Raw genomic sequence first — 57,671 nt, 5'->3', positions numbered from 1 at the left:
CGTACGGCCAGCAGCAGAAGAAACTGTCGGATGCGCTGAAGAAGGCGATTGATGCAGAGGCGAGGATTGCCGGCACGGGAACGGCCAGCACCCCGACGTCGCCGTCCGCGACGCCAACGCCTTCACCCAGCAGCTGACTGATCCGCAGCTGATCGAGTCAAAGGCCGGCCCTCCCCGCACTGAACTGCTCCCCGAAAGTTGGACTGCGAAATCAGTCCTTACTTTCGGGGAGCAGTTTTATGCAGGGAAGCAGTCCGTTAACGGAGGAACAGCGCGAGGCCGCGGTAGCGTTTCACAGTTGATACTGGTGAGGCCAAACCCCATCCCTGGTCGGGAATCGAGTACTACAGTGGATGCATGGCTGGCAGCCGCAATCCGCTCGACGACCTGCGCGAAACCATCGGCCATCTGACCGATCAGCTCAGGCTGCACGGTTCGGAGCGCGTTGACGACCTGGTGGGCGATCTTATCGGTGCGAGGCCGGGCCCGGCGCGGCCGCTGGCCGAGGTGCAGGCCGAGCTCGACGCGCTGGTCGGACTGGAGACAGTGAAGGAACAGGTGCGGGCCCTCGTCGCACTGCTCCAGGTTCAGGCCCGCCGGAAGGCGCACGGACTGCCGGAGGTGGCCACATCACAGCATCTGGTGTTCCTCGGAAACCCGGGCACGGGCAAGACCACCGTGGCGCGGCTCCTGGCCGAGATGTACCGCGCGGTCGGTCTGCTGCAGAAAGGCCATCTGGTCGAGGTCGACCGTTCGGGCCTGGTGGGGCAGTATGTCGGCGCGACCGCCATCAAGACGGACCGGGTGATCCGGCGTGCGCTGGACGGCGTCCTGTTCATCGACGAGGCCTATGCGCTGGCCCCGGAGGACGGCCGGATGGACTTCGGCCCCGAGGCGATCGAGGTCCTGCTGAAGCGGATGGAGGACCATCGCCACCGCCTGGTTGTGATCGTGGCCGGGTACCCGCGGCTGATGGAGTCCTTCTTGCTCTCGAACCCCGGACTGCGCTCCCGGTTCGCCCGCGAGATCACGTTCCCCGACTACTCCGTCGACGCACTCCAGACGATCTTCCACCAGATGCTGGCCCAGCACGAGTACACGCTGGAGCCGGGTGCGGACCAGATGCTGCGCCGCATCCTCACCGGGCTCCACGCGGGCGAGGACTCCGGCAACGCACGGTTCGCCCGCACGCTGTTCGAGCAGGCGCTCAACCGCCAGGCGCTGCGGCTGTCGCTCGACAAGGAACAAAGTCTCGACGCGCTCGATCGTGAGGCTGTCATGACGCTCACCGCGGGCGACATTGACGAGGCCGCGCTGGCCTTGGGCGAGGAGCCGGAGCCGGAGCCGGAACCGACGGCGGAACCGGAGCGGTCTCGCTGGTGGCGCTGGCTGGTCTGACCGGATCTGCGGCGGCGGCCGTCAGGCGAATGCCAGTCCGCCCCGAGCGGGAAAAGCACAAGTCCAACTTTCGGGGAGCAGTTCGTAAAGGGGATGGGCCGCCTTTCGCATTGCCGGAGACGCACATCACGTCGTTTGGATTTGGCCTCCTGTTCACCGGCCGGTAGAGTAGTTCTTGCGACGCGGGGTGGAGCAGTTCGGTAGCTCGCTGGGCTCATAACCCAGAGGTCACAGGTTCAAATCCTGTCCCCGCAACTGAAGAAAAACCCGGATCACCGTTTGGTGGTCCGGGTTTTTTGTTGTCCCGATTTTGCCGGCGGGAGGTTTCCCGGCGGGATTTTGCTGGCCGGCGGGAGGGCGTCCCGGGCGCCACTGGCCCCGCCGGCGGCAGTGGTCAAAGCGCCCGCAAAAGTAGGGTAGTGTTAACCAAGCGACGCGGGGTGGAGCAGTTCGGTAGCTCGCTGGGCTCATAACCCAGAGGTCACAGGTTCAAATCCTGTCCCCGCAACCAGAAGGAAGCCCCGACCACAATGTGGTCGGGGCTTCCTGCATTACCGGAGCATTTGTTCATGTGCTCAGGGTTCCTAGTATTCTCTATTCGCAGGGCCCGGAATTCCTGGCCGGCGCAGGGCGCCCACACGGGTCAGTCATTCTCGAGAGGAACGTGTAGCTCGATGTCCACAACGAAGAACAAGTCCGGCACTGCCAGGGGCAAGCGCGCCAGGCTGTACTGGGCGGTGCCTGCAGCTCTCGTGGCCCTGGTGCTGGTGGTGCTCATCGCAAAGTGGATCACCGGCCTGCCTGACGTTCGCTCGTTCATCTCGGACTACCCTGGGCATTCGGAGCTTCCGGCCGGCGCCCCCGTCGGCTTTCCGGGGTGGCTGGCCTGGCAGCATTTTCTGAACGCCTTCTTCCTGCTGCTCATCATCCGTACCGGCTGGCAGGTCCGCACCACCACACGCCCCGGCGGCTACTGGACCCGAAACAACAAAGGCCTCATCAGGACCAAGACGGCCCCCGCCAAGATCAGCCTGGAACTCTGGTTCCACCTGACACTGGATGCGCTGTGGATCCTGAACGGGCTCGTCTTTGTGATCCTGCTTTTTGCGACCGGCCAGTGGACCCGGATCGTCCCCACGTCCTGGGATGTTTTCCCGAATGCCGTCTCGGCCGCCCTGCAGTACGCGTCGCTGAACTGGCCCACGGAGAACGGCTGGGTCAACTACAACGCCCTGCAGTTGCTGACCTACTTCGCCACGGTGTTCATCGCTGCTCCGCTGGCCTTCATCACGGGCCTGCGGATGTCTGCCGCGTGGCCCAAGAAGGCCACCGGCCTGAACAGGGCCTTCCCCATCGAGGCCGCCCGCGCAGTGCACTTCCCGGTGATGATCTACTTCGTAGCCTTCATCGTGGTGCACGTATTCCTTGTCCTGGCGACCGGTGCGCTCCGAAACCTCAACCACATGTACGGCGGCAGCGACGACGTCAGCTGGGTCGGTTTCTGGTTCTTCGTTGCATCAGTCGCCGTCATGGTTGCAGCCTGGTTCCTGGCCCGGCCGCTCTTCCTGCGCCCGATCGCGTCGCTCATGGGCAAGGTCACCAGCCGCTAGCTTCTCACCCCTCCTTGAGCCGCTGGTAGGTGTCCAGCGCCCGTTCCCGGGATTCCTGCAGGCCCACCAGCGGCTCGGGGTAGCCGGGAGCCGCCGCGGGATTCTTCCACGGCTCGTGCACGGTCCGGTCATCCAGGTCCGACAGTTCCGGGATGTAGCCGCGCAGGTAACTGCCTCCGGCGTCGAACTTTTTGCTCTGGGTCACCGGGTTGAAGATCCTGAAATAGGGCGAGGCATCCGCGCCGGAACCCGCCACCCACTGCCAGTTGGCCGGGTTGTTTGCCGCGTCTGCATCAACGAGGGTGTCCCAGAACCAGGCCTCGCCCACGCGCCAGTCCGCGAGCATGTTCTTCACCAGGAACGACGCTGCCGCCATCCGGACCCGGTTGTGCATCCAGCCGGTCTCCCACAGCTGCCGCATGCCGGCGTCCACCAGAGGGTAGCCGGTGCGCCCCTGTTGCCAGGCCTTCAGTTCAGCGTCCGACGGCGTCTGCCAGGCAAAGTGGTCGAACTCGCGGCGGTAGTTTTTCGTGGCCAGGTCCGGATTCTCGTACAGCAGCTGCCAACAGAATTCACGCCAGCCCAGCTCGCTGCGGAAGATCCCGACGTCGGCCGGTGCCTGGCGGGGGAAGCGTTCCCGAAGGGAATGCCAGACCCGGAAGGGACTGATCTCGCCGAAGCGAAGGTGCGGTGAGAGGCGGCTGGTGCCCTCGACGCCCGGCAGGTCCCGTCCCCTGCCGTAGTCCTCCACGGGACCATCCAGGAATTCCTCGAGCCGGTCGTGGGCGCCGTTCTCGCCCGGGGTCCAGGTCCGCGCGAGTCCGCCACTCCAGTCCGGCCGGTGGGGGAGGAGCCGCCAGCTGTCCAGTAAGTCGCCGGCTGGCGGGCGGCCGGAAGTTCCTGCTGCGGGCTCCGGCAACTCGTCCGGGGCATCTGCCGGCAACCGCGGTTCGGCAGCGGCCAGGCAGGAACGCCAGAACGGTGTGAACACCTTGTACGGCCCGCCCGAGCCGGTGCGCACCGTCCAGGGCTCGAACAGCAGGTTTGCCTGGAAGCTCGTGGCCCCGATGGCCGGGCCGGCGGCCCATTCCTTGATGCCGGCGTCGATGGTCCGCTCCGGCTGCCCGTACCGCCGGTTCCAGAAAATTTTGTCCGCGCCCGTTTCCGCTGCCAGGTCCTCGATGACCGGAGCGGTGGCGCCCCGGCGGAGCAGAAGCCGTGAACCCCGCGCTTCGAGGCTGGCCGCGAGGGCGGACAGGGAGTGGTGGAGCCACCATCTGGCCGCGGCGCCCAGCGGGCGGATGCCGGGGGAGTCCTCGTCGAGGATGTAGACAACCGTCAACTGGTCCGGCAGCGCGGCCGCGGCGGCGAGGGCGGGGTTGTCATCGAGGCGCAGGTCGTCCCGGAGCCAGACAATGGTGGAAGCCATGGATTCACGCTACACGTCCCGGAGACGGCAGAGGCCGGGATCCGCTGGGATCCCGGCCTCATGCAACTTGGGAGACTACAGCTTGTCGAAGTCTGCCTCATCCACGGTGGACGGCGAAGCGGAAGCTGCCGTGCCCCCGGCACCGATGGCGGGCTTGGCATTGCCCGACTTCAGCGCAGCGAGGCGGGCCTCAATCTCTGTCTGCTCGCCGAGGTCCTCAAGCTGGTTGAACTGGGCATCCAGGCTCGACGCGGCGAGCTCCTGCTGCCCGCGGACCTTGGCCTCTTCGCGCCGGATTTTCTCCTCGAAGCGGCCCACTTCGCTGGTGGGATCCATGAAATCGATGCTCTTGAGCGCGTCGTGGACCTGTGACTGGGCGGCAGCCGTCTTGGAGCGGGCCACGAGTTCGTTGCGCTTGCTGGTGAGCTGGTTCAGCTTTCCCTTCATCTGGTCCAGCCCGGTCTTGAGCCGGTCCACCACCTCGGTCTGGGACGCGATACTCGGCTCGGCGGCCTTTGCCTCGTTTTCGGACGACATCTGGCGCTGCAGGGCGACCTTGGCAAGGTTGTCGAACTTCTGGGCGTCGGCCGCGTTACCGGCGCTGCGGAACTCGTCTGCCTTGCGGGACGCGGCCAGGGCCTTTTGACCCCAGTCCTGCGCGTTCTTGATGTCCTCGTTGTAATCATCCTGGAGCATGCGCAGGTTTCCGATGGTCTGGGCCACCGCGGACTCGGCTTCGGCGATGTTGTTGGTGTAGTCCCGGACCATCTGGTCCAGCATCTTCTGCGGGTCCTCGGCCTGGTCCAGCAGCGAATTGATGTTTGCCTTTGCCAGCTGCGCCATGCGGCCGAAAATGGACTGCTTCATGGTGTTACCTTTCGTCCTGCTCCGAGTTTGCCACTGAAATCAGTGACGTTTATGTACCGCTTCCACCCGCCGGCCCGTCGGTCCGGGCCGGCGCCTAGTCTTTGCCGGCTAGAAACTTCCCGAGTCCCCGCCGCCGAAATCGCCGCCGCCGAAGTCGCCCCCACCGAAGTCACCTCCGCCGGAGTCGCCGCCCCAGCCGCCGTCGCTGTGGCCGCCACCCCAGCCGCCGCCGCTGCCGCCATTGAGAATGGAGTTGATCAGGATGCCGCCGAGGATGGCGCCACCCAGGCCGCCGCCTCCGCCGCCGCCGAACATGCCGCCCCGCCCGTATCCCTGGCCGTACCCCTGGTTGGCGTAGCCGAAACTGTCAACGTCGGACTGGGCCAGCTGGGCCGCCTGGGCAGCCAGCGCGTGCGCCTGCTGCGCGTAGGTCAACGCGGTTACGGGGTCGTTGCGCGAGATGGACAGAGCGTAATCGAGGTTGCGCTGGGCTTCCGCCAGGCGGGTACGGGCCTCGGTACCAACGCCACCGCGGCGGGCAGTGATGTAATCCGAAGTGGCGCTGATCTGGGCCTGGGCCGACATGATGGTCTGCTGCAGGGAAGCCTGTGCCCTGCGTGCCTGTTCCTGCTGGTCCCGGATCCCGGCCAGGGCATTGTCGAGTGACTGGTGGGCCGATTCGACGCGCTCGAGGGTGGCAATAGGATCGATCTTGCCGCTCTGGATTTCGCCCTTGACGCGGGCGAGGGCCGCTTCGACGCCGGCCACGGGACCCTCAAGTTCCGGGTGGGCGCCGGACTGGATCATGGCCCGCGCCTGGGCAAGGTCCTGGGATGTGTCCACAACAGCGGATTCGAGTCCCTGGCGGGCCGAGTCAAGGTTGCCGGCCACCTTGGAAATTGCGTCCAGCAGCACGTTGGTCTGGTGCAGGCTCTCCTCCGCTGCCCGGACGGCGACGGCTGCGAGGCTTCCCTCACCTGAATCGAGCTTTTCGCGCGCCGTGGCGCTGGCGTTCTGCACGAAGGCGAGCCGCTCTTTGGCCTGGGTGATGTTGTCCGAGATCTGGGCGAGGGCAGTCTCCGCGTACTTGCCGCGCAGTTCCGCCAAAGTCTGGTCAGCCCGGGCGATCTTCGCGTCGGCCTCAGCGGCGCCGGCGTCCACGGCCGCGAGGGCACGCGGCGCGTTCTTCTCGAGTTCGCGCAGCGAGTCGAAGTCCGCCTTCTGCTCCTGCAGCGATGCCAGGGCGGCCTCCGACCTCCGGATGATTTCGCCGAGCCAGCTGCGCTGCTGTTCTTCGGTATCGGGGATGTGGTCGTCCAGCTGCTGCTGCAGCTTGAACGACTCGGACATGTGGGCCTTCGCCTCCTGGAGCGCCTTGGTGAAGTTGCCTACGGCCGCTTCCCCGTATTGCGCCTCGGCGAAGCCAAGTTCCTGCTCGCTGGATTTGATCGCGTCGTCTGCCTCGATCAGCAGGGAGCCGCTCTTCCGGCGGAGGTCCTCGATGCTCATCCCGGCCAGGGGATCGAGTTCGGCGCCCTGCGGCCCATAGCTTGCGCTGGACGCCTGGCCGGCCTTCTTGCGCCTGTTGCGCAGGTAAAGATACGTTCCCGCGCCGCCAGCTGCCACGACGCCGGCACCAACAAGAATGGCCGTGCCCGCACCGGCTCCGGAGGGGACCGTTCCGCTTCCGCCGCCCGCGGCATCGCCAATGGCGGCAGCAGTGTCAATGGCGGCCTGGGCAAAGTCCCGCTTGCCGCCGCCGAGGTTGGCCGCGATTGCATTCTGGGTGATGTTGCCGGTCTTCGACGCGATGGCGCTCGCCGAGTTCGGAGCAAAGTAATACTTTCCCTCGGTGGAGATAGCGAGCAAGACGTCAGCCCTTCCCATGCCTTTCTGGCTGGCCACGGCCTGTCCCCACGACTTGGGATCAGCAGGGTTGCTGAAGGATTTCACGGTGACCACGTACAGGTTGTACTTGTGGTCCTTGAGGAGTTTCTGGATCGAGTCCTCAACTTCGCCCTTGCGGCCGCCGAGGACATTCGCGTCGTCGACGATGTTGCTGCCGGAGGGGATGGTTACCGGATCCTCGGCCCAGGCTGCGGTGGCGGGAAGCGCCAGCATTCCAGCCAGGCCGATCACGGCGAATACACGTTTCAACATTGACCGCATGGCAACCCTTCAGCACGCCGCGGCTGGTTCGGGATGAACAGCCGTCACAGAATGCAGCAGCGCCCCCACGCCGGGTGTAAAGCCGCAGGTCGCTGTGGCAATTCTTCTTGATTCTATGGTGCACCAGCAGGACCGTCCACGGCGGGGAATATGCCACCAGCGAAAAGCGCTGCAAACCGTAGTGACCGACCAAAACTCTGGCAGCGAAAACCACTGGCCGAGGGCATTCAGGAACCTCCCAGCAAACGTCCGAACTAGTTTCAGTCCGATCGTCCATAGTTAATACAGACGCGGATGAAAGGAAGTCCAATGACTGAGCACCCAAACCCGGGCGCAGCACCTGAGAACCGAGATCCTTCAGGGCGCCCTGTTGATCCGACCCCTCGGCCTGAGCCCGCCGAGGGTCTCCAGCCCCCTGCACAGCAGGACGGCGAATACCGCGCCGCCGGCGGTTCCGAAAACCCCACAGTGCGCCTTGAATCCGACCGCAACCCCACCCGGCCGCTTTACCGGCCCGCACAGGACGCAGGTCAGCCATACGCCGGCCAGCCAGGAGAAGGACAGCCCGGGGCAGCCCAGGCAGATGAAGGCCAGCCGTATGGCGGCCCCGCGGGGAACCGCGAACACCCGCAGCAGCAGCGCTCCGGTGGTCCCCATCCCGTTTACCCCCAGCATGCGCCCTTCTACGGGCAGCAGTCGGCGCCCGCGACGCAGCCGATCGGTCTCCAGCACTCCCAGCACAATAATCACTCCGCCTTCCAGGACAGCCGTGCCAGCCAGCCCAAACGCAAGGCGACATTTGGCGTCGGGACTCTCGTGGCCAGCATCCTGGCTGCAGGGCTCGTTGGTGGCGGGGTTGCCACTGTAGGCGCCGGCAACCTGTTCGACCCCGGCTCTGCACCGGCTGTGAGTTCGGGCAGCCAGCCTGGCACAGTGATCGTCAACAACCAGGACTCGGTGAACGAGATCACGGCAGCAGCGGTCAAGGCATCCCCGAGTGTTGTGACCATCAAGGCCACCAGTGGCAGTGAGGGCGGCACGGGTTCGGGGGTGATCCTCGACGACCAGGGCCACATCCTCACCAACACCCACGTGGTGACGCTGGACGGGACGGCCGCGCGCGCAGACATCGAAATCCGCACGAACGACGGGCGCGTGCTCACCGCCAAGGTTGTTGGCACCGACCCGCTCTCCGACCTTGCGGTCATCAAGGTGGACAATCCGTCCGGGCTCACGCCGGCAGTGCTTGGTGATTCCAGCAAGCTGAACGTCGGGGACACGGCCGTTGCCATCGGTTCGCCGCTGGGCCTGACCGGCACGGTGACGGACGGCATCGTCTCGACGCTCAACAGGACCATCAGCGTGGCGTCCTCGGCGGCGCCCAAGGAAGGAACTGACAATTCCCAGGGCGGTGACCAGGGATTTGAGTTCGCTCCTCCCGGCCAGGGGCAGGGCCAGAGCTCGGCCAACAAGGGATCGATCTCCATCAACGTCATCCAGACAGATGCGGCCATCAACCCCGGCAACTCCGGTGGCGCCCTGGTGAACAGCAAGGGTGAAGTGATCGGCGTCAACGTCGCGATCGCCTCCGCCGGTGGCAGTTCCGCGGCAAGCGGAACAGGCAACATCGGCGTCGGCTTCAGCATCCCGATCAACCATGCCAAGCGGGTGGCGAAGGAAATCATCGACAACGGCAAGGCCACGCACGGCCAGCTTGGCGTGAGTGTCCAGGAGAAATCGGCATCCGCCTCCGGGTTCTCAACTGGCGCCGATGTGGCCTCGGTGGAGCCGGGCTCGGCGGCTGCAAAGGCAGGGATCAAGGTGGGCGACGTGGTGACGCGCTTCAATGACCTGGCCATCAGTGACCCGAACCAGCTGACCGCTGCCGTCCGCGAACAGCCATCCGGCTCCTCGGTGAAGATCACGGTCCTGCGCAACGGCCGCGAGCAGCAGCTGGACGTCACGCTCGGCGCAGCCGCAGAGCAGTAGCGCAGCCGCAGAGCAGTAGCGCAGCAAAAGTGAACAGCAACGGCGGCGGGCGCACCTGAGGGTGCGGCCCGCCGCCGCCGTCGCTGTCCCTGGCGTTCACCGGGCCGTTTGACACAGGCGTTAACGGGGCGTCATATGACGGGCCCAATATGGTTAGCTAGGAGCTACCCGTATCCCGGGCGTTCCACGGCCATGACCTCACCCGGCTGGCTATCCACAAGCACGGAAGGCTGCTGTAAATACAGTGGAAGAGACATTGAAGATCGTCGTCCTGGTCAAGCATGTGCCGGACGCCCAGTTCGACCGGCACCTCAGCGGCGAGGGCCACACCACGGACCGCGACGAGAGCATCCTGTCGGAACTGGATGAGTACGCGTTGGAGGCCGCGCTGCAGCTGGCCGAAGCGCGCGGAGGCGCCAAGGCCGGCAACAAGGTGATCGCTTTGAGCATGGGACCTGCCGGTGCCGTGAACGCCATCAAGAAGTCCCTGCAGATCGGTGCCACCGAGGGCGTGCACCTCACCGACGCCGCGCTCGCAGGTTCGGACGCAGCGGCAACCTCCCTGGCGCTTGCGGCTGCCGTCCGCCACCTCGGCGCGGACAGCCCCGTGGACCTCGTGCTGACCGGCATGGCCTCCACCGACGGTGAGACCTCCCTGGTGCCCGCGCAGCTGGCGGAGCGCCTGGGTCTTCCGCAGGTTACCTTCGCCTCCTCCCTGGAGGTGGACGGCGGACGTGTCTCGGCACGCCGGGATGCGGACACCCACTCGGAAACGGTTGAGGCGTCCCTGCCCGCAGTGGTATCCGTGACGGACCAGATCAACGAACCGCGCTACCCCAACTTCAAGGGCATCATCGCAGCCAAGCGCAAGAGCATCACCACGCTGTCCCTGGCTGACATCGGAGTCGATTCCTCCCAGGTGGGCCACACCGGATCGTGGACGCGCGTGACGGCCGCCGAGGAGCGCCCGCCGCGCACTGCCGGCACCATCATCACGGACGAAGGCGATGCCGGCATCAAGCTGGTTGACTTCCTGGCCGCCCAGAAGCTGCTCTAAGAGGACTCCACAACATGGCAAACGTACTGGTATTCATTGACAACCCCGGGCAGGCTCTCAAGAAGAGCAGCCTGGAACTCCTCACCATCGCCCGCTCGCTCGGGGAAACCGCCGTGGCGGTCAACGGTGAACTGTCCGACGACGCCGCCGGCACCCTGGGTGCCTACGGCGCGGCCACCGTCTTCCGGCCGTCCGCAGCGGACCTTGACGACTACCTCGTAGCGCCGAAGGCCGCCTTCCTCGCTGCCGTGGCGGACAAGTCCGGTGCCACCACCGTCCTGCTCGAGAACTCGCCTGAGGGCAAGGAAATCGCGGCACGGCTCGGCATCCGGCTGAGCGCCGGCGTCATCACCGACGTCGTAGCGGTCGACGCTGACGGCACCGCCCACAAGTCCGTGCTCGCCGGCTCCTACACCACGACGGCGAAGGCCACTACCGCGGTGACCGTGCTGTCCGTGAAGGCCAACACCGTCGAGCCCGAACCCGCTGCGGCCCCCGGCACACCCGAAACGGTGACCATTGAGGTTCCCGCCGATGCAACCGCCGCGGCCGCCCGCATCACCTCCCGGGAACAGAAGGTCGCCAGCGGCCGCCCCGACCTCACCGATGCGCGCATCGTGGTGGCAGGCGGACGCGGCCTCGACGGCGACTTCGGCCCCGTGGAGGAGCTGGCGGATGCGCTGGGTGCGGCCGTGGGCGCATCCCGCGCGGCAACGGACGCCGGCTGGATCAGCCACGACGCCCAGGTTGGCCAGACCGGCAAGACCGTCTCGCCGCAGCTCTACATTTCCGCCGGTATCTCCGGTGCCATCCAGCAGAAGGCGGGCATGCAGACCGCCAAGGTGATCGTCGCCGTGAACAAGGACGCCGAATCGCCCGTGTTCGAGATCGCGGACTTCGGCATCGTCGGCGATCTCTTCCAGGTGCTGCCGCAGGCAACCGAAGAAATCAAGAAGCGCAAGGGCTGAATCCTTGACCCCAAACGCTGCACCAGCGCAGAGCCCGTTCAATCCGGAACAGCACCGGATTGAGCGGGTGCTCTGTTTCTCAGCCCATCCCGACGACATCGATTTCGGTGCCGCAGGCACCATCGCCGCGTGGACAGCGGCCGGCGTCGAGGTCAGCTACTGCATCATGACCGACGGCGACGCCGGCGGCTTCGACCCTGCGCAACGCGCAGAAATCATCGCCCTCAGGGCGGCCGAGCAGGAACGCGCCGCGGCCCTCGTCGGCGTCACGGATATCCACTACCTGCACCAGCGGGACGGCTACCTTGAACCGAACCACGAGGTGATGCGCGGGGTGGTGAAGCTGATCCGCGAAGTCCGGCCCGACGTCGTGCTTTCCATGCACCCGGAGCGCAACTGGAAGCGTATCCAGAAGAGCCATCCGGACCACCTGGCCGTGGGGGAGGCGGTGACCCGGGCCGTCTACCCTGCAGTGGAAAACCCGTTCGCGTACCCGGACCTCGCCGAGGCCGGCCTCGAGGCCTTCAGGCTTCCGTGGCTGTGGCTCTACGCCGGTCCGGAGGAGCGCGAAAACCACTTTGTTGATGTTACGGAGCATGTGGAGAGCAAGCTCGAAGCGATCCATGTCCACGTCAGCCAGCATCCCGATGCCGAGGCCATGGAGGCCACCGTGCGGCGCGGTCTCCAGGCAAACGCCGAACGTGCAGGGCTGCCCGCCGGCCGCAGCGCTGAGGCCTTCCACGTGGTCAGGGTCAACGGCCCGGGGACGATCGCAGGCTTCTAGGCTGTGCTGCCAGCCTTCCGCTGAACCGGGCCGCACATAGCCCGGTTCAGCGGCAAAAACGTCAGCCGCAAAGCGTCATGCGTTCAGCGGCGCGGCGGCCACGGTGGGGAGGGTCGGGGTAGCCGATCCGCCGGCAGGCTCAACCGTGATTCCGAGTGCGGCTGCCGAGCCGATGCCCTTGACCAGGGCCGGCTTCGACAACGCCTCCGCATCCATCAGTCCCTGGGAAACGGGAGTGGAGCCATCCTTCGGGATCAGCCACATCTGGTACACCTTGCCGGCGGGCGGCGGCGGCACGTCCTTCATCCGCACCACCAGCGCATCATGCGACGGCGAGATCGAAACCGTGGCCGTGCCTCCGCCGCTGACGTCGACAGTCGCCTGCCGCGCGTCCTGCGCCTCGATGACCTGGCTGAAGGGATCGTTCTGGCTGGCCACGTAGGCCCCGATCCCCACACCGCCGAGCGCGATCACGGCAGCAGCCGCAACACCGATCAGCCAGTTGCGGAGGCCGGCCGGCCGGCGCCGTTCTTCACGGCGCTGGCGTGCAGCGGAAAGTTCGTCAGCGGCGGGGACGGGCTCCGCTGACGCATCCGCGCCAGTGATTGCCCGGGCCTGCTCTGCCGCCGGTGCAGCAGCGGGAAGCTGGGCGACGATCCGGGCGAACAGTTCCGCAGGCGGCTCCTCCTCGGCCGTAAAGGACATTGCCAGCGTCTCCCTGGCCTGGCGTACGCGTTCATTGAAGGACGCGCGTTCAGCTTCGGGGGCGCTGCTGACGTAGGCGTCGATGGCTTCCCGCTCTGCGTCGCTGATGGCGTCCAGAGCGTAGATCTCGGCGAGCTCCACCGCACGGCCAGCCGCAAGGTCGGTCGAAATATCGGCTGCAAAAGCCCTGGGCAGCTGGCGCCCGCGGGAATCATTCGTATCGGTCATTGTCAGCTCACCCCCAGGCAGGTCTTGAGTCGGATAAGCCCGTCGCGGATGCGGGACTTGATGGTCGGAATGGCCGCGTTCAGCTTTTCTGCCACTTCGCGGTAGGTGAGGCCGCCGTAGTAGGCGAGCCTCACGGATTCCTGCTGCGTCTCGGTCAGGGTCTCCAGGCAGCGCACCACGGCTTCGGCCTCGAGCCGGCTGTCCACCTCGTCCGACACCGAATCGTGGTCGATGTCCTGGCTGTTGGCGCCGTACCTGGCCTCACGCTCGCTCGCGGACTGCGAGGACCGGACCTTGTCCACGGCCCGGCGGTGCGAGATGGTCATGAGCCAGGCCAGGGGGCTTCCGCTGGCTGGATCGAACCGGGCTGCATTTTGCCAGACCTGCAGGAAGACCTCCTGGACGGTGTCCTCGCTGAGCTCCGGGTCGATCAGCACCCGCCGCGCCATGCCGAATACCCGCCGTGACGTCAGGCGGTAGAACTCGGCGAAGGACGCCTGATCGCCTTGGGCAATCCGCTCCAGCAGCTGTGCCAGCTGCTGGTTAAGGTCGACGGCGGTGCCGGGCGGCGCGGTGGCGTCAAAGTTCGGCGCGTTGGGAGTATCCATCACTCTCAAGCATAGGTCGCCCGCTGGCGGGTGCTGCACACCGTTTCCGGCCACGGCAGCATCGTGCCGGGCAAAACGGAACGCCGCGTTGCCTGGCCGTTGTGTTCTCACCTGCCGCTCCTTACCCCCTGTGGATGTGCACGCCCTTTGATGTGCTCACGAGGGATTCGGCGCCGCACCGGCCTTGGATGGGTGGCAGCGCAGGCGGGCTGCGCTCAAAGCTGGGCGCCGGTGAAACCCTGCTGGCGCCAGGCCTCGTAGACGGCGATGGATGCCGCGTTCGCCAGGTTCAGGGACCGCAGCGACGGCAGCATGGGCAGGCGGACCCGGGAGGTGACGTGGGGATCGCGCTTCAGGGTGTCCGGCAGGCCCACCGACTCCGGGCCGAACATCAGGACATCCCCGGGCCGGTAGGCGATGTCTGTGTAGGACACCTCGCCGTCGGAGGTAAAGGCGAAGACGCGCTCCGGCTGCAACGCCTCCCAGGCGGCCTCGATGTTGGGGTGGACGGTGACCACAGCCAGGTCGTGGTAGTCCAGGCCGGCGCGGCGGAGCTTGGCATCGGAGAAATCGAAGCCCAATGGCTCCACGAGGTGGAGTTCGGCGCCGGTGATGGCGGCGAGACGGATGGCGTTGCCCGTATTGCCGGGAATTTCAGGCGTGTGGAAGAGGATGCGGAACACGGTTCCATCCTAGCGTCGGCACAACCGGCGCTCTTCGGCCAAGCCTCAGTGCATGCCCCTGAGCAGCCTCCCGAGCACCGGGACGTTCACGGTGTTCGGCGCCGGACCGGAGGACAGGAAATCCTTGAGCCCGCGGGCCAGGCCGGCGGCATTGACCACCTGGACCATGTCCGGGCCGCCCCGGGAGCGGCGGTGGCGGTCGATGACGGGCTCGTGGAGGTTGCCGTCCGGGCTGTGGACCACCGTCCACCCGGTCACGTTGAGCTCGGGAAAAATGTCCTGCATCCGGCGGACCACCTGGGCCAGCTGCGGCGGGGCGATTGACCTGCCGCCATGGTTCAGCGTGTTTCCGTCCCACGCGTAGGCCCCTTTGGGCAGCAGCATGGAGCCGATCAGCGCCAGCCGGTAGCCCGAGAGCAGGGCGTGGTCAATGTGGCTGTTGTCCGCCGGGGACTGCAGCCCGTTGATCAGACGGGCCGCAGGGATCGCCGGCAGGACCTGCCTGCTGATCAGCTGGACCGTGCGCAGCTCCCGCTGGATCCTGGCTTCAGCGCCGAAGATGCCCCGCTTCCGGGGCATGCCGTGGATCTGCTGGCCGGCCAGCTCCGGCGGGAGGAGCGGTACGGCCCCGGGCGTGTCGAATGGCGGCACGTAGACGGGAGCATCGCCGGCGGTGTTCCGGGGCGTTCCCGGCTTATGGATCGTCGCGGAGGCGTGGCTGCCGGCAGCGGGGGCGTCGAAGTGCGCCTCGTCACCGTCTGCGCGGCCCCTGCGCGGGCCGGCCGCGTAGGAACGGTCATAGGCGGCCCGACGCTGGGGATCGATGAGCGTTTCGTACGCAAGGGTGACCTGGCGGAACGTCGCGGCGTCGCCTCCGTGATCGGGATGCGAAACGCGGGCAGCCTTGCGGTAGGCCACCTTGATCTCCCTCTCCGTCGCGGTCACCGCCACCCGGAGCACTTCGTAGTGGGAACTGCTGCCCTTGGTCAAGCATGGTCCTTAGGTCGTTGTTGCCGGCGTGCATGCGCGGGCCGGTGTGCCAAGCATATAAGCCGGTCTTGACGGTCTTCTGGAACAACGACCGCAGCAGGGGTGGCGGTTCCCGCGGGTAGAAACGCGGGACGTCTAGACTCTTCGGAATGGGAGTTCGGACAGTTTGCAGTGGGGCCCGCCTTGCCTGCGTGGTGGTGGCAGCCGCTGCCCTTCTGGGCGGTTGCAGCGTGGGTGTTCCTGATCCGGCCGCGCCAAGCGTTGCGCCTCTCACCAGCGGGCCGGGCACGCCGACCACCACACCCGGACACGACTCCGCTGCGGTGGCCGCCCGCGACATGCCCTTTTCAGCGGGGGCGACCCTCGCGCACGGTGTTCCCGTCGGGCTGTCCGAGGATCTGGCCGAAGCGCCGCAGTGGAAACAGGTGGTCAGCAACGCCGGCGGCGCAAGCCGCTACCAAAAATCCGACGGCTGCCAGGTTGCGGCCGAGGTCCGCCAGAACCAGTGGCCCCTGGTGGCGGCTGACGATAGGGCATCGACGGCCGCGCTATTCGCCTATCTGGACCCCACCATCCTGCCCGCCTACCTGAAGCCGGCGTCGCTGCGCTGGGGCGGTGAAGGTGGCAAGCCCGGGCCGGCGGTGGACGTGCTGGTCCTGGAACGTGGGGCGAAAACAACAGGCCGGACAGCCGGCAGGGCCAGCGCGGTGCTGGCCCGGGTTTTTGGTGCGGCCGGCTCGTCCGTCTATGTGTCGGCGTCGTGCCCGACGGCGGCGGCGCTCGCCGCCGCACGGGCGGACATTGCTCAGTGGCTGACGGTGGTTCCGCCGGACTGATGGGGCGCTGCAGGTGTAGCCAACCGGTTGAGGGCCAGCGCACCCACGAACAGGCCGAAGTCGCGCAGCGCGACGTCGTAGAAAGCTCCGAGGATGATCAGGTTCACGATGATCCCCAGGAGCCAGGCAGCCACCACCAGCGAACCGATCCGCGGCCGGAGGGCCACCAGGATTCCGGCAACTATCTCGATGACGCCGACTGCGTACATCACCGTCTGCGCGGGCAGATGCAAGGTAGCCGGAACCATCGGGGCGAGGTAGCCGGTCCAATCGGTCAAGAGGTTGGTGAACTTGTCCAGGCCGAACAGGATGGGTGCCACGGTAAAGACGGTGCGCAGGAGCAGGAACGCCTGGCGGGCGGGATCCGCCGCGAGCGTGTGCATGCTCGCGGACTCCTTGAGTGCAGTGGGTTTCATGACGCTCTCCTTTCTAAAAGTAGATAGCTCGATTTTAGAACCGGCCAGCTTTCTTTAGCAACAGATCTTGATTTTAGAGTTACGCTGGACCTATGAGCCGACCAGCTGAGAACCGCGAATCAAAGCCCGCTCTGTCTTGGGCCGGGCGCCTGGCCGCCCTGGCCTCGCTGGGTGACGCCGGCAGGAGGCGCCTTTTTGAGTACGTTGCCGGGCAGCCGTCGGCTGTGAGTCGGGACGACGCTGCGGCTGCGCTGGACATGCCCCGGTCCACAGCGTCCTTCCACCTGGACAGGCTGGTCCGCGACGGGCTGCTCGCTGTCGAGTTCCGCAAGCTGGGCGCGAAGGCCGGCCCTGGGTCGGGGCGGCCGGCGAAGCTGTACCGCCCCGCGCTGGAAGAGGTGGGGGCGTCGGTTCCGGACCGGAGCTACGACCTGGCCGGAGAGTTGCTGGCCACGGCAATCGAATCCTCCATGTCCGGCGGGGGAGGGGTGCGCGAGGCATTGACTGGCGCCTCCTACTCACGGGGCCGTTCCCTGGGCGGGGACGGGGTGTCCTTGGATGATCTGCTCGGCGGCGTTGGCTATATGCCGGAACGGGACGCCGAGGGCGGAATCATCCTGATGAACTGTCCTTTCCACCGGCTCGCCGCCGGGCACGCGGACGTCGTATGCGCCATGAACGGGGCGTTCCTGAGTGGTGCCGCCGCTGCCTGCGGAGTGCCGGAGGAGAAGGTGGAGGAGGACCGGGCGGCCGGGCGCTGCTGCGCCAGGATCAGGCCATGACCGGGGTTGAAACGCGGTGGTGTCCGGAATCGCTAGGCCCCCGATATTCTGCGGCGTCTAGACTTTAAGCGTGCCTGTTTACCTGGACCATGCCGCCACCACACCCATCGCCGCCGAAGCCCTGGCTGCCCTGACGCGCGAGCTGTCCCGGACCGGGAACCCCTCGTCACTCCACGGCTCAGGCCGCCGGGCGAGGCGCTCGGTGGAGGACGCGCGGGAAACCCTCGCCGCCGCGGCAGGCGCCCATCCCTCGGAGGTGATCTTTACCTCTGGCGGCACCGAAGCGGACAACCTGGCCGTCAAGGGCCTCTACTGGTCCCGGCTGGCTGAAAACCCGCGCCGGCGGCGGATCCTGTGTTCCGCCGTCGAACACCATGCCGTGCTGGACACCGTTGAGTGGCTGGAGCGCCACGAAGGGGCGGAAGTAGCGTGGCTGCCCGTCCACGAGGACGGCGTCCTGGACCTCGAAGCGCTGCAGGCGGAACTGCAGCGTGAGCCCGAGTCCATTGCCCTGGTGACGGTCATGTGGGCCAACAACGAGGTGGGGAGCATCCAGCCCATCCACCGGGTAGTTGAGCTTGTGCATGCCGCCGGTGTACCGGTGCATTCAGACGCAGTGCAGGCGTTCGGCTCGGTCCCCGTGGATTTCCGGGCCTCCGGGCTGGATGCCATGTCCATCTCAGGCCACAAGATCGGCGGGCCGGTGGGCGTCGGCGCGCTCATTCTCGGGCGTGCAGTGAAGCTGACGCCGGTGCAGCATGGCGGCGGCCAGGAGCGCGACGTCCGCTCGGGCACGCTCGACACCGCGTCCATAGCGGCGTTCGCCGCCGCTGCTGACTCGGCCGCGAAGAACCTCGAGGCCGAGGCCGCGCGCATTTCCGGGCTGCGTGACCGGCTCATCGCGGGGGTCCGTGACACCGTTCCGGCCGCGGTTTTGCGCGGTCCGGAGGGTGAAGGGCGGCTGCCCGGCAATGCCCATTTCACGTTCCCCGGCTGCGAGGGAGACTCCCTGTTGTTCCTCCTTGACCTCGCAGGCGTCGAATCGTCCACCGGTTCCGCCTGCACGGCGGGCGTCCCACGTCCGTCGCACGTCCTCCTTGCCATGGGCTTGGACGAGGAGACCGCGCGTGGCGCACAGCGCTTCACCCTGGGGCATCCGTCGACGGAAGCGGACGTGGACGCGCTCCTCACAGCCCTGCCCGGCGCCTATGCCCGGGCACGTCAGGCCGGCATGGCCGGACACGAATCCTCCATTCAGACGGCTGCCACTGTTGCCCGTCAGGGTTCCGGCATCAGCTGATCGAGCGGAACCGATGCGTCGGCCAGCCGCCCGGCAGGCACCTGGGCCCGGGCGGAGATGAGCGCCTTGATGACCTTCTGGGCACCCGGTTTGGCGGACCTCGGCCAGTTGACGCTCATGCCGGCCACCACGCACCCGTCCTGCTGCCAGAACGCCACGAACTCCTTGCTGTCGAGGGAGCCGCGGATGACCGGGGCCGCCTTTGCTGCGAGGGACGGGAAGCCGGAGTACTCCATGCTGACGTCGAACTGGTCGGTGTAGAAATAGGGAACCATGTCCAGGGCGACGTCCTGGCCCAGCATGGCCTTGGCCGCCACCTTGCCGCCGTTGAGGGCATTGGACCAGTGTTCGCTGCGGTGGTGTTCGCCGGTGAACGGATGCAGCGCATTGGCAGCGTCGCCGGCGGCATAAATATCCGGAGCGCTGGTGCGCAGCGAAGCGTCAGTGACGATGCCGTTGCGGATCTCCAGTCCGGCAGCGGCGGCAAGTGCAGTTTCCGGGGCCACGCCCACAGCGATAACCACGATGTCCGCGGGCAGATGCTCGCCGGCGTCGGTCACCACGCCCGTCACCTTTCCGTCCTGTCCGGTGATCTCCCTGGCGGAGGCGGGAAGCCGGAAGCGGACTCCGTTGTCCTCGTGCAGGGTGCGGAAGAAGCTGCCAAGGTCCGGTCCGATCGCCGCTGCAAGCGGGATGTCCTCCAGCCCGAGCAGCGTGACCTCGTTGCCGTAGGTACTTGCCGCCGCGGCCAGCTCCATCCCGATCCAGCCGGAGCCGATGAGCACCACGTTCCGGCCGCCGGATACCAGCTGTTCCCGGAGACGGCGGCTGTCATCGAGCGTGCGGAAGGTGCTGACCCAGTCCAGCTCCGCGCCACTCAATGGCAGCGTCCTCGGCGTTGCGCCGGGCGCCAGCAGCAGTGCCCCGTACCCCTGGACTGTCCCGTCTGCGAAGCGGACAGTGTGTGCCCCGGGATCGATCGATGCGACCGGAGTGTCCAGCCGGAGGCTGACGTTGTTGTCGGCGTACCAGCTCGCCGACACGATCTCGACGGCGTCCTCCCCGGCTTTGCCGAGCAGGTATTCCTTGGACAGCGGCGGCCGGAGATAGGGAGGGTGCGGCTCGGCGCCCGCGATGGTGATGTTCCCCGCGTACCCTTCCGCCCGCAGGGTGCGGGCCGCCGTCGCTCCGGCCAGCCCGGCGCCGGCGATGACGATGCTTTCAGGGGTCATGGCGCTACTCGATTCCGCCGGCAGGCCACCGGCCGCGTTCTAAAAACGATACTCCTGACTTTAGAAGGGTGGACGGGAACCGTCAAGGAGATTTAGGCCCTGATTCCGGCGGCAAGTACAATAGTTTGGCAACCGGTGTCAACAGAAAGCCAAAATGCGAGTTCTAGCAGCCATGAGCGGCGGAGTTGACTCCGCCGTCGCAGCCGCCCGCGCCGTCGAGGCCGGGCACGACGTCGTCGGCGTTCACCTCGCGCTGTCGAGGATGCCGGGCACCCTGCGCACCGGCAGCAGGGGCTGCTGCACCATTGAAGATTCGCGCGATGCCTGGCGGGCCTGCGACGTCCTAGGGATTCCGTACTACGTATGGGATTTCTCCGAGCGGTTCAAGGAGGATGTGGTCCAGGACTTCATCGACGAGTACGCCGCCGGCCGCACCCCCAACCCCTGCATGCGCTGCAACGAGCGCATCAAGTTTGCCGCCCTGCTCGAAAAGGCGATCGCCCTCGGGTTCGATGCCGTGTGCACGGGCCACTACGCCAAGGTCATCGAGGACGCCGATGGAAACCGCGAACTGCACCGCGCCGCGGACTGGGCCAAGGACCAGAGCTACGTCCTGGGCGTGCTCACCCACGAGCAGCTGAAGCATTCCATGTTCCCGCTTGCTGACACCCCGTCCAAGGCCGAAGTGCGCGCGGAAGCGGAGCGGCGGGGGCTGTCAGTGGCCAACAAGCCGGACAGCCACGACATCTGCTTCATCCCGGACGGTGACACCGCCGGATGGCTCGCGGAAAAGATCGACATGACCACGGGCGACATCGTGGATGAGACCGGCGCCAAGGTGGGTGAACACGGCGGAGCGAACGCGTTCACCGTCGGGCAGCGGCGGGGGCTGAAGCTTGGCCGGCCCGCGGCGGACGGCAAGCCGCGGTTCGTGCTGGAGATCCGGCCGAAGGAGAACAAGGTGGTGGTGGGGCCCGAGGCCCTGCTGGCCATCGATGAGATCCGCGGCATCAAGGTTTCGTGGGCCGGCCTGCCCATCGCTGAGGTCAGCTCCGGCGCCGACTTTGACTGCCATGCGCAGGTCCGCGCGCACGGTGACCCCGTACCTGCCATTGCGCGCATGGAGCGTATCGCCGATGACGCCGGGATCGAGCGGGGCAGCCTCGTGGTCACCCTGACGGATCCCCTGCGCGGTGTTTCCCCAGGCCAGACCGTGGTGCTCTACCAGGGCAGCAGGGTCCTCGGCCAGGCCACTATCGACGCTGCGCGGTCCCTGCAGCGGGCACAACTTTAACCCTGCTCCGGCTTCCGGAGCGAGAGCGGCCGGCGGATTATTCCGCCGGCCGTTTTTTATTGCCATGTCCCGGTTTCCGACCGTTCGGTCAGCAGGCCGCGATTCCATCTGATAAATTTTGTGTCTCAACTCACACGATGCAATGTTTCACCGGGCAACCTTCTGGTTGAATCAGAGGCATCAGCGGGCTGTCCGCACACGAGTCAGATCGGGCACCCCGCGCGTACTCATCGAACAGAAAGTTCACAGATGGCAAAGAATCAGAGGGCCTTGCGGAGCGCTATCGCGCTGGCAGGCGTTTCCGCTTTCGCACTCACGGCCTGCACGGGCCCTTCCGGTGGCGGCGGCACATCCACCGGCGGCGCCGGCGGAGGCACGATCACCTACGGGACCACGGACAAGGTCGTCACCCTGGACCCGGCCGGCTCCTACGACGCCGGCTCGTTCATGGTGATGAACCAGGTCTATCCGTTCCTCATGAACTCCAAGCCAGGCAGTGCCGACGCTGTTCCGGACATCGCCGAATTGGCGTCGTTCACCACCCCCACTGAGTACACCGTCAAGCTCAAGCCAGGACTCAAGTTCGCCAACGGCCACGCGCTGACCTCCTCCGACGTCAAGTTCTCCATCGACCGCGTAGTCAAGATCGCCGACCCCAACGGCCCGGCCGCACTGTTGTCGAACCTGAAGTCCGTGGAGGCCAAGGACGACTCAACCGTCGTCTTCACCCTCAAGGCAGGCAACGACCAGGTCTTCCCCGGCGTTCTGGCCGCCAACTCCGGACCGATCGTGGACGAAGAAGTCTTCCCGGCGGACAAGGTCCTGAGCGATGACGAGATCGTCAAGGGTAAGCCGTTTGCCGGGCCGTACACCATCGAGAGCTACAAGAAGAACGAGCTCGTCAGCCTCAAAGCCAACCCGGACTACCAGGGGCTCCTGGGCAAGCCCGCCAACGACGGCGCCAACATCAAGTACTACGCCGACTCGAACAACCTGAAGCTGGACGTCCAGCAGGGCAACATCGACGTCGCCGGCCGCAGCCTGACCGCCACCGACGCCGCCGACCTTGAAAAGGACTCGAAGGTCAAGGTGCACAAGGGCCCCGGTGGCGAACTTCGCTACATTGTCTTCAACTTTGACACCATGCCATTCGGTGCCAAGACGGCCGACGCCGACGCCAAGAAGGCGCTCGCCGTACGCCAGGCGATGGCCAACATCGTGGACCGCGACGCCATCGCCGCCCAGGTCTACAAGGGCACCTACCTGCCCGCTTACTCCGTTGTTCCGGACGGTTTCAACGGCGCCATCCAGCCGCTCAAGGAAATGTACGGCGACGGCAACGGCAAGCCCAGCCTGGACAAGGCAAAGAAGGCCTTTGCCGACGCCGGCATCACCGGCAGCGTCAACATCAAGCTGCAGTACAACCCCGACCACTACGGCAAGTCGTCAGGTGACGAGTACGCCATGATCAAGGAACAGCTGGAAAAGTCGGGCCTGTTCAAGGTAGACCTCCAGTCCACCGAATGGGTCACCTATTCCAAGGCCCGGACGGCCGATGCCTACCCCGTCTACCAGCTCGGCTGGTTCCCGGACTATTCCGACGCCGACAACTACCTCACGCCGTTCTTCGTTCCCGGCAACTTCCTGAAGAACCACTATGAGAACCCCGCTGTCACCGACCTCGTAACCAAGCAGCTCACCACTGTGGACAAGGGCGAACGCGACAAGGTGCTGGGTGAGGCCCAGACCGCCGTCGCCAAGGACCTCTCCACCCTGCCGCTGCTGCAGGGCGCGCAGCTCATGGTGGCGGGGGCAGAGATCAAGGGCGTGGAGCAAACGCTCGACGCTTCCTTCAAAACCCGCCTCGGAGTGATCTCGAAGTAGGACTCCACCCCATCAGGTCCTGACCAGCCAAGGAGGCGGGACGCCTTCCGGGCGTCCCGCCTTCCTGCTGGCCAGTGAACAGCCGATTCCAGGCCGCAACGGACCCGGAAACACAGAATCAGGCAGTAATGACAACTCTCATCGAGGCGCCGCCAAGCGACGCCGACGGCCTTTTGCCGACAAAGAAAAAGAAGTCCGGCGGGGGACTGGGCCAGTACCTTCTGATCAGGTTCCTCCTGATCTTTCCCACGATCTTCATTCTGGTCACCATGGTGTTCTTCCTCATGAGGATCACCGGCGATCCCATCACGGCGGCACTGGGCGGCCGGCTGCCCCCGGAGCAGCTGCAGGAACGGATCCATGCGGCCGGCTATGACCGCCCGCTTCCCGTGCAGTACTTCGAATACCTGGGCCAGCTTGTCACGGGCAACTTCGGAACCACGCTTTCCGACAACCGCAAAGTCACGGAGATGCTGACCACCTACGGCTCAGCCACCCTCGAACTGACCATCAATGCGCTGATCGTCGCACTGCTGGTGGGCATCCCGTTCGGGATGATCGCCGCGCACCGGCGCGACCACCTTCCCGACGCCGTGCTGCGTGTCTTCGCCATCCTCTGCTACGCCACTCCCGTGTTCTTTGCCGGCATGCTGCTGAAGCTGACCTTCGCGGTGTGGCTCGGCTGGCTCCCGGTTGCGGGACGGGCAAAAACCTCCAGCGAACTTGCCCTCACCGGCCTGCAGGCGCCAACAGGAATCTATTGGCTCGACGCGCTCAGAAGCGGCAACATGGCCGCTCTCGGCGACGTGATGGCGCATGCCGTCCTGCCTGCCGCGGCCCTGGGCCTGCTGACGGCAGGCATCTTCCTGCGGCTGGTGCGCACCAACGTCATCGGCACCCTGGGCCGGGACTACATCGAGGCCGGACGCTCACGGGGCGTCAGCGAATTCCGGCTGGTCACCAAGCACGCCTACAAGCCGGCACTGATCCCCATCATCACCGTGATGGGCTTGCAGATCGCCGTGATGCTGGGCGGTGCCGTGCTCACCGAGACCACCTTCGAGTGGAAGGGGCTGGGCTTCCAGCTGGCGAACTACCTGACGGCCCGCGACTTCGTGGCGGTCCAGGGCATCGTGGTGCTCCTCGCCGTCATCGTCGCCGTCACCAACTTCATCGTGGACATCGTGGCCGCGCTGATCGATCCCCGCGTGAGGTACTGACATGAGCACCACAACTCCACTGGAAGCCACGACAGACCGCAGGGCGCCGCTGTTCAAGCGGCTGCCCGTCATCTCCCACTTCAACAAGAGCGTCGGACTCCAGCGCGGGATGCTCGTAGTGGGCCTCGTCCTGACCGGCGTCTTCCTCCTGACCGCCATCCTTGCGCCGCTCCTTGCCCCCTACGGATTCGCGCAGCTGTCCGACGCTGACGGCAGTTTCCCCACGCAGCAGCCCCCCGGCGGAAAGCATCCGCTGGGCACCACCGTCGGTGGCTACGATGTCCTGTCCAGGGTCATCTGGGGCTCCCAGACCGCCATCCTCGTGATCGTGGTGGCCGTGGTCCTGTCCATTTTCGCCGGCGTCATCCTCGGCCTGGTGAGCGGCTACCTCGGCGGCTGGCTCGACCGCGTCCTCGTGGTGGTGGCAGATGCCATCTACGCGTTCCCGTCCCTGCTGGTGGCCATCGTCATGGCCATCGTCATCAGCGGGGGCGAGTCCAGCCTCTTCGGCGGCGTGCTCGCCGCGGCGATCTCCATCACCGTGGTGTTCATTCCGCAGTACTTCAGGGTCATCAGGGCGGAGACCATCAGGCTCAAGGCGGAACCCTTCGTCGAATCGGCGAAGGTGGTGGGCGCGTCAAGCATCCGCATCATGGGCAGGCACATCTACCGCAATGCCACCCGCACCCTTCCGCTGATTTTTACCCTGAATGCGTCTGAGGCAATCCTGACCCTGGCGGGCCTGGGCTTCCTGGGCTTCGGCATCGAACCCTCATCTGCCGCCGAATGGGGCTTCGACCTGAACAAGGCACTCGCGGACACCACGTCCGGCATCTGGTGGACCGGTGTGTTCCCGGGCCTTGCCATCGTCTGGACAGTCCTTGGCCTCACGCTGGTGGGGGAGAGCATCAACGACCTTAACGATCCCCGCCTCCGCGGCCGCAAGCGCGCCGGGAATAAGGGCGGACCGGACACCACCGCGGCGGCCCAGGCAGCCATTTCAGCAGATGTGAGAAGCTCATGACCATTAATCTCGGATCGGTTTCAGACCGGCACGCGGCCGGCACCGAACCCGTGCTGGACATTGACCACCTCAAGGTCACGTTCGCCACTGACGCCGGGGACGTGTACGCCGTCAAGGACGTGAGCCTTGAAGTGAAGGCGGGGGAGGTGCTGGCCATCGTCGGCGAGTCCGGCTCCGGCAAGACCGTGACGGCCAAGACCATCCTGGGCCTGCTGCCGGAAACAGCCATCAGCTCCGGCGCGGTGCTGATCAACGGCAACAACGTCATCAGCGTCAGCCCCGGCAAGCTCCGCCAGATCCGGGGGCGGGACGTGGCCATGGTCTTCCAGGAGCCGTCCACTGCACTGAACCCCGTGTTCACGGTCGGCTGGCAGATCGCCGAAGGGATCCTCGCCCACGCAACCCGGGACGGCGGCAAGCGCGTCACGGCGAAGGAAGCGAAGGCCAGGGCCGTCGAAGCCCTGCGCAAAGTGGGCATCCCGGACCCCGAAACGCGCGTCAACTACTACCCCCATCAGTTCTCCGGCGGCCAGAAACAGCGCGTGGTCATCGCCGCTGCGCTCGCACTGAACCCCGGCCTGATCGTGGCTGACGAACCCACCACCGCCCTGGACGTCACCGTACAGGCGGAGATCCTCGAGCTCCTGCGGGACCTGAGGGACAAGTACGGGACGTCCATCGTGCTGATCACGCACAACATGGGCGTGGTAGCCGACCTAGCGGACCGCGTGGTGGTGATGTACCGGGGTGACGTCGTCGAGGAGGCCTCTGCGAGATCCCTCTTCGCTGAGCCGCGGCAGGACTACACCCGGAAGCTGCTGGCCGCCGTGCCGCACCTTGGCCGGCATTCGGCGTCGGAAGGGATGACGGAACGGGCACACCAGGACGGCAAGGTCCTGGTGGAGGCGAAGGGCCTCACCATCGAATATCCCGGACGGCTGGGCAGCCCCGCGTTCAAGGCTGTGGACGGCGTCAGCTTCACGGTGTCCGAGGGCGAGGTGTTCGGACTCGTCGGCGAATCGGGATCGGGTAAGACGACCATCGGCCGGGCCATCGCTGGCCTCAACCGGACCACCGGCGGAAGCCTGAACGTGCTGGGCTACGAGATGCTGAACTTCAAGGAACGGAGCTTCAAGCCTCTCCGGAAGGAGATCGGGTTCGTCTTCCAGGACCCGGCGGCGTCCTTCAACCCGCAGCTGACCATCGGCGACTGCGTCGCCGAACCCCTGGTCATCCACACCAACCCGTCACCCGCACAGGCGCGCAAACGCGTCGGTGAGCTGCTGGAGTCAGTCCAGCTGCCGGCGTCGTACGCTGACCGTTTCCCGCATGAGCTCAGCGGCGGGCAGCGCCAGCGCGCCTCCCTGGCGCGGGCGCTGATCCTTAACCCGAAACTGCTCATCGCCGATGAGCCGACGTCGGCGCTGGACGTTTCGGTGCAGGCGAAAGTGCTGGAGCTCTTCCGGGAAATCCAGCAGGAGTTCGGGTTCGCAGCGCTGTTCATCAGCCACGACCTCGCGGTGGTGGACATGCTGTCGCACTGGGTCGGGGTGCTGTACAAGGGCAAACTCGTTGAGCAGGGGATTGGCCACCACGTCATGGGTGCTCCGCAGCATGACTACACGAAGCGTCTGATCGCGTCGCTGCCTGTCCCGGATCCCACCGAGCAGGCCAAACGCCGCGAGGACCACCGCGCACTGCTGGGCATCTAGATGCGTTTCGAGCCCGGACATTGCACGGCAGGCCCGTATCCCACCTTTCGCGAAATAATGGGGTACGGGCCTGCTGCCCTATTCAGAGACCACCTTGATGTTGAACATGCTGTTCCCCTGCTGCAGGAAAATCCGCAGCCACAGCGGCAGCCACATCTCCAGGCCCCGTGCCGCCTCGAGCGGGCCCAGGTCCCTGATGTGTTCGGGCCGCCAGCCGAAATCCCGCAGGAGTCCGGCTGCCACTTCCTTGGCCTCCTCGTCGTCCCCGGCCATGAACACGTCATGATCCCCGCCCGCCAGCCGGTCCGGGGCCACCATGACATCGGCGCGCATGGTGTTCAATGCCTTCACCACGCGGGCCGTGGGAAACGCCCGCTGGATGGTTTCGGCCAGGCTGTCGGTGTTGGAAACGGAGAGCGACGGCGGGAAGCCGGCCGAGTGGTCCAGCGGATTGGCCACATCGATCAGCACCTTGCCGGCGAGGTTCTTCGTGCTGGCTGCAGCCAGCACTTCGAGCGAAACAGTTCCGGGCGTCGCGTTGATGACCACCTCGGCCTCCGCCGCCGCGTCGAAGAAGGTGGCGGCCTTGGCCCGCGGCCCCGCTTCTGCTGCCCACCCCACGGCAGCCTCGTTGGTGGCGCTCCGCGACCCAAGAACGACGTCGTGCCCGGACTCCACGAGTCTTCCCGCCAGGGTCCTGCCCACCATTCCGGTACCAAGAACCGCGATCCTCATCTGCATCCTCCCTCATCGGTATGTGCGAACACTACATTCTCTGCAGGCATCCTTAACACGGGCAGAGAGTCCCGCGGTGCCCATAGACTTGAACCATGACCGAGCTAAACCATGATCTGCCTGACACCGACTCCTACGATCCCGCCGCCAGCTCCCTGGCCGGGCAAGTGGATCCTGCGGTGATGGCGGAGCTGCTGTCAATCCGGTCGAGCATCGACAACATCGATGCAACCCTCGTATACCTCCTGGCCGAGCGGTTCAAGGCGACGCAGAAAGTGGGCTTCCTCAAGGCTGCCCACCGGCTTCCGGCCGGGGATCCCGGACGCGAAACCGCGCAGATCGCCCGGCTCCGCCGCCTTGCCGAGGACGCGCAGCTGGACCCGGCGTTCGCGGAGAAGTTCCTGAACTTCATCATCGGCGAGGTGATCCGGCACCACGAGGCGATCGCCGAAGACCACAACGCCGCCGGTGGAACTTCCAACGGAGCGGCCAGCACTTCAGCACCGCTGACCGCCTAAGCCGTGCCGGACGCAGACATCCAGCTGCCGGCCCAGGCAACGGCCACCGCACTGGGGCCGTGGCCGGGCCAGGATCCCGTGGAGGCCACGCGCATTATCCGCGGTGAGCTCGGCAGCCCGCACCTGCCCTTTCTGGCCGAGCTGCCTGACCGCGGCGTCGGTGCTGACGCCATAGGCCGCACCGCCTCACTCCTGGTGGACCTGGCCGTGGATGTTCAGCCGCACGGCTGGCGGATCGTCGACCGGCCCGGGCGCGACCTGGTGCGGGCAAGGTCCGCACTGTCCACGGACATCAACGTCCTGGCCGACATCGCGGGCGAAGAGGACAGTGCCGCTGACGAATTCAAAGTCCAGCTGCGGGGCCCCCTGAGCCTGGCTGCCGGACTGCACCTCCACAACGGTGAGCGCGCGCTGATCGACTATGGCGCCCGCCGCGACATCGCCGCTTCCCTCGCCGCGGGGGTTGGCGGGCACCTGGCCAAGGTGTCCGCTGCCGTTCCCGGGGCCAGGCTCGTGGTGCAGCTCGATGAACCGGACATAGCTTCCGTCCTCGCAGGCACCATTCCCACCTCCAGTGGGTACCGGACGCTGCGCTCCGTGGCCGGACAGGAAGTCACGGAACTCTGGCGTGTGGTGATTGACGCCCTCCGCGAGGCCGGCGCCGCCGAGATCGCCATTGCGGTGCCGGAAATCGAGGCCCCGTTCGAAAGGATCCTCTCTGCCGGCGCGGATGCCATCGCCGTTCCGCTGCGCGCCCTGACCACCCGGCAGTGGGAACAGCTCGCGGAGGCGCTCGAAGCCGGCAAGCGGCTGTGGGCCGGAGCGCTGCAGGCTGACGAACCGGGCGGCGTGCCGAAGGCATCCGCGGTTGTGGAGTCCGTCCGGCGGCCGTGGCAGCAGCTCGGCCTGCCGCTGGCGGCGCTCGGTACGGTGCGGGTCACGCCGTCGGGCGGCCTTGAAAGGCAGTCCCCTGCCGCCGCAACGGAGGTCCTCACCCGCCTTACCCAGATTGCCGACGGCCTGAACCAGCTCGCGCTGGGGTAATCGGGCCGGTACTGCGAAGCCGGCTGGTGCTGCTAAGCGGTCACTTCCTTAGCTTCGTCGCTCCCAGCGGTCGGGCCTGGCATACGCCGGAAGGAAGCCAGCAGAAGAGCTTCCGGACGGATAGGGTTCCAGCCGGTAGTCGAAGTGGCCGGCATAAACCAGGACGAGGCCGAGCTGCGGCTGGATCACCTTCACCTGGATCCTGTGACGCCCGGCTTCCCCCGCCGCCGGGTCCCACCACTGCTCCGCGTAGGCTTTCGCGTCAACGGCCGCCGGCAGCGGCAACCTGAGTGGGCCAAGGAACAGGCGGGATACTTCGGACACTCCCCGAAGGCGGCCCTCGGCCGTCACTCCCAGGTTGAGGTCCGTGACCAGCCGGCGGTACCGGCCCACGTAGTCCACGAGGCGGGCCTGGGTGCCCGCGCCGCCCTTTTCCGCACTTGTGGTGTCCTGGAAGATCCTGGTCCTGCCGGGAAAGAAGATCTCCCGCCGGGCAGTCAGGCTGGAGCGGCCGAACGGATCGAGATGCGCGTGGTTTTCGATCCGGAACGGGACGCCCTCGCCGTATTCCGGAAAGAACGCCTGCTCGCCTGCGGTCAGCCGCAGCATCGGCCGCAGCCACCGCTGCCGGCAGCCCACCACGTCGAAAACGCCCTCGCCCACGCCAAAGGTGCCCGAACCCGGGGCAAGCGAAAAGTATTCCTGCAGTTCCGGCTGCAACCGGAGGAAGCCGGCTCCCAAAGCCTGGCGGTAGATCGGGGTGTTCACGGCGGCTCCTGGCATCTGATCTGGTGATTCGGTCTTCCGGCGGGTACTCACAGCCGACCCGCCGCCTTGAGCCGTATGTAGGCGTCGGCCAGCGCCGGCGGCAGCTGGTGCGGTTCCGCGTCCACCACTTCGACGCCGAGCTGGCGGAGCTGGACGCTCACCGCTTCCCGCTCCAGGAGGGCGCGTTCGGCGGCCGCCGCGCGGAACACCTGCGCCGCCGTGGTCCTGTCCAGGAGCATCTCGCCAAGCAGCGGATCGCGGACCGAGGCCACGACCACTACGTGCTGCCGGGCGAGTCGCGCCGCCATGGGGATGAGCCCTTCCTCCGGGGCGCCGCTGTCCAGGGAGGTTAGTAGGACCACGAGGGAACGGTGCGCCGAGACGGCACGGACCTGGGCAGGAACCTGCGCCCAGTCCAGCTCGATGAGTTCTGCCTGCAGCGGTGCCACAGCCTGCACCAGCTGACCCAGCAGGTTGCCGCCCGCCGTCGTGCCTGCCCGGGCGCGCATCCTGCGGTCGAAGGCAAAGAAGTCCACGCGGTCACCGCCGCGTTCGGCCAGGACGCCCAGCAGCAGTGCGGCCTCGATGCCGGTGTCCAGCCGGGGTTCGTCGTCCACACGCGCAGCGGCGGTCCGGGATGTGTCCAGCATGATCACCACGCGGCGGTCGCGCTCCGGCCGCCAGGTGCGCACCACGACGGCGGACCGCCTCGCCGTTGCGCGCCAGTCAATGGAACGGACATCATCGCCGCGGACATAGTCGCGCAGGGAATCGAACTCTGTTCCGGCGCCGCGGATCTGCACTGCCGCCTTGCCGTCGAGTTCCCGCAACCGGCGCAGTTTTGACGGCAGGTGCCGCCGGGAATTGAAAGGCGGCAGCACCCGCAGCGATCCGGGAACGTGCACTGTCTTCTGGCGGGCGCCCAGCCGGAGCGGCCCGAAGGAGCGGACGGTGATGTGCGGCGCCCTGAGGTCACCACGCCGGACGGGCCTGAGCCTGACGCTCAAACGGCGCCGTTCGCCAGCCGGAACCTCCGCCGCCTGGACCGGGTTTTCCGCCCCGGCGGAAGGCTGCCAGGCGTCACGCACCACGGCCCTGAGCCTGCGCCTGCCGCTGTTACGCAGCGTCAGCACCGAATCCGCCGTGCCTCCAAGCGTGACGTTGGCGGGGGACGACCTTTCCACCGAGACCTGCTGCAGTGCCGCAGCCAGCAGCACGTCCAGCAGGACCAGGGCACCAAGGACCAGAAGCACGGCGAGCACGGTCAGCCAGCCGGGAAAGAGCAGCACCGGCACCATCCCGGCCGCCGCCAGGAGTACCAGCCGTCCGGAAATCGCCACGGGATCAGCGGGGGACCGGTACGGAGGCCAGGATGCTGCCCAGCACGTCGTCCACCTGGACGCCGTCCATCAGGGCTTCGGGCCGGAGCGCCACACGGTGCCGCAGGCACGGCTGGGCCAGAGCCTTGACGTCATCCGGGGTGACGAAGTTCCGGCCCGACAGCCAGGCCCAGGCCCGCGAGGTGTTCAGCAGCGCGGTTGCCCCGCGCGGCGAGACGCCAAGCTGGAAAGACGGAGCGGCTCGCGTGGCCCGGACCACGTCCACGATGTAACCCAGCACCTCGGGCGACACTTCGACGCCGGCCACTGCCCGGCGTGCCCGTTCAAGTTCGTCGGCACCCGCCACCGGGCGGATACCGGCCGCGGCGAGGTCGCGGGGATCGAAGCCGGCGGCGTGCCTGCGGACCACCTCGATTTCGGCCGCACGGTCCGGCAACGGCATGGTCAGCTTCAGGAGGAAGCGGTCCAGTTGGGCCTCGGGCAGGGGGTAAGTGCCCTCGTACTCCACGGGGTTTTGCGTGGCCGCCACGATGAACGGCACCGGCAGCCGGCGGGACACGCCGTCGACGGACACCTGGCGTTCCTCCATCGCCTCCAGCAGTGAGGCCTGGGTCTTGGGCGGCGTCCTGTTGATTTCGTCCGCCAGGAGCATGTTGGTGAAGACGGGACCTTCCCGGAAGCTGAACTCTGAATTGGCGGCGTCGTACACCAAAGACCCCGTGACGTCGCCGGGCATGAGGTCCGGGGTGAACTGCACACGCTTGGTGTCCAGGCTCAGGGCAGCGGACAGGGCGCGGACCAGCAGCGTCTTGGCCACGCCCGGCACGCCTTCGAGCAACACATGTCCGCGCGACAGGAGGGCGATCAGCATGCCGGTGACCGTGGAATCCTGGCCTACAACTGCCTTGGCCACCTCGTGCCGGACATCCAGCAGCGCCTGCCGGACCGGGTCCGGCGCGTGCGGAGCGGCCATGGTGCCCACCGGCGCCTCGCCGTAGGTGCCCTGCTCATGGCCGTTTGGCTGGTGGCTCATCTGTCCTTTACCTCTTTCTCTAGTCGGACAAGGTCCTGGGCCCAGCGGACAAGCTGGGCCTCGGTTGCAGGACGGTGTTGCAGGATCTGCTGTACTTCGGCGGTATTGCGGCCCAGGTGCCGGGCGGCGCCGGCAGCCACGTCAGAGCCGGCCACGTCAGCCAGCCCGGCTGCGGTGCCCACCCGCAGGGTCGAGGCAAGCCGGACGATGGTGCCGGCACGGAGGGTGTCCGCCGCCCGGGCAACGTCGTGGGCCTCGTGGTACAGCCTGGCCCTGCCCTCGGCTGTTTCCGCGGACTTCACCACCACCGGCAGGGGTTCGAAGACCAGCGGGCCCAGGCGGCGTCCGCGCCACAGCACGGCAAACAGGGCCACCACAATCAGCCACGGGGCCACGAACAGCGACCACGCCGGCGCCAGTTCGGCCAGGGTCTTCGGTGCCGGGTTGGCCGCCAGGTCCCCGGGACCGGGAAGGTACCAGACGAGGTGTCGCTGGCTGCCCAGGGTCCGCAGGGTGAGTGCGGCGTTGCCGTTGGCGGCCAGGAACTGGTTGCTGAGCACGGCCGTGCTCCCGATGACTACGAGCTTGCCGTTCTCTGCCGTGGCGTAAAGGCCCCGCCCGCTGCGGGCGGGGCCGTAGCACAGGGTACCGCCGGTGTAGAGGAAGCCGCCGTCAGGGCTGATGTCACCGGCGGCCTGGGCATCGGCAACGGCACACCCGGGCTCGAGGGTCCGCTCCGAACCGGGCACCACCCCGGCCTGCCGGATGCTGCTGCCCAGGCCGGTCAGTGTGGCCAGCCGCGGCGAGACCACCACCAGCCGGTCGGTCTCGGCGAGCAGCCGGCGCAGCCGTTCGGGCGCAAGGAACCCGCGCTGGTCGTAGACCAGGACCGTTGAGCCGGATCCGCTGCTGCCGGCCGCACGCGCCGCTGCCAGGGTTTCGTCGAACGACGCCGTCTGTGCAACGGTGACGCCTTGGGCGCCAAGGATCTGGGCTGCTGCCCTCGCCCCCTGCGGGCCGGGGTTGCGGACGGACAGTTCCTGGTTGTCAGCCCGTTGCGCCGACTGGAGGACGAGGATCACTGCGAGGGCAACTGCCATGGCGACGGCGAACAGCACTCCCGCCCGGTGCCTGCGGAACCAGCCGGTTCTCCTGCGCCGGGCCGCCACCGGAACTCCGGGTCCGGTACGGGGCAGCTGCGTCACCTCGGCACCGCCAGTCCCCCGGGTGCGGCCTCGGCGTAGGAAGGCGTGAGCCCTTCCAGAGCTGCGTCCAGCCCAACCATCGCCTCATAGTCGGCTGCGACGGCGGCCCCGCTGCCGTAGCGGACAGCGTCGAAGATACGGGAAGCGGCGTCGAGCCTGTCGCCGGCTGAGGGAAACGCGCGCGTCAGCTGTCCGGCCGCCTCGTCGGCCGTCCGGCCGGGTTGGGGGTCCAGGACGGCCCGGTCCTCGGCTGAACGCACGAGCGCGCGGAACTGTTCGACGACGGCGGCCGCCCAGTCGCCGCGGGCGGCTGCCGCTTTGGCAAGACTCCGGTAGTCGGCTGCGGTCGCGGCTGCCTCGGCGTCGAAGACCTCCTTGGGTGCGCGGCGGCGGGCATTCAGCCGGGGCCGTGCCAGGATGATGGCCACGCCCACCAGGATGGCGATGCCCAGGCCGATGAAGGGCGCCACCGGAGGTCCATCGGCCGGGGACTGGCCATCGGTCACGGACTGCAGCCAGTCGAGGAACTGCTGCCAGAGCGTTTCCAGCCAGCCCGGGGCCGCCTCCCGGTACTCGCGTTTGGAGAGCTCTTCCGCCGCCCAGCGGCGTGCTTCGTCCCGGTCAGGCTGTACCGGCGGCTCCAGGGTTCGGTGCAGCGGGCCCGTGGCGCGCTGCAGTCCCTGAAGGAGGCCGACGGCGATCATCCCGGCATCGTTGGCGGCCCCGGGGGCGGCGGCCAGCCTGCTGAATTTCCGTAAGGCCCGGAAGCCCTGCCGTTCCGGCCCGAGCTGTAGACCGGCACGCCCCGGCCCGGGATGCCGCCGTCGTCGTTCCCGGTTTCCAGCAGCCGGAGGAGGGCGATGTCCAGTCCGTCGTTGCGCATCCGCAAATCCACATAAAGCAAGGCCATGACGGACGTCTGGAAGGCGAACGCCACCGCGCCGACAGCGGCAGACACAACAGCCGTGGCCACGCCGGCCACCACCTGCGCGGTGGCCACCTGGCTGGCCAGGTCCTGGGGGCCGGCGACGGTGGTAAGCAGACCGGAGAGCAGGGTGACCGGGATGAGGACGATCTGGGCAATGATGCCCACGAGCAGCGACACCACGAGGACGATCCCGAGAACCCGCCACCAGCTTCCCCAGGTGACTGCCCAGGAACGCCGGATGCCGTCCAGCGCTCCCACGTCCTCGACGACAATGACCGCAGGTGCGACCGTGAGCTTGACGGACACCCAGATCATCGCCGCCATGAAGGCCAGGAACAGGGGAAGCACTATGACCAGCGACCCCGTCCCCATCGCATTGGCCAGCAGCGCGGTGGCTAGCGCGATGAGGGCAATCGCCAGCAGCACGGCTGCGACTCCCATCCCGGCCAGGCGAACCAGTGCCCAGGCCCGGCCGCGTGCCAGCAGCCACATCTGCCGGAACCCGGTGTGCCGGTTGAGGACGGACCTGGCCACCGGGACCACCATGGCCCCCTGCATGACCACGGAGATAAACACGGTCACCAGGCCGAAAAGTGCAAAGCCGCCCGCCATGCCCGCGAAGAGGCCGGTCATCTCGGAAGTACTGAGGTTCGCCAGCCAGGCCTCCGCGGAAGCATCGGAGGCCGGGGTGACCAGCGGGAGGACGCCGGCGATCACGGCGCCCAGCGCCTGGGCCAGCAGGCCCGCCCCGAGCATCGCTTTGGGATTCCGCCGGATCGTCTGGAAGGCGCCGTCCAGGATTTCGCCGAACATCAGCGGACGCAGCGGCACCACACCGGGCTTCGGCGGGGCCGCGTACATGGGATAAGGAATGGCGGGGTTCGGGCCTGCACCCCACTGGTGCGGCGGCCCTGGCTGGAAGGGGCCGGGCTGGAACGGGCCGGGCTGGAACGGGCCAGACTGAAAGGCTCCGGGCTGGTGGGCGCCTGGCTGGAATGGGCCGGCATGGCTGGGCACGCTGGGCCCGGGCTGCTGGCTGCCCCACTGCGGGCGTGCACCCCAAGGCTGCTGCATCGGCGGAGCCCATGGCGTATGGGGCTCGCCGGTGTTTTCGGCGGTGCTTTCGTTGGTGGGCTGCTGTGGCAGACGGTCCGCTGGCTGGCGGTCCGGGGACTGTTGCCCGTAGGAGGGCACCGGGGGGCGGTGTTCAGGCGGCGTTTGTCCGGACGGCGGGTGCTGCGGATCCTGCTCTGACAACCTGTTCCTCCCCACGGTGCGCACCGGCCAACGGCCAGGCACCTCCAGACTATAGTTCCGCCGTCGGGCATCCTAGCTTCCGGGCCGGTTGGCGCCCGGTGCAGACCACGTGTGCCGTGGCCGGTGCCCCGGCACGCGCCCCGCCGAAAACTCCATCAATAAGACAAAGCAACACCAATAAGGGAATATATAACTATGAAGGCACGCATTCTGGTGGTTGATGATGACGAGGCGCTCGCAGAAATGATCGGCATTGTCCTGCGCAACGACGGCTTTGAGCCCGTCTTCTGCGCGGACGGCGGACAGGCTCTGGACGTCTTTCGTTCGTCAAAGCCGGATCTCGTGCTGCTCGACCTGATGCTGCCGGGAACGGACGGCATCGAGGTTTGCCGGCAGATCCGCTCCGAGTCGGACGTCCCGATCGTCATGCTGACGGCCAAGTCGGACACCTCCGATGTGGTCAGGGGACTGGAGTCAGGTGCCGACGATTACGTGCCCAAGCCCTTCAAACCGGCGGAGCTTGTTGCCCGGGTGCGGGCGCGCCTGCGCCCCGGTGACCAGAAGGCGCCCGAGACGCTGCGCATCGCGGACATCACCATTGACGTCGCCGGCCACCTCGTGAGCCGCGGGGAAGAGCGGATTTCGCTGACCCCGCTCGAGTTCGATCTCCTGGTGGCCTTGGCGCGCAAGCCCTGGCAGGTCTTCACTCGTGAACTGCTCCTGGAGCAGGTCTGGGGTTACCGTCACGCGGCTGACACCCGGCTGGTCAATGTCCACGTCCAGCGGCTGAGGTCCAAGATTGAACGTGATCCGGAAGCCCCGGAAGTTGTAATGACGGTTCGTGGTGTCGGCTACAAAGCAGGGTCCTGAACCCCAGGGCCAGAATCCCCCTGAGACGCCCGTGGGATCCGGTTCCGAAACACCCGGAAGCGCTCCCGCGGCGGAGCATGCGGACGGTTCACGCAAGCCCGGTCCCCATCCGGTTCCGGAGCACACCGACGCCTTTAGCGCCGGGCTGGCACGGCTGCCTTCGCAGGCCCGGATCTGGCGGCGCCGCGCCCTCATCGTCGTGCTGCGGGTCGCCCGCCTGGTGCGGACCGGCGTCGACCGTATCTTTCCCGGCATCCGGTATCTGCTGCATTCCCTGCAGCGGCGCTGGCGCCGGTCGCTGCAGTTCCGCACCGTCCTGACCACCCTGCTGCTGTCCATCAGCTCGTTCGCGATCGTCGGCGCCTACCTGTCCAACCAGATTGCCAACAACCTGTTCCAAGAGCGGCTGACGCAGGCGGAATCCGAGACCCGTTACAACGTCAAGCAGGTGCAGGACACGTTCGACGGCGCCCAGGTCACCGACCAGTCCAGCGTGATCACCCTCGTCTACGACACCCTGAACGCCGTGGAGGGCAGGGGCTCGGTGATCCAGCGCCGCTACGTGTTCGAGGCGATGCCCGAACAGACCAAACCCCGCAACCGGTGGGTGGAGTCGCGCGCATCCGACCAACTGACCATCAGCGTCATCCCGCCGGACCTCCGGAAGGCAGTCCAGGATTCCGGCAAGGAACAGTTCTGGGCGTCCACCGAATTCCCGGTGGGGACCGAAGACCGGCCAGGCATCGCCGTCGGGAACAAGGTGACCTTCAACGGCACTGTCTATGAGCTCTACCTGATCTACGACCTCAACACCGCGCAGCGGACCCTGAACGAAATCCAGAATGTCCTCTGGGCCGGCGGCGCAGCACTGATCCTCATGATCGGCGCCATCGCCTGGTACGTCACGCGCAACGTGGTGAGCCCCGTCAGCCACGCCGCCGTGGTTTCGGAAAAGCTGGCAGCAGGCCAGTTGCAGGAACGGATGGTGGTCAAAGGCGAGGACGAGGTGGCACGCCTCGGGGCGTCGTTCAATCACATGGCAGCCAGCCTGCAGGAGCAGATCACGCAGCTGGCCACGCTGTCACAGATGCAGCAGCGGTTCGTTTCCGACGTGTCCCATGAGCTTCGCACCCCGCTGACCACAGTGCGGATGGCCGCAGAAGTGCTGTACGACGCGCGGGACGACTTCGACCCCATCAACAAGAGGTCGGCTGAGTTGCTCTACAACCAGGTGGAGAGGTTCCAGTCCCTGCTGGCGGACCTGCTGGAAATCTCCAGGTTCGACGCCGGCGTCGCCATGCTCGATGCCGAGGCTACGGACATCGTCCAGCTCATCTCGCATGTGATGGAGGGCGCGGTCCCCGTCGCCGAAGAGTACGGTTCGAAGATGACGCTGAGTGCGCCCGAAGGCAGCGTCGTGGTGGAAATGGACTCCCGCCGCATCGACCGGATCCTGCGGAACCTGATTCTGAACGCCCTCGAGCACGGGGAAGGCCGGCCCGTCAATATCTCCGTCGCCTCCAACGCGGACGCCGTCGCCGTCACCGTCCGGGACCACGGAATCGGCATGAGTCCCGCCGAGGCGGCGCGGGTGTTCGACCGCTTCTGGCGCGCCGACCCTGCCCGGGCCCGGACCACGGGCGGCAGCGGGCTGGGCCTGTCCATTGCGACCGAGGACACCAAACTGCACAACGGCTGGCTGCAGGCCTGGGGAAACACCGGCGTCGGCTCCAGCTTCAGGCTCACGCTGCCGCTCAAACAGGGCGGAACCATTACCAAGTCGCCGCTGCCGCTTGAGCCTGCGGACGTGGGGCTCGGCAGCCCCGGCGACCACAGTGTCCTTGTCCTGGGCCCGGGTGCCCCCGCAGCCCCCGAGGACTCCGTTCCGACGGGTTCCACTGCCGGGGAGTCGGCTGCCGCGGACCGGGCAGCAGAGGATGGCTTCGGCTCTGGCGCTGCGCCGGCGACGGACGCCGGGCCTTCTGCAGCTGCCGGGGCGGGCACACCGGAGGCAGCGCGCACGGGGGAGCGTTCGTGAGCCGGGTGCGGCCGGGCGCCCGCGGACTGGCCGCGGCGCTGCTGGCCCTCATTCTGCTGTTCCTGGCATCCTGCGCCCAGATTCCGCGCTCCGGTCCCGTTGGAAGGAGCACGGACGAAAGCGCCGGAAATCCCAACGCCCCCGTGTTCTTCCCCGTAGCTCCGCGTACCGGGTCCAGCCCCGAAGCGGTCATTGAGGACTTTTACCTGGCGGGCAGCGGGTATGAGGACGACTATGCCGTGGCGCGGCAGTACTTGACGCAGGCTTCCTCGGTAGCGTGGAAACCGGACCAGCGAACCCTGGTATTCCGCTCCGAGCGCGTGGTGAAGACCGGCGTCGAGGGCGTCTACAACTACGAACTGGACGTCGCGTACTCAGTGGATTCCGACGGCGTCGCCACCCAGATGCCTGAAGGCACCAAGGAAAACATCCCCGTGACGCTGGTGCAGGTTGACGGCGAATGGCGCATCTCCAAGATCCCCGACGGCACCGCCATTCCCGAGGAGACCTTCAAGGTCATCTACGGCGCTTATCCCATCTATTTCTACGACCCCAGCTTCACGTATGCCGTTCCGGATGTCCGCTGGTTCATTAAAAAGAAGACAGTGAAATCCATGACGAGCGCCCTGCTCGGCGGACCCGCCCCGTACCTGAAGGGCGCCGTCGTCAGTGCGTTCCCGTCGGGCATGAAGCTTGCCAGGGAGTCGGTGCCGGTCGTGTCGGGCGCAGCCCAGGTGGACCTGTCGGCAAAGGAGCTGACCGATGCGTCCACCGAGGACCGGCTCAGGATGCAGACACAGCTGGCCCTCACTTTCCGCAGCCAGCCGGACGTGATCAACGTCGAGCTGAGGGCCAACCAGGACCTCGTCCGGGTTGAGGACAACGGCTCCGTGCTGCCGCCGGTCCAGAACAGGAATGTGCCCGCGCGCCAGATCGCCGTCAGCAACAACGAGCTGGTGCGGTATGAGAACAACAGGGTGTCACCGCTGCCCGACATGCAGCCGGTGGTTGCCCTGAAACCGCGGTCGCCGGCCGAGTCGCCCGTCTCGCAGACGGTGGCGTTCCTGAACGGCAGCCGCAGCACCCTCTACTCAATGGTGCCCGGCCAGCCCGCGCGTGCCCTGACCACCCGCAGCACGCTGACACACCCGTCGTTCAGCCTGTACGACTGGGTGTGGACCGCGGGGCCGGGGGCCCAGGGCGTCACGGAGCTGACCGCCTTCCGGCCCACCGGGATAGCCCAGGGCGCGGCGGTGCCTTCGGTAACTTTGACGCCGTCCTGGCTGGCCGGCCGCACGGTGAAGGACTTCCGGGTTTCCCGGGAAGGTGTCCGGGCACTGGTCATCTCCGAGCAGAACGGCACAACGCGGGTGCAGGTGACGGGGATCATCCGGGGTGCTGACGGCACTCCCAAGGAGCTGACCGCGCCCATCACGCTGCAGGCGAGCGGCAATCCGGACCAGGGCGTGTGGGTGAATGACACCACGGCCGTGGTTATGAAGGGGGACGGCACGGCGAATGTCACACCCGAACTGCTGTCGCTCACCTCGCCCCAGCCGCAGAAGCTTGCACCGTGGCCGGGCCTGGTTGCCCTCAGCGCCGGCAACGGTCCTGAGGAGATTTATGCCCAGTCCCGGGACGGCATCTTCCAGCGGCTCGGCAACGGATGGTCGGCGCAGCTCAGGGGACCCACGGACCCGTCCTTCCCCGGCTGACCGTCCTCCGGTGCTTTCTGCTCGCGGCGTTTTCCACATGGCGACCGCAACCCTTTTGCCGGCCGGCTCCGGTGCCGCACCCTTGAATCGTGGGGAGTCATAGGACTGGCGACGGACGGCGCACTGGGGAGGACCCCGATCTGCTGGCCCAGCCGCTGTGGCACGCGCGCCACCGCGGGGAGCACCGGCAGCGCCTCCTGCAGGCCTGGGACCTGCTGGCCGGGGCTACGGCCGACATCGTGGCCCTGGCGCTCCCCGTGGAATGCGTCTGCTGCGGCAAGGAGGATCTGGCGCTGTGTGTCGGCTGCGAGCGAAGGCTCCGGATGCTCACCCGGCATCCCTTTCGGGCGGAGACCGGGGCGCCGGCGCTCGTGGACACCGACGGCTCCGTGATCCTGCCGGTGGTCGCAGCAGGCATTTACCGCGAGGAGCTCTCACAAACCATCCTTGCCTTTAAGCGCCACGGCCAGGGTCAGCTGCGAAGCGTGCTGTCCAAGGTACTCGCCCGCGCGCTTGCCGCAGCTTATGCGGGAACGGACGGCGTGGTCCTGGTTCCGGTCCCAACCAGCGGCAGCGCCTACCGGAAACGCGGGTTCAGTCCCGTTCACTTGCTGTTGGCCGGCGGCGGGCGGAGCTTCAACGACCATCACGTCGGATGCTCTGATGCACTCCGCAAAGTCAGCAACCGCGGAGCCGGAGGTGGCCTGCCGGGAGTTGGCCTGTCCGGAGGCCAGAAGGGACTCGGCAGGGGAGACAGGTCCCGAAGGGTCCGCGGCTCCATGCGCGCCGCGCGCGGAGCCCGCCGACACTCCCTGCGGGGAAGGCAGTGCATCATTGTCGACGACGTCCTGACCACCGGCGCCACCCTGGCCGAAGCCGCCCGGGCCATCCACGAAGCCGGCGGAATCGTGCGCGGCGCCGTGGTCCTTGCTGCCACCCGCGCACCCGATGCGGCCCCAGTCCCGGCGCAGTCTGGGGATCCTGGGGACTGCCTGTGGCCTACCTGAGACATAGAAAAAAATAAACTGCGAAAGGATGAATAACTTGTTGCTATGAACTAACGTCGGATATGGGTACCAAGATCAGTTGTACCTTTCGATAGCGGCTCGGAAAGGGGCTCGACTGTCAATCAGATCGTCCCCCGGAAGTGCCGCCGTCGTGTCACCGAAGTCATTTGGAGGGCACCATGGAGTTCATGATCAGCGGACGAAATCTGACGGTCTCGGACCGATTCCGCGAATACGCCGGCGAGAAGATCTCGAAGATCGAATCGCTTGGGGACAAGGTCCAGAGGGTCGACGCGAAGGTTTCAAAGGAAACAAATGCGCGGCAGACCGGTGACCAGCTCACGGTTGAAGTGACAGTCCTGGGCCGCGGCCCCGTGATCCGTGCCGAAGCAAGCGCCGCAGACAAGTTCGCCGCGTTCGACCTCGCCTACAACAAGCTGCTTGAGCGGCTGCGCAGGGCCAAGGACCGCAAGAAGGTCCACCACGGGCGGCATACGCCCAAGGCCGTACGGGAGGCAACTGCAACGCTGGAGCCCGCGAGCTCCAACCAGCCGATCTACGTGGAAGCGAGCAACAACACCCAGAGCGCTCCGGAACCGGCTGAGAAATCGCCGTACGACGTCGACAACGACATTCCCGCCGGCGACTCGCCGGTGCTGATCCGGCGCAAAGTGTTCCCGGCCGCGTCCCTCACCCTTGACGACGCCGTGGACAACATGGAACTTATCGGTCACGACTTTTACCTTTTCGTGGACAAGGCCACGAACGCTCCATCGGTCGTGTACCGTCGCCGCGGCTGGACATACGGGGTTATCACCCTGGACCACTACTGCGAACCCGGCGAGAACACGCATGAGGAGAAAATCCTTGCGTACCGCTCGGACGATGCGGCCGCAACTGCCTAAGATGGAGCCCAGGCAACGAAAGGGCTGACATGGGTGCATCGCTGAGCCTCCCGCAGGCACGGCGGATCGCACTGGCAGCCCAGGGACTGGACAAAGGACGGCCCGCCGGACCCGTGACCTCACGGGCGGTGGGCCGGACCTTTGCCGAGATCCAACTCGTCCAGATCGATTCCGTCAACGTTCTGGCCCGGAGCCACTTCCTCCCCTTCTTTTCCCGGCTCGGCGACTATGACCGCTCCATCCTTCAGCAAATGGCGGGTCGGCATCCGCGGCGAATGCTGGAGTACTGGGCCCACGAAGCCAGCTACATCCGCCCGGAACACTTCCTGGACCTGGTGGTATGGCAGAACCGCAAGTGGGTTGGGGCTGCTGGGATGGACCCCGGGCTGCGCTCCGGCGTAACGGGCCGGGTCCTTGATGCTCTCGCCGAGGGCAGGCCGATGACCGCCGCCGAACTCACCGCCAAGCTTGGGCACGTGGAAGACCGCAAGCACGTCAACTGGGGCTGGAACTGGAACGCCGTCAAACGGGTTCTGGAGCACCTGTTTGAGGAGGGAGTTGTCTCGTCGGCGTCAAGGACGGACCAGTTCGAACGGCAGTATGCCCTGACCCGCGAGGTTTTACCCGGGCATGACCTCGACGCGGTCCCCGACCCCTCGGCCGCCATGGACCGGCTCATCGATGCTGCGGCGCAGGCCCACGGGATCGGGACCGTGCGGTGTTTCGCCGACTACTTCAGGACTCCGGTAAAGGCAGCCGCGGACTCGGTTCAGCGCCTTGTTGATGCCGGAAACCTGGAACCGGTGACCGTGGCAGGCTGGGACCGGAAGGTGTACCGCCACGCCCAGGCGCGGTTGCCCCGCCAGGCTTCCGGGAGGGCACTGCTCAGCCCCTTCGATTCGCTGGTGTTTGAACGGCGCAGGCTCGAGGAACTCTTCGGATTTCATTACCGCATCGAGATTTATACCCCGGTTGCCAAGCGGCGCTTTGGTTATTATGTGCTTCCGTTCCTGCTCCGCGACCGCATTGTAGCCAGGGTGGACCTTAAGGCAGACCGGGCCGCGGGCCTGTTGCTTGCCAAGGCGTGCTTCGGTGAACCGGACGCTCCGGCGGACACCGCCGTAGAACTCGCTGCTGAGCTGCAGCTGATGGCAGGCTGGCTGGGACTGGACGGGGTGGCCGTCTTGCCGGTGGGGGATCTTGCCCCCGCGGTCGCGGCCGCAGTCAACGGCTATCCGCTGTGAGGGAGCTATCCGCTCTGAGGGAACAGGGCAACGTGCCATGCGTCTCTCCCGTAGACTAAATCACGCCAGAATTCGGCAGCATGAGACTGGGAGCAACTTCACGTGGCATCACTAATCGAAAAAATTCTCCGCACAGGTGACAAAAAGCTCCTGAGGCAACTGCGGAACTATGCCGATTCCATTAATGCCCTCGAAGACTCCTTCCAAACCTTTTCGGACGCGGAACTGCGCGAAGAGACCGACCGGCTCCGCGCACGCCACCAAGACGGCGAGAAGCTTGACGACCTCCTGCCGGAAGCCTTCGCCGCAGTCCGCGAGGCGTCCTCCCGTACGCTCGGGATGCGGCACTTCGATGTTCAGCTCATGGGTGGCGCCGCACTGCACCTGGGCAACATCGCAGAAATGAAGACCGGTGAAGGCAAGACTCTGGTGGCCACTGCTCCGGCCTACCTCAATGCCCTCACCGGAAAGGGCGTGCACGTTGTCACCGTGAACGACTACCTGGCCGAATACCAGTCCGAGCTCATGGGCCGCGTCTACCGCTTCCTGGGGCTCACCAGCGGCTGCATCCTCGCCAACCAGGACCCGTCGGTCCGCCGCGAGCAGTATTCTGCCGACATCACCTACGGCACCAACAATGAGTTCGGCTTCGACTACCTCCGCGACAACATGGCCTGGGACAAGTCCGAACTGGTCCAGCGCGGCCACAACTACGCGATCGTCGATGAAGTCGACTCGATCCTCATCGACGAGGCCCGTACGCCGCTGATCATTTCCGGCCCGGCCCAGGGTGACACCAACCGCTGGTACAGCGAGTTCGCCAAGGTTGTCCTGCGCCTGCAGCCAGAGAAGGACTACGAAGTCGACGAGAAGAAGCGGACCGTCGGCGTACTCGAAAGCGGCATCGAAAAGGTTGAGGACTACCTCGGTATCCAGAACCTCTACGAATCCGCCAACACGCCCCTGATTGGCTTCCTCAACAACGCCATCAAGGCCAAGGAACTGTTCAAGCGGGACAAGGACTATGTCATCCTCGACGGCGAAGTCCTTATCGTCGACGAGCACACCGGCCGTATTCTGGCCGGCCGCCGCTACAACGAAGGCATGCACCAGGCGATCGAAGCCAAAGAGGGCGTCGAGATCAAGGCTGAAAACCAGACCCTCGCCACGGTGACGCTGCAGAACTATTTCCGCATGTACGACAAGCTCTCCGGCATGACGGGCACGGCCGAGACCGAAGCCGCCGAATTCATGAGCACGTACAAGCTCGGCGTAGTGGCCATCCCCACGAACCGCGACATGCAGCGCATCGACCAGTCCGACCTGGTGTACAAGAACGAGGTCGTGAAGTTCGAGGCCGTGGTCCGGGACATCGCCGAACGCCACGCTGAGGGCCAGCCGGTCCTGGTGGGCACCACGAGCGTCGAAAAGAGCGAGTACCTCTCTCGCCTGCTGGCGAAGGAAGGCATCCGCCACGAGGTTCTGAACGCCAAGAACCACGCGCGTGAAGCCGCCATCGTGGCCCAGGCCGGACGCAAGGGTGCTGTTACTGTCGCCACCAACATGGCCGGCCGCGGCACGGACATCATGCTGGGCGGCAACGCCGAGTTCACCGCGATTGCCGAACTGGCGCAGCGCGGACTCGATCCTGAGGAAAACTCGGACGAGTACGAGGCCGCGTGGCCTGGGGCGCTGGAGGCTGCGAAGAAGGCCGTCAAGGATGAGCACGTGGAAGTCCTGGGCCTGGGCGGACTGTATGTGCTGGGAACTGAGCGCCACGAATCCCGGCGCATCGACAACCAGCTCCGCGGCCGCTCGGGCCGCCAGGGCGACCCCGGCGAATCCCGCTTCTACCTTTCGCTGACCGACGACCTCATGCGCCTGTTCAACTCGGGTGCCGCGGAGCGGCTGATGAACAGCTCCGTGCCCGACGACGTGGCGCTGGAATCAAAGCTGGTCTCGCGCGCCATTGCCTCGGCCCAGGGGCAGGTCGAGGGCCGGAACGCCGAGCAGCGCAAGAACGTCCTCAAGTACGACGACGTCCTCAACCGGCAGCGCGAAGCCATCTACGGCGACCGCCGCCGGATCCTCGAAGGCGACGACCTTCACGAAAAGGTGCAGTTCTTCCTGGAAGACACCATCAACGCACTGATCGACGAAGCGACGGCTGAAGGCAACGGCGACGACTGGGACTTCGACCAGCTCTGGACCAACCTCAAGACGCTTTACCCCGTCACGGTGACGCCGCATGATGTCATCGACGAGGCTGGCGGCAAGTCGCGCATCACCGCGGAGTTCCTGAGGGAAGAAATCATGTCGGATGCCAAGCTGGTGTATCAGGCACGCGAGGAGGCGATCGGCTCCGAGAGCATGCGTGAACTCGAGCGGCGTGTTGTGCTCTCCGTCATCGGACGGAAGTGGCAGGAACACCTGTACGAGATGGACTATCTCAAGGAGGGCATCGGCCTGCGCGCCATGGCCCAGCGTGATCCGTTGGTGGAATACCAGCGTGAAGGCTTCACGATGTTCCAGTCCATGATGGAAGCCATCCGGGAGGAGAGCGTCGGCTTCCTCTTCAACCTCGAGGTGGAGGTCACCCCGGCCGAGGACGTCGTGGTTGCCGATGCCGCCGGAGGCCACACCGAACACCACGAGCCGCAGATCCGGGCCGCCGGTCTTGAGGCGCCGGAGAAGCCCGCGCAGCTCCAGTACACCGCGCCCCGGGAAGACGGCGGAGCCGAGACCCGGATCGAAGGCCGCGCTACGGGCCGCTCGGGCAACCCCGCCAAGGCCGCTTCGCAGGAGCGGCGTGACGGGAAGAAGAAAAAGCGCTAGCCCGCGGATAAAGCAGGAAGGGACCGGAGCTCATGCTCCGGTCCCTTCCTGCTTTCGCGTTAGCCAATCTCCAGTGCGGTCACGCGCCAGACGTTCTTGCTGCGTTCGAGCCGGACGGCGACCGCCCGGACCCGCAGTTCATCGATCACCACCGCGCTGGCCTCGTAGACGTCAGGCGTCACCGCGCAGGCGTGGACCGAGCGGACTGATGCGTTGCGGTGGAGCAGCCCCATCTTGCGGGGAGCCCGGGCGGCCACCCGCCGGGTGAGGGCCGCCCGGTGCTGGAGCACGGTCAGGCAGCGCTGGTCCAGCCGCCGCGCCAACTGGTGGATGGGCCTCGTTCCCGCCAGGACCTCAATGGCGGCCTGGACCGTGGCCCTGGTAATGGCGCATATTTCGCGCGCCTCGTCCCCGCGGCCGGGAGCTGTCGCCAGCCGGGTTTCCGCTGGGCGGGTTTCCGCGGGCCGGCTTTGCGCGGGCGGGGTTTGCGTGTCGCCAGGATACGAGGGGGCCGCTGCCGTGCGGACGGGTGCGGCCGGGCGGGTATCAAGAACAGCGCTTCCTGCACGCCGTATTGGAGTTACTGCAGTCATGATCGGTCCTTCGATGGGAACTGGTTTGGGAAGGCCGCATGAGGGCGGCCGCGAGCAGGTGACGCGGAAGCAAAGCATGCCGGCGCCGCTTACAGCGGCGGCGGGCTGAGGAGCTGGCCCGGGAGAAGTACGCTGGGATCGGCTCCGATGAGTGTCCGGTTGGCCTGATACCAGAGCGGCCATCGGGCTGCAATTTCCACCTCAGAGGCACCGGGCCCCAGCTCGCGTGCGGCGATGGTCCAGAGTGATTCGCCGGCACGGACGGCTACCGCGCTGCGGGCCCTGGCCGGCTCAGCCATTGCCCTGGCCGGCAATGGGGTCACGAGACCGGGTTCCACAACCGGGACGCGCGGCTTCCACTGCGGCTGCAGCCCGTTGCCCTCCGCACCGGATCTTTCGATGATTCCGGAGTCCGCGGAATCGCCGGCGGGCAGGTCCGGCCGCCTGTCGGTCAGGGGCGCCCATGCTGCGGAAATTGACGATCCGTTGCCCGGGGAAAAGGCGGCGGCAGGCAATGCATCGGCATGGGCGAGCGGCGCGCCGAGGAGCTGCACGCCCACCGCGGCCAACGCAAGTCGGCGCATGAAAACGGGGCTGAACCGGCCCGTGGCACGGGCAGCTGCATGGTGCCCGGTCCGTTCCAGGAGCGCCGATGCAAAGGCGGTTACCAGGGACAGCAGCCACCAGGCGATGACCGTCAGCCCGGCGGCGAGGGCCAGCAGGCCAAGCAGGTCATCGAAGATCAAGGACTGCTGGCGTGCAGCGGACTGTCGCCAACGTTCGACTATCCCCGCCCCAGTGAAGGCCAGAAAGACTCCAAGCCCGAGGATGGCAACCGCCAGAACAGCTTCTGCGCGCACCGGGCGCTGTACTTCCTCCGTCACGACTTCCCCCAACCAGTCCGTTTGATGCAGTTTGATGCAGTTTGATTCGTTTGATGCCGGTGAAGCCAGTTTGCGCCAGATCTCCCCTCATTGTCCATGGGGATAGCAAAGTTTCTGGATCAATTGACCGCCCCCGCGACCGCGCCTACGCTGTCGCCATGCGATGGAATGCGCTTTTTCATGATCTTGAGCTGCAGCTTGCTGAAGCCGGGGTTCTGGGCCTGGAGTCCGAGATCGCTGAGCGCTCCCGGGCCGACTCGGCTGCCATCGCGCTCGATGACAGGCTGCGTGGATCCCTGGGCTGCCACGTTCGCGTCCATCTGCATTCGGGGCTCCTCTTTGCAGGCACGCTCAGCCATGCGGGGTCCGAAAGCCTGGTCATAGACGAGGCGGCACACCAGGTGCTCATTCCATACGCCGCCGTCGGTCGCTACACCGGACTCGGCCGGTTCGCGGTAGGCGAGGCATCCCCTGTGCGCCGGAAACTCGGCCTTGCCAGCGCGTTGCGCGGGCTGGCACGGGACAGGGCTGAACTCACCGTCCTGCTGGCATGCCTGTCACCGGATGTGCAGCTCCCGGGCGTGATTGACCGCGTCGGGCGGGACTTTTTTGACCTCGCTATGACGCTGCCCGGCGAAGCGCGCAGGGCCGGCCGCGTTTCCGAGGTGGTAACGGTCCCGTTTCAGGCGCTGGGCGCGCTCCGCTCACGGCGCGGCGCGGAACTCTGATGACCTTTCCGTGCCTAGACGGACTTGGACGAGGACCTTCCCGTGCCTAGGCGGACTTGGACTTCGCCTCTTGAATCATGCGGCTTGCCTCGGCGTAACGCTCTTCGATGTACTGCTCGAGCATCTTTTCCTCGACACGCCACTGGCCGCGGCCGCCCACCTGGATCGCCTTCAGTTCGCCGCTCCGGACGAGGGCATACGCTGCCGGTGCGTTGATCTGAAGCTGCTCGGCTACATCTGCAAGCGTAAGGAATCGGGGCATAGTCCAATTGTGCCACCGTTGGGCTCGCGTGGTGCCGTTATCCACAGTTTGATGTTGTTTGTCTGAATCCCTTTCCGATCGGCCAGGCATGCCGTAACAATGATCATGACCGGCGCGATTGAAGCGCCCAGGCGTCAAGGGGGAACAGTACGCATGAGTGCAAGCACGGCGGCCACCGGAGCCCGGCTGAAGAAGCCTTCCTGGAAGGACCCGAGGCTTCTGGTGGGCGTGCTCCTTGTGCTCGCCTCTGTCGTTGGTGTCGTTGCTCTCGTCGGAAGCGCGGACCGCACCACAGAGGTATTTGCCGCCCGTGAGCCAATTGCCGTCGGCCAGAAACTCACTCCGGAAAACATCAGCCGGGTCAAGGTGCGCCTGGGCGACGTTGAAGCGCACTATGTCACGGCGGAATCAGGTATTCCGGAAGGGCAGGTGGCGGTCCAGCGGATCGCCAAGGACCAGTTGGTTCCCCGTGAGAGCCTGGGCAGTGTTGACGCCCTGGACCGCAAACCGGTGGCCATTACGGTTCAGGAGGCCTTGCCTGAGCAGGCTGTGGCGGGTACCCGGGTCGACGTCTGGGTCTCCATGCCTGACGCCCGGAACGGATTTGCCGAACCGAAGCTGCTGCTCCCGGGCGCGGAAATCGCGGCGGTCTCAGACGGATCAACCGCGCTGGGTGCGTCGAAGTCCACGGTTCTGATGGTTTTGGTGGGGGACGCGCAGATGGCCTCGCTTCTTGGCGCGCAGGCCAACGAGGCCAAAATCTCCGTGGTGTGGAATCCCGGCGGGTCAGCCAAGTGAGCATCCCGGTCGTCACCGTCGGCGAGTCGCAGGAAGACCTGGTTGGTGGACTGGAGCGGCTCCACGGTCCAGTCACAGTAGTCCGGCGCTGCACGGAGCTCGCAGAACTGTTGGCCGCGTGCCAGAGCGGGCTGGCCCGGGCGGCCGTTGTTGCTGAGGGAAGTCCGGATCTGACTGCCTCGCTAGTGGACAGGCTCGCCGCCGTCGGCGTCGTCATCATTGCCCTGACCGACAGCCCCGAGGAGCGGTTGAGGCTTCGCGGCATTGGAGTTACTGCAGCGCCCTCGGCCGTTGAGTCCACAGCGCTGGCGGAGTGTATTGCCGATGCGGTCAGCAGGTATGCGGGCTCGCGTAGGCCAGGACTGGACTCCGGCGCCGGCCCCGCCTACAGCACTGGGTTCGCGGATGCCGGTGCTGCCCTGCGACCGGAGACTGTCGACGCCGAGCCGGAGCCGGCGGTTGCCGGAACCGGCCGGCTCCTGGCGGTGTGGGGGCCGGCCGGGGCCCCTGGCAGAACCCTGGTTGCCGTCAACATTGCAGGGGAGCTGGCTGCGCAGGGCAAATCAGTCCTGCTGGTCGACGCCGACAGCTATGGGGCCAGCGTTGCCGGAGTCCTTGGGCTCCTGGACGAAGCGGCGGGTCTGGCACAGGCTTGCCGGCTGGCCGACCAGGGCCTCCTGGACCGGGAGGCCCTGCTCCGGGTCGCCGTACCGGTTGCTGCCACGGCAGGAACCTTCCGGGTTTTGACCGGCATAACCCGGGCCGACCGCTGGACCGAGCTGCGGGCGGCCGCGCTGGCGCTTGTTTTGGACCGGGCACGGGAAGTAGCTGACGTCATCGTGGTCGATGCCGGCTTTTGCCTCGAGGCGGACGAGGAACTGAGCTTCGACACCATGGCACCGCGGCGGAACGCCGCAACACTCAGGAGCCTTGAGCTCGCCGACACCGTGATCGCTGTTGGCTCGGCCGATCCAGTTGGTGTTCCCCGCCTTGTCAGGGGGCTGGCGGAACTCGAGGGTTCCCTGCCTGGGGTTTGTCCCGAGGTGGTGCTCAACAAGGTGCGGGCCTCAGTTGTGGGCCGTTCGCCCGAACGTCAGCTCCGCGAGGCGTGGGACCGCTTCGGCCCATCGACGGGCATTAAGGCCTTCCTCCCGTGGGAGCCGGGCGCAACCGACGCCGCGCTGCTTTCGGGGTCGTTATTGCTGGAATCGGCGCCGGAATCGAGGCTGCGCTCGGCGATTGCCGATCTGGTTTGTGCACCTGTCCAGCAAAAACGCCGATCCTCTGTGTTCTCCTCCACAGCAAGGCGTCGGCTGACGGACTAGGCTCACGGTGAGGGCTGCAAGGAAGCAGCCGCAAACTGTTTGATGGAGGCGTGTGTCGATGTCGTCTGGGTCCAGCGTGGAGGATCAGTCCCGTTCAATCGGAGCCGAGGAAGGCTTCTTTGCGGACTACTACGAGCATCTGGCTGAGGAGGACGCGCGCGCTTACCCGCACGAGCTGCTGATGGCGCGGGCTGGGACCCACCGCGCAGTGGGTTTTGAACGCCAGCCCGGCACGGCCAACATCTCAATCGTTCCTGAGGGCGACCGCAGCGTTGTGTACATCGTCACGGACGACATGCCCTTCCTGGTGGACTCAGTCAACGCCGAGCTGGTGCGTCAGAATTCGGCCATCCACCTCGTGCAGCACCCAATGTTCGTGGTCACGCGCAACCGCGAAACCAACGAGCTCGTCAAGGTGGACAGGGTCCCGTCCAGCATCGGTATTTCCAGCGGTGACACTGCGGCGCTGCCTGTCCTGTCCAACCTGATTGCCCAGGGCGACAACGCGTCCCACATGGAGTCCTGGATTGCCGTCGAGATCGGCCGCGCCAGTGATGAGGCCGCTGAGCAGCTGCAGAAGGGGCTGGAGCGGGTCCTAGGAGACGTCAGGGCCGCCGTCGAAGACTGGCCGAAAATGCGCAACAAGGCACTGCAGATCGCCCAGGACCTGGATAAGGTAGCGAATCCCACACAGATCGCAGAGCTGCGCCAGGCGCAGGATTTGCTTCGCTGGCTGGACGAGGGCAACTTCACGTTCCTCGGCTACCGGGAATATGACCTGGTCAACAAAGAGGGCGAGGATGTCCTGGAGTTGCGCGAGGACAGCGGCCTGGGTCTGCTGCGGGCGCACCACGATACGCATCAGGTGCAGCACCTCACCGACGCGGGCAGGCGCAAGGCCCGTGAAAAGCGAGCCCTGGTCATCACCAAGGCAAACTCCCGCTCGACCGTGCACCGGCCTGCGTACCTGGACTATATCGGCGTGAAAAGCTTCGATGCTGCCGGCAATGTCAACGGTGAACAGCGTTTCATCGGACTGTTTGCCACCAGCGCCTACACCGGTTCCGTGCGCAACATCCCGATTGTCCGGGAAAAAGTCGAGGCCGTGCTGCGCGGCGCCGGTTTCCCGCCGGATTCGCACTCCGGGAAGGACCTTCTGGGCATCCTGGAAACGTACCCCCGTGACGAGCTCTTCCAGATCGAAATTCCCGACCTCGCCGCAACGGCAACAGGAATCCAGAGGCTGCAGGAACGGCGCCGGACCCGGCTCTTCCTCCGGCCGGATATCTACGGGCGGTTCATGTCCGCCGTCGTCTACCTCCCTCGCGACCGGTATACCACCAACGTCAGGCTGAGGATTGAGCAGGAACTCCGCGAGACGTTCCACGCTGAGTCCATTGACTATGAGGCGCGGATGACGGAGTCGGCGCTCGCCCGCCTGTTCTTCCGGATCCGCCTACCCAAGGGCGCGGACGTCAGCCACGTCAACACCGATGCCTTGGAAAAGCGGCTCGTCCGTGCCGCCCGGTCCTGGAGTGAAGGGATCGCCGAGGTACTCCGCGAACGCAGCGCCGACGACGGGGCCAACGAGCTGGCGGCCATTTGGGCCGAGGCCTTCCCGGCAACCTACCGCGTCGACTACGAAGTCGAGGACGCACTCGAGGACATCGCCCGCTTTGAACAGTACGGGGCTGCAGCCGAACGCGCGGTTGGCGCCCGGCAGGAACGGCCGGGAGTCCATGTCTATCTTCCCGAGGGCGCCGGCGCCACCCTTGAGGAGGACGCCAGGGTCAAGCTGTACATGCTGGAGCCGAAGAGCCTGAGCCAGATCCTTCCCTACTTCCATAATCTGGGGCTGGAGGTGCTGGACGAGCGACCGTTCGAGATCGAGACCGCGGACCGCCGGGACTTTTTCCTGTACGACCTCGGCCTGAAATACCCGGCCGGCGTGGATCCGGTGTCCACTGGGCAACTGCTGGCGGATTCGTTCGGGGCAGCCGTTTCGGGAGCCGTTGAATCCGACAGCTTCGACCGGCTCGTGCTGCGCGAGGGCATGACATGGCGGCAGATCATCGTGCTCCGGGCCTACGCCAAATACATGAGGCAGATGGGCAACACCAACTCCTTCGAATTCATGGCGGACACGCTGCTGGGCAACCCGGACGTCACCCGCGGTCTCAGTGCCCTGTTTGAGGCGCGCTTCGATCCGGCGCTGACCGAGCTGGAGCGGACCGAACGGCAGGAAAAGGTCCGCACTGAGCTGTCGTCATCGATCGAAGCGGTCGCGACGCTGGACGCGGACCGCGTCCTCCGGACGTTCACGAACCTGATCGAATCAACGCTGCGCACCAACTTCTACCAGGACAAGCCGCACCTGAGCTTCAAGCTCAACCCCGCGGCCATCGACGGTCTGCCCTTCCCGCGGCCCATGTTCGAAATCTGGGTTTACTCTCCCCGGGTCGAGGGCGTTCACCTGCGCTTCGGCAAGGTGGCCCGCGGCGGGCTCCGCTGGTCGGACCGGCGGGAAGACTTCCGCACCGAGATCCTGGGGCTGGTCAAGGCGCAGACGGTCAAGAATGCCGTGATCGTTCCTACGGGCGCAAAGGGCGGCTTCTTCGCCAAGCGGCTGCCGGATCCCGCCAAAGACCGGTCGGCCTGGATGGCGGAGGGCGTTGAAAGCTACAAGACGTTTATCCGCGGACTGCTGGACATCACTGACAACATCGTCACCGGAGCCGACGGCGAGCGGCTCGTCCCGCCGTCGGACGTTGTACGGCACGACGGCGACGACTCCTACCTGGTGGTTGCAGCCGACAAGGGCACGGCATCCTTCTCTGACATTGCGAACGGACTGGCAGCGGACTACGGATTCTGGCTGGGCGACGCCTTCGCCTCCGGCGGTTCGGTGGGATATGACCACAAGGCAATGGGCATCACGGCCCGGGGTGCATGGGAGTCGGTCAAGCGGCACTTCAGCGAGCTGGATCTGGACACCCAGTCCGAACCCTTCACCGTGGTCGGCGTCGGCGACATGTCCGGGGACGTCTTCGGCAACGGTATGCTCCTCTCCAAGCACATCCGGCTGCTTGCGGCGTTCGACCACCGGCACATTTTCCTCGATCCGAACCCGGACGAGGCAACCTCCTACACAGAGCGGCAGAGGCTGTTTGAGCTGCCCCGGTCGTCCTGGGATGACTACGACAAGAGCCTGATCAGTGAAGGCGGCGGGGTCTACCCGAGGCAGGCCAAGTCGATCCCTGTTTCTGCCCAGGTCCGGTCCGCGCTGGGGTTGCCCGAGGACACGACGCAGCTGAGTCCGCCCGAACTCCTGCGTGCCATTCTGCTGGCACCCGCCGACCTGCTGTACAACGGCGGCATCGGAACCTACGTGAAGGCCAGTTCCGAGACGCACGCCATGGTGGGTGACAAGTCCAACGATGCCATACGGGTGGACGGCCGTGACCTTCGGGTCAAGGTTGTGGGCGAGGGCGGAAACCTCGGCATGACGCAGCGGGGCCGTATCGAAGCGGCGCTGCAGGGCGTCATCCTGAACACCGATGCCATCGACAACTCCGCCGGCGTCGACTGCTCCGACCACGAGGTCAACATCAAGATTTTCGTGGACCGGATGGTGGCTGCTGGCAAGTTCGACGCAGCCGAGCGCTCGGACTTCCTTGCGGCGATGACCGACGAAGTGGGGCGGCTGGTCCTGGAAGACAACATCGACCAGAACATCCTGCTCCTGAACGACCGCCAGAAGGTCGCGGAATGGAGCCCGAGCTACGAGCGGCTGATGGACTGGCTGGAGAAGACGGCGGACCTGAACCGGGACCTGGAGGCACTGCCGTCCACCGCTGTCCTGCGTGAACGGCTGGAGCAGGGGCAGGGCCTCACGTCGCCCGAACTGTCGGTGCTGGCCGCCTACGCCAAGATCGAACTGGCGACGGCCCTGCGCGACAGCGACCTGGCCGACGACCCCTGGTTCCGCGCGACGCTGCGGCAGTACTTCCCGGTTCAGCTCCGGGAGAAATTCGACGCCGAACTGGACACCCATCCGCTGCGCCGGGAGATCATCGCAACGGTCGTAGCCAACGACATGATCAACCTGGGCGGCATCACCTTTGCCTTCCGGACCATGGAGGAGACCTCCGCGAGCGAGGTGGCCGTAGCCAAGGCCTTCGTGGCACTGCGGGAAATCTACGAACTCGACGTCATGGTGTCCGAGCTCAACGACCTGCCTGCGTCATTCCCCACGGAGCACTGGAGCACCGTCCACCTCGATATCCGGCGGCTGCTGGACCGTTCGGTGCGCTGGGTCCTGGCCCAGGGCAGCGCGTCGCGGCCCATCGCCGACATCGTCGCCGAGTTCAAGCCGCCGATGGAACCCATGCGGGCCCGGCTGCTGGACTACCTGCGCGGTGACGACCACCAGCGGGTTGCCTCCTGGCTCGAGAAGGCACGGTCCTGGGGCCTGCCCGAAGACCTGGGCCACCGCTGGGCCGAGCTGTTCGAGAGTTTCGTGCTGCTGGACATTGCGAAAATCGCGCACAGCCGCAAGGAACCGGTCGAGGACATCGCCAACGTCTACTACACGGTGTTCAACCGGTTCCACGTGGACTCCCTCCTGGAGCGGATCAGTTCCCTGCCGCGGAAGGACCGCTGGCAGGCGCTGGCCCGCGCGGCGCTGCGCGACGACCTGTACTCGACTGTCTCAGACATGACGACGGCGGTCCTGGACTCGACCGACGAAGGATCGCCGGCCGAGGACAGGCTCAGGGCCTGGGAGCAGCTAAATGCGGAACATTTGAGCCGTGCGAAGACCATGTTCGATGAGGTCAACGCCCTCGAAGCGGACGACATGGCTTCGCTCTCGGTAGCATTGAGGCTCTTGAGGTCAATCGTCCGACGCTAGGACCCCGGTCCTGCCGTCGAAAATCTGGAGGTGCAGTGGCAATCTTTACGGACCCCATCAGGGAGCACGCTGATTTCGGGCCGGGGGATGCCGAGTGGCTGCACCTCCTGGTGGGCGACTGGCAGATGGTGGCCGATCTCGCGTTTGCCGACCTGGCCCTGTGGTTCCCCCATCCGGAGCACGGCTATGTTGCCCTGGCACACGTCAGGCCCTCCACGACCCATACGGTTTTCCACGCCGACTTCGTCGGGGAGGGCATCCGGTCGGACCTGCGGCCGCTGGTGGATAAGGCGTGGGAGAGCCGCACCATCGAGCGTTCCAGTGAGACGAACTGGAGCAGCGACATGGCACTGCGGGTCGAAGCCGTGCCGATGGTCAGGAACGGCCGGACCCTGGCGGTGGTCACCTCCCACATGGACCTCTCCAGCTCACGGATGCCGTCCAGGCTAGAGCTTACTTACCGCCAGTGCGCCTATGACCTGCTGCGCATGGGTACCCTGGGGCTTTGGCCGGACTTCGCCTCGCCCACCGGCTCCCGCCGCGGCGCCCCGCGAGTGGGCGACGGTCTGATCCGCCTCGACGCCGAGGGGATCGTGCAGTACGCCAGCCCGAACGGGGTCTCGGCGTTCCGGCGCCTCGGCGACGGCGAATCACTCGAGGGGCGCTCGCTGGCCGAGGTCACGGCTGGCCTGCTCAAGGACCGCCGCATGGTGGACGAGACGCTGCCGCTCGTTGTTACCGGGCGGATGCCGTGGCGCAGCGAGATTGAATCCCGCGGCGTCAGCCTGTCGTTGCGCGCCATCCCGCTCCGCGACGAGCAGCAGCGCTTCGGTGCACTGGTCCTCTGCCGTGACGTGTCCGAACTGCGGCGCCGGGAAATGGAGCTGGTCACGAAGGATGCCACCATCCGTGAAATCCATCACAGGGTCAAGAACAACCTGCAGACTGTTGCCGCGCTGCTGCGCATGCAGTCCCGCCGAATGGTCAGCGACGAGGCAAAGCAGGGGCTGGAACAGGCCATGCGCCGGGTGGCAACGATTGCCCTCGTGCACGAGACGCTCTCGCAGGGCCTGACCCAGAGCGTTGACTTCGATGAACTCATCGGACGCCAATTCCGACTTTCCGCAGAAGTGGCCTCACCGTCCCAGCAGGTGCGGACGCAGCGCTCGGGCTTGTTCGGCGAGCTTCCCAGTGACTTCGCGACGCCGCTGGCACTGGTGATCAACGAGCTCGTCACCAACGCTGTTGAGCATGGCTTGGAGGGACGCACGGGCACGGTGTGGCTGCTTGCCGACCGTTCGGCCGGCGACGACGGCGAGGAACTGCTCACCGTCACCGTGGCGGACGACGGCGTTGGCCTGCCGGAGACGCCGCACGTGGAGGGGCTCGGGCTTCAGATTGTCCGGACGCTAGTCATGAGCGAACTCGGAGGCACCATCCAGTGGAAGCCCCGCGAGGGTGGCGGCACTGCTGTGCAGATTGTGCTGAGCCTGGCAAACCGCTAAGACGAAAAGGCGACGGCCGCGGACCATGGGTCCGCGG

The 57,671-nt window shown here is 66.4% G+C and carries 48 protein-coding genes and 2 tRNA genes (1 of these 50 running past the window's edge); 31 read left to right on the top strand and 19 right to left on the bottom strand.

Annotated features, from left to right (window positions below):
- From AC5RWD_RS03850 to AC5RWD_RS03830, 5 genes are all read left to right on the top strand, one after another.
- A protein-coding gene (locus AC5RWD_RS03850; RefSeq protein WP_494018774.1) for a UPF0182 family membrane protein crosses the window boundary here: on the top strand, positions 1-137 show its final stretch. Its footprint begins 2,854 nt before the window's first position; only the last 137 of its 2,991 coding nucleotides appear in the window; its start codon lies beyond the left edge, outside the window; its stop codon occupies positions 135-137.
- A 220-nt stretch (positions 138-357) separates the two neighbouring features.
- Positions 358-1,398, top strand: coding sequence for an AAA family ATPase (locus AC5RWD_RS03845; RefSeq protein ID WP_494018773.1), 1,041 nt, complete (start codon positions 358-360; stop codon positions 1,396-1,398).
- Between the two features lie 181 nt (positions 1,399-1,579).
- Positions 1,580-1,653: transfer RNA gene (locus AC5RWD_RS03840), tRNA-Met, on the top strand.
- 179 nt (positions 1,654-1,832) lie between these two features.
- Positions 1,833-1,909 (top strand) — tRNA-Met (locus AC5RWD_RS03835).
- Between the two features lie 163 nt (positions 1,910-2,072).
- Positions 2,073-3,008, top strand: a complete 936-nt coding sequence (locus AC5RWD_RS03830; protein WP_494018772.1) for a cytochrome b/b6 domain-containing protein — start codon at positions 2,073-2,075, stop codon at positions 3,006-3,008.
- Between the two features lie 4 nt (positions 3,009-3,012).
- Here the strand turns inward: AC5RWD_RS03830 and AC5RWD_RS03825 are convergent, their stop codons facing one another.
- The 3 genes from AC5RWD_RS03825 to AC5RWD_RS03815 form a co-directional block, all read right to left on the bottom strand.
- A complete protein-coding gene (locus AC5RWD_RS03825; RefSeq protein WP_494018771.1) occupies positions 3,013-4,437 on the bottom strand; it encodes a cryptochrome/photolyase family protein in 1,425 nt (474 codons plus the stop codon).
- A gap of 75 nt (positions 4,438-4,512) precedes the next feature.
- Entirely contained in the window at positions 4,513-5,304 is a 792-nt protein-coding gene (locus AC5RWD_RS03820) for a PspA/IM30 family protein (protein WP_494018770.1), read from the bottom strand.
- 108 nt (positions 5,305-5,412) lie between these two features.
- The gene (locus AC5RWD_RS03815; protein WP_494018769.1) at positions 5,413-7,473 is read right to left on the bottom strand and encodes a TPM domain-containing protein; all 2,061 of its coding nucleotides are present in this window, start codon (positions 7,471-7,473) and stop codon (positions 5,413-5,415) included.
- A gap of 309 nt (positions 7,474-7,782) precedes the next feature.
- Here AC5RWD_RS03815 and AC5RWD_RS03810 point away from each other — a divergent pair, with 309 nt between their 5' ends.
- The 4 genes from AC5RWD_RS03810 (at position 7,783) to AC5RWD_RS03795 (ending at position 12,271) form a co-directional block, all read left to right on the top strand.
- Positions 7,783-9,462 (top strand): S1C family serine protease, encoded by a 1,680-nt coding sequence (locus tag AC5RWD_RS03810; protein ID WP_494018768.1) that lies wholly within the window; start codon positions 7,783-7,785, stop codon positions 9,460-9,462.
- A gap of 256 nt (positions 9,463-9,718) precedes the next feature.
- Positions 9,719-10,519, top strand: coding sequence for an electron transfer flavoprotein subunit beta/FixA family protein (locus AC5RWD_RS03805; protein ID WP_494018899.1), 801 nt, complete (start codon positions 9,719-9,721; stop codon positions 10,517-10,519).
- 14 nt (positions 10,520-10,533) lie between these two features.
- Entirely contained in the window at positions 10,534-11,487 is a 954-nt protein-coding gene (locus AC5RWD_RS03800; RefSeq protein ID WP_494018767.1) for an electron transfer flavoprotein subunit alpha/FixB family protein, read from the top strand.
- A 4-nt stretch (positions 11,488-11,491) separates the two neighbouring features.
- Positions 11,492-12,271: a PIG-L deacetylase family protein gene (locus tag AC5RWD_RS03795; protein ID WP_494018766.1), complete on the top strand. Its 780-nt coding sequence runs from the start codon at positions 11,492-11,494 to the stop codon at positions 12,269-12,271.
- Between the two features lie 75 nt (positions 12,272-12,346).
- On the opposite strand, the gene AC5RWD_RS03790 is transcribed toward AC5RWD_RS03795, so the two are convergent.
- The 4 genes from AC5RWD_RS03790 to AC5RWD_RS03775 form a co-directional block, all read right to left on the bottom strand.
- Positions 12,347-13,204, bottom strand: a complete 858-nt coding sequence (locus AC5RWD_RS03790; protein ID WP_494018765.1) for an anti-sigma factor — start codon at positions 13,202-13,204, stop codon at positions 12,347-12,349.
- A gap of 2 nt (positions 13,205-13,206) precedes the next feature.
- On the bottom strand, positions 13,207-13,812 hold the full coding sequence (locus AC5RWD_RS03785) for a sigma-70 family RNA polymerase sigma factor (protein WP_494018764.1): 606 nt from the start codon (positions 13,810-13,812) through the stop codon (positions 13,207-13,209).
- Between the two features lie 215 nt (positions 13,813-14,027).
- Complete coding sequence (locus AC5RWD_RS03780) at positions 14,028-14,495, bottom strand: tRNA (cytidine(34)-2'-O)-methyltransferase (protein ID WP_494018763.1); 468 nt, start codon at positions 14,493-14,495, stop codon at positions 14,028-14,030.
- Between the two features lie 45 nt (positions 14,496-14,540).
- On the bottom strand, positions 14,541-15,485 hold the full coding sequence (locus AC5RWD_RS03775; RefSeq protein WP_494018762.1) for a J domain-containing protein: 945 nt from the start codon (positions 15,483-15,485) through the stop codon (positions 14,541-14,543).
- 149 nt (positions 15,486-15,634) lie between these two features.
- Here AC5RWD_RS03775 and AC5RWD_RS03770 point away from each other — a divergent pair, with 149 nt between their 5' ends.
- Positions 15,635-16,321, top strand: a complete 687-nt coding sequence (locus AC5RWD_RS03770) for a hypothetical protein (RefSeq protein ID WP_494018761.1) — start codon at positions 15,635-15,637, stop codon at positions 16,319-16,321.
- Here AC5RWD_RS03770 and AC5RWD_RS03765 read toward each other — a convergent pair.
- Complete coding sequence (locus AC5RWD_RS03765) at positions 16,291-16,737, bottom strand: hypothetical protein (protein WP_494018760.1); 447 nt, start codon at positions 16,735-16,737, stop codon at positions 16,291-16,293. The two genes, AC5RWD_RS03770 and AC5RWD_RS03765, sit on opposite strands and share 31 nt — an antisense overlap.
- Positions 16,738-16,829: 92 nt before the next feature.
- Here AC5RWD_RS03765 and AC5RWD_RS03760 point away from each other — a divergent pair, with 92 nt between their 5' ends.
- Both AC5RWD_RS03760 and AC5RWD_RS03755 read left to right on the top strand, forming a co-directional pair.
- Entirely contained in the window at positions 16,830-17,519 is a 690-nt protein-coding gene (locus tag AC5RWD_RS03760) for a helix-turn-helix transcriptional regulator (RefSeq protein ID WP_494018759.1), read from the top strand.
- Between the two features lie 70 nt (positions 17,520-17,589).
- Positions 17,590-18,819 (top strand): cysteine desulfurase family protein, encoded by a 1,230-nt coding sequence (locus tag AC5RWD_RS03755; protein ID WP_494018758.1) that lies wholly within the window; start codon positions 17,590-17,592, stop codon positions 18,817-18,819.
- Here the strand turns inward: AC5RWD_RS03755 and AC5RWD_RS03750 are convergent.
- The gene (locus AC5RWD_RS03750) at positions 18,798-20,051 is read right to left on the bottom strand and encodes an NAD(P)/FAD-dependent oxidoreductase (RefSeq protein WP_494018757.1); all 1,254 of its coding nucleotides are present in this window, start codon (positions 20,049-20,051) and stop codon (positions 18,798-18,800) included. The genes AC5RWD_RS03755 and AC5RWD_RS03750 overlap by 22 nt on opposite strands.
- A gap of 154 nt (positions 20,052-20,205) precedes the next feature.
- On the opposite strand from AC5RWD_RS03750, the gene mnmA reads away from it, so the two are divergent.
- The 5 genes from mnmA (at position 20,206) to AC5RWD_RS03725 (ending at position 27,185) form a co-directional block, all read left to right on the top strand.
- Positions 20,206-21,345: a tRNA 2-thiouridine(34) synthase MnmA gene (gene mnmA / locus AC5RWD_RS03745; RefSeq protein ID WP_494018756.1), complete on the top strand. Its 1,140-nt coding sequence runs from the start codon at positions 20,206-20,208 to the stop codon at positions 21,343-21,345.
- Positions 21,346-21,594: 249 nt separating this feature from the next.
- Positions 21,595-23,229, top strand: a complete 1,635-nt coding sequence (locus tag AC5RWD_RS03740; RefSeq protein ID WP_494018755.1) for an ABC transporter substrate-binding protein — start codon at positions 21,595-21,597, stop codon at positions 23,227-23,229.
- Positions 23,230-23,357: 128 nt separating this feature from the next.
- Positions 23,358-24,449 (top strand): ABC transporter permease, encoded by a 1,092-nt coding sequence (locus tag AC5RWD_RS03735; protein ID WP_494018754.1) that lies wholly within the window; start codon positions 23,358-23,360, stop codon positions 24,447-24,449.
- A gap of 1 nt (position 24,450) precedes the next feature.
- A complete protein-coding gene (locus AC5RWD_RS03730; RefSeq protein ID WP_494018753.1) occupies positions 24,451-25,473 on the top strand; it encodes an ABC transporter permease in 1,023 nt (340 codons plus the stop codon).
- Positions 25,470-27,185, top strand: coding sequence for an ABC transporter ATP-binding protein (locus tag AC5RWD_RS03725; RefSeq protein WP_494018752.1), 1,716 nt, complete (start codon positions 25,470-25,472; stop codon positions 27,183-27,185). The genes AC5RWD_RS03730 and AC5RWD_RS03725 overlap by 4 nt, the downstream gene beginning before the upstream one ends.
- 78 nt (positions 27,186-27,263) lie before the next feature.
- On the opposite strand, the gene AC5RWD_RS03720 is transcribed toward AC5RWD_RS03725, so the two are convergent.
- Entirely contained in the window at positions 27,264-27,920 is a 657-nt protein-coding gene (locus tag AC5RWD_RS03720) for an NADPH-dependent F420 reductase (RefSeq protein WP_494018751.1), read from the bottom strand.
- Between the two features lie 95 nt (positions 27,921-28,015).
- Between AC5RWD_RS03720 and AC5RWD_RS03715 the strand changes: the two genes are divergently transcribed.
- Positions 28,016-28,438, top strand: coding sequence for a chorismate mutase (locus AC5RWD_RS03715; protein WP_494018750.1), 423 nt, complete (start codon positions 28,016-28,018; stop codon positions 28,436-28,438).
- Positions 28,439-28,441: 3 nt separating this feature from the next.
- Positions 28,442-29,482 carry a uroporphyrinogen decarboxylase/cobalamine-independent methonine synthase family protein gene (locus AC5RWD_RS03710; RefSeq protein ID WP_494018749.1) on the top strand — a complete coding sequence of 347 codons (1,041 nt, stop codon included), beginning with the start codon at positions 28,442-28,444 and terminating at the stop codon, positions 29,480-29,482.
- A 48-nt stretch (positions 29,483-29,530) separates the two neighbouring features.
- Here the strand turns inward: AC5RWD_RS03710 and AC5RWD_RS03705 are convergent, their stop codons facing one another.
- Genes AC5RWD_RS03705 through AC5RWD_RS03680 form a run of 6 tightly spaced genes read right to left on the bottom strand, consistent with a single transcriptional unit; the run spans position 29,531 to position 35,617 of the window.
- Entirely contained in the window at positions 29,531-30,250 is a 720-nt protein-coding gene (locus AC5RWD_RS03705) for a DUF4166 domain-containing protein (RefSeq protein ID WP_494018748.1), read from the bottom strand.
- A gap of 47 nt (positions 30,251-30,297) precedes the next feature.
- Positions 30,298-31,590, bottom strand: a complete 1,293-nt coding sequence (locus tag AC5RWD_RS03700) for a DUF58 domain-containing protein (RefSeq protein ID WP_494018747.1) — start codon at positions 31,588-31,590, stop codon at positions 30,298-30,300.
- Between the two features lie 4 nt (positions 31,591-31,594).
- Positions 31,595-32,563 (bottom strand): AAA family ATPase, encoded by a 969-nt coding sequence (locus tag AC5RWD_RS03695; RefSeq protein ID WP_494018898.1) that lies wholly within the window; start codon positions 32,561-32,563, stop codon positions 31,595-31,597.
- A gap of 56 nt (positions 32,564-32,619) precedes the next feature.
- Positions 32,620-33,828 carry a DUF4350 domain-containing protein gene (locus tag AC5RWD_RS03690; RefSeq protein ID WP_494018746.1) on the bottom strand — a complete coding sequence of 403 codons (1,209 nt, stop codon included), beginning with the start codon at positions 33,826-33,828 and terminating at the stop codon, positions 32,620-32,622.
- Positions 33,825-34,532 (bottom strand): DUF4129 domain-containing protein, encoded by a 708-nt coding sequence (locus AC5RWD_RS03685; RefSeq protein WP_494018745.1) that lies wholly within the window; start codon positions 34,530-34,532, stop codon positions 33,825-33,827. Before AC5RWD_RS03685 ends, AC5RWD_RS03690 begins: the two co-directional genes overlap by 4 nt.
- Positions 34,529-35,617: a DUF7847 domain-containing protein gene (locus tag AC5RWD_RS03680; RefSeq protein ID WP_494018744.1), complete on the bottom strand. Its 1,089-nt coding sequence runs from the start codon at positions 35,615-35,617 to the stop codon at positions 34,529-34,531. The genes AC5RWD_RS03685 and AC5RWD_RS03680 overlap by 4 nt, the downstream gene beginning before the upstream one ends.
- 591 nt (positions 35,618-36,208) lie before the next feature.
- Here AC5RWD_RS03680 and mtrA point away from each other — a divergent pair.
- The 7 genes from mtrA (at position 36,209) to secA (ending at position 46,627) form a co-directional block, all read left to right on the top strand.
- Positions 36,209-36,883, top strand: coding sequence for an MtrAB system response regulator MtrA (gene mtrA, locus AC5RWD_RS03675; RefSeq protein ID WP_494018743.1), 675 nt, complete (start codon positions 36,209-36,211; stop codon positions 36,881-36,883).
- A gap of 145 nt (positions 36,884-37,028) precedes the next feature.
- Positions 37,029-38,921: an MtrAB system histidine kinase MtrB gene (gene mtrB, locus AC5RWD_RS03670; RefSeq protein WP_494018897.1), complete on the top strand. Its 1,893-nt coding sequence runs from the start codon at positions 37,029-37,031 to the stop codon at positions 38,919-38,921.
- A 5-nt stretch (positions 38,922-38,926) separates the two neighbouring features.
- Positions 38,927-40,636 (top strand): LpqB family beta-propeller domain-containing protein, encoded by a 1,710-nt coding sequence (locus tag AC5RWD_RS03665; RefSeq protein WP_494018896.1) that lies wholly within the window; start codon positions 38,927-38,929, stop codon positions 40,634-40,636.
- 89 nt (positions 40,637-40,725) lie between these two features.
- Positions 40,726-41,643 (top strand): ComF family protein, encoded by a 918-nt coding sequence (locus tag AC5RWD_RS03660; protein ID WP_494018742.1) that lies wholly within the window; start codon positions 40,726-40,728, stop codon positions 41,641-41,643.
- 179 nt (positions 41,644-41,822) lie between these two features.
- A complete protein-coding gene (hpf, locus tag AC5RWD_RS03655; protein ID WP_494018741.1) occupies positions 41,823-42,548 on the top strand; it encodes a ribosome hibernation-promoting factor, HPF/YfiA family in 726 nt (241 codons plus the stop codon).
- A gap of 29 nt (positions 42,549-42,577) precedes the next feature.
- Positions 42,578-43,792, top strand: a complete 1,215-nt coding sequence (locus AC5RWD_RS03650) for a winged helix-turn-helix domain-containing protein (protein WP_494018740.1) — start codon at positions 42,578-42,580, stop codon at positions 43,790-43,792.
- Between the two features lie 102 nt (positions 43,793-43,894).
- Positions 43,895-46,627 carry a preprotein translocase subunit SecA gene (gene secA / locus AC5RWD_RS03645; protein WP_494018739.1) on the top strand — a complete coding sequence of 911 codons (2,733 nt, stop codon included), beginning with the start codon at positions 43,895-43,897 and terminating at the stop codon, positions 46,625-46,627.
- Between the two features lie 59 nt (positions 46,628-46,686).
- Here secA and AC5RWD_RS03640 read toward each other — a convergent pair whose 3' ends face one another.
- The gene (locus tag AC5RWD_RS03640) at positions 46,687-47,220 is read right to left on the bottom strand and encodes an Rv3235 family protein (protein WP_494018738.1); all 534 of its coding nucleotides are present in this window, start codon (positions 47,218-47,220) and stop codon (positions 46,687-46,689) included.
- Positions 47,221-47,309: 89 nt separating this feature from the next.
- A complete protein-coding gene (locus AC5RWD_RS03635) occupies positions 47,310-48,104 on the bottom strand; it encodes a LysM peptidoglycan-binding domain-containing protein (RefSeq protein ID WP_494018737.1) in 795 nt (264 codons plus the stop codon).
- Between the two features lie 158 nt (positions 48,105-48,262).
- On the opposite strand from AC5RWD_RS03635, the gene AC5RWD_RS03630 reads away from it, so the two are divergent.
- The gene (locus AC5RWD_RS03630) at positions 48,263-48,832 is read left to right on the top strand and encodes a hypothetical protein (RefSeq protein ID WP_494018736.1); all 570 of its coding nucleotides are present in this window, start codon (positions 48,263-48,265) and stop codon (positions 48,830-48,832) included.
- Positions 48,833-48,878: 46 nt separating this feature from the next.
- Here the strand turns inward: AC5RWD_RS03630 and AC5RWD_RS03625 are convergent, their stop codons facing one another.
- A complete protein-coding gene (locus tag AC5RWD_RS03625) occupies positions 48,879-49,094 on the bottom strand; it encodes a helix-turn-helix domain-containing protein (protein ID WP_494018735.1) in 216 nt (71 codons plus the stop codon).
- 153 nt (positions 49,095-49,247) lie between these two features.
- Between AC5RWD_RS03625 and AC5RWD_RS03620 the strand changes: the two genes are divergently transcribed.
- The 4 genes from AC5RWD_RS03620 to AC5RWD_RS03605 are packed head-to-tail and all read left to right on the top strand — an operon-like array spanning position 49,248 to position 57,634.
- Entirely contained in the window at positions 49,248-49,892 is a 645-nt protein-coding gene (locus tag AC5RWD_RS03620) for a hypothetical protein (RefSeq protein WP_494018734.1), read from the top strand.
- Positions 49,889-51,217 (top strand): CpaE/TadZ family protein, encoded by a 1,329-nt coding sequence (locus tag AC5RWD_RS03615; protein ID WP_494018733.1) that lies wholly within the window; start codon positions 49,889-49,891, stop codon positions 51,215-51,217. Before AC5RWD_RS03620 ends, AC5RWD_RS03615 begins: the two co-directional genes overlap by 4 nt.
- A 58-nt stretch (positions 51,218-51,275) precedes the next feature.
- Positions 51,276-56,129 (top strand): NAD-glutamate dehydrogenase, encoded by a 4,854-nt coding sequence (locus AC5RWD_RS03610; RefSeq protein ID WP_494018895.1) that lies wholly within the window; start codon positions 51,276-51,278, stop codon positions 56,127-56,129.
- Positions 56,130-56,164: 35 nt separating this feature from the next.
- Positions 56,165-57,634, top strand: a complete 1,470-nt coding sequence (locus tag AC5RWD_RS03605; RefSeq protein ID WP_494018732.1) for a sensor histidine kinase — start codon at positions 56,165-56,167, stop codon at positions 57,632-57,634.
- The last annotated feature ends 37 nt before the right edge of the window (positions 57,635-57,671 follow it).

It is taken from the genome of Arthrobacter sp. CMU6, from assembly GCF_059090205.1.
The sequence above is the reverse complement of the archived record's forward strand: the minus strand, read 5'-3'. Positions and strand labels throughout refer to the sequence as shown.

Bases quoted from the DNA above. Each gene is read 5' to 3' on its own strand.
- AC5RWD_RS03715 (WP_494018750.1), top strand. From the start codon at position 28,016: ATGACCGAGCTAAACCATGATCTGCCTGACACCGACTCCTACGATCCC.
- AC5RWD_RS03810 (WP_494018768.1), top strand. From the start codon at position 7,783: ATGACTGAGCACCCAAACCCGGGCGCAGCACCTGAGAACCGAGATCCT.
- AC5RWD_RS03785 (WP_494018764.1), bottom strand. From the start codon at position 13,812: ATGGATACTCCCAACGCGCCGAACTTTGACGCCACCGCGCCGCCCGGC.
- AC5RWD_RS03790 (WP_494018765.1), bottom strand. From the start codon at position 13,204: ATGACCGATACGAATGATTCCCGCGGGCGCCAGCTGCCCAGGGCTTTT.
- AC5RWD_RS03650 (WP_494018740.1), top strand. From the start codon at position 42,578: ATGGGTGCATCGCTGAGCCTCCCGCAGGCACGGCGGATCGCACTGGCA.
- mnmA (WP_494018756.1), top strand. From the start codon at position 20,206: ATGCGAGTTCTAGCAGCCATGAGCGGCGGAGTTGACTCCGCCGTCGCA.
- AC5RWD_RS03680 (WP_494018744.1), bottom strand. From the start codon at position 35,617: ATGTACGCGGCCCCGCCGAAGCCCGGTGTGGTGCCGCTGCGTCCGCTG.
- hpf (WP_494018741.1), top strand. From the start codon at position 41,823: ATGGAGTTCATGATCAGCGGACGAAATCTGACGGTCTCGGACCGATTC.
- mtrA (WP_494018743.1), top strand. From the start codon at position 36,209: ATGAAGGCACGCATTCTGGTGGTTGATGATGACGAGGCGCTCGCAGAA.
- AC5RWD_RS03800 (WP_494018767.1), top strand. From the start codon at position 10,534: ATGGCAAACGTACTGGTATTCATTGACAACCCCGGGCAGGCTCTCAAG.
- AC5RWD_RS03830 (WP_494018772.1), top strand. From the start codon at position 2,073: ATGTCCACAACGAAGAACAAGTCCGGCACTGCCAGGGGCAAGCGCGCC.
- AC5RWD_RS03685 (WP_494018745.1), bottom strand. From the start codon at position 34,532: ATGATCGCCGTCGGCCTCCTTCAGGGACTGCAGCGCGCCACGGGCCCG.
- AC5RWD_RS03765 (WP_494018760.1), bottom strand. From the start codon at position 16,737: ATGAAACCCACTGCACTCAAGGAGTCCGCGAGCATGCACACGCTCGCG.
- AC5RWD_RS03825 (WP_494018771.1), bottom strand. From the start codon at position 4,437: ATGGCTTCCACCATTGTCTGGCTCCGGGACGACCTGCGCCTCGATGAC.
- AC5RWD_RS03725 (WP_494018752.1), top strand. From the start codon at position 25,470: ATGACCATTAATCTCGGATCGGTTTCAGACCGGCACGCGGCCGGCACC.
- AC5RWD_RS03760 (WP_494018759.1), top strand. From the start codon at position 16,830: ATGAGCCGACCAGCTGAGAACCGCGAATCAAAGCCCGCTCTGTCTTGG.
- AC5RWD_RS03820 (WP_494018770.1), bottom strand. From the start codon at position 5,304: ATGAAGCAGTCCATTTTCGGCCGCATGGCGCAGCTGGCAAAGGCAAAC.
- AC5RWD_RS03770 (WP_494018761.1), top strand. From the start codon at position 15,635: ATGGGAGTTCGGACAGTTTGCAGTGGGGCCCGCCTTGCCTGCGTGGTG.
- AC5RWD_RS03735 (WP_494018754.1), top strand. From the start codon at position 23,358: ATGACAACTCTCATCGAGGCGCCGCCAAGCGACGCCGACGGCCTTTTG.
- AC5RWD_RS03750 (WP_494018757.1), bottom strand. From the start codon at position 20,051: ATGACCCCTGAAAGCATCGTCATCGCCGGCGCCGGGCTGGCCGGAGCG.
- AC5RWD_RS03610 (WP_494018895.1), top strand. From the start codon at position 51,276: ATGTCGTCTGGGTCCAGCGTGGAGGATCAGTCCCGTTCAATCGGAGCC.
- AC5RWD_RS03815 (WP_494018769.1), bottom strand. From the start codon at position 7,473: ATGCGGTCAATGTTGAAACGTGTATTCGCCGTGATCGGCCTGGCTGGA.
- AC5RWD_RS03740 (WP_494018755.1), top strand. From the start codon at position 21,595: ATGGCAAAGAATCAGAGGGCCTTGCGGAGCGCTATCGCGCTGGCAGGC.
- AC5RWD_RS03845 (WP_494018773.1), top strand. From the start codon at position 358: ATGGCTGGCAGCCGCAATCCGCTCGACGACCTGCGCGAAACCATCGGC.
- AC5RWD_RS03630 (WP_494018736.1), top strand. From the start codon at position 48,263: ATGCGATGGAATGCGCTTTTTCATGATCTTGAGCTGCAGCTTGCTGAA.
- AC5RWD_RS03695 (WP_494018898.1), bottom strand. From the start codon at position 32,563: ATGGCCGCTCCGCACGCGCCGGACCCGGTCCGGCAGGCGCTGCTGGAT.
- AC5RWD_RS03620 (WP_494018734.1), top strand. From the start codon at position 49,248: ATGAGTGCAAGCACGGCGGCCACCGGAGCCCGGCTGAAGAAGCCTTCC.
- AC5RWD_RS03625 (WP_494018735.1), bottom strand. From the start codon at position 49,094: ATGCCCCGATTCCTTACGCTTGCAGATGTAGCCGAGCAGCTTCAGATC.
- AC5RWD_RS03640 (WP_494018738.1), bottom strand. From the start codon at position 47,220: ATGACTGCAGTAACTCCAATACGGCGTGCAGGAAGCGCTGTTCTTGAT.
- AC5RWD_RS03730 (WP_494018753.1), top strand. From the start codon at position 24,451: ATGAGCACCACAACTCCACTGGAAGCCACGACAGACCGCAGGGCGCCG.
- AC5RWD_RS03720 (WP_494018751.1), bottom strand. From the start codon at position 27,920: ATGAGGATCGCGGTTCTTGGTACCGGAATGGTGGGCAGGACCCTGGCG.